Source organism: Planococcus rifietoensis (assembly GCF_001465795.2).
GTDB lineage: Bacteria > Bacillota > Bacilli > Bacillales_A > Planococcaceae > Planococcus > Planococcus rifietoensis.
In genome coordinates, this window is record NZ_CP013659.2 from 3,282,501 (window position 1) to 3,339,928 (window position 57,428).

A 57,428-nucleotide genomic window follows, 5' to 3' on the forward strand; every position below is an offset into this window, starting at 1 on the left:
AGGACTGGTGGAGCGCTTAGAAGTGAGAATGCCGGTATGAGTAACGAAAGACGGGTGAGAATCCCGTCCACCGAATGCCTAAGGTTTCCTGAGGAAGGCTCGTCCGCTCAGGGTTAGTCGGGACCTAAGTCGAGGCCGATAGGCGTAGACGATGGACAACAGGTTGATATTCCTGTACCACCTCCCCGCCGTTTGAGCAATGGGGGGACGCAGAAGGATAGGGTGAGCGTGCCGTTGGTTGTGCACGTCCAAGTTGTGAGATGAGAAACGAGGCAAATCCCGTTTCTATATAACATCAAGCAGTGATGGCAAGAGGTTTACCTCAGAGTCCCTGATTTCACACTGCCAAGAAAAGCCTCTAGCGAGGCGGGAGGTGCCCGTACCGCAAACCGACACAGGTAGGCGAGAAGAGAATTCTAAGGTGAGCGAGTGAACTCTCGTTAAGGAACTCGGCAAAATGACCCCGTAACTTCGGGAGAAGGGGTGCTCTGGTAGGGTGTTACAGCCCGAGAGAGCCGCAGTGAATAGGCCCAGGCGACTGTTTAGCAAAAACACAGGTCTCTGCAAAACCGTAAGGTGACGTATAGGGGCTGACGCCTGCCCGGTGCTGGAAGGTTAAGGGGAGTGCTTAGCGCAAGCGAAGGTGCGAACCGAAGCCCCAGTAAACGGCGGCCGTAACTATAACGGTCCTAAGGTAGCGAAATTCCTTGTCGGGTAAGTTCCGACCCGCACGAAAGGCGTAACGATCTGGGCACTGTCTCAACGAGAGACTCGGTGAAATTATAGTACCTGTGAAGATGCAGGTTACCCGCGACAGGACGGAAAGACCCCGTGGAGCTTTACTGTAGCCTGATATTGAATTTTGGTGCAACTTGTACAGGATAGGTAGGAGCCAGAGAACCCGGAGCGCCAGCTTCGGGGGAGGCGTCGGTGGGATACTACCCTGGTTGTATTGAACTTCTAACCCACAAGCCTTAGCGGCTTGGGAGACAGTGTCAGGCGGGCAGTTTGACTGGGGCGGTCGCCTCCTAAAGAGTAACGGAGGCGCTCAAAGGTTCCCTCAGAATGGTTGGAAATCATTCGCAGAGTGTAAAGGCACAAGGGAGCTTGACTGCGAGACGGACAGGTCGAGCAGGGTCGAAAGACGGACTTAGTGATCCGGTGGTTCCGCATGGAAGGGCCATCGCTCAACGGATAAAAGCTACCCCGGGGATAACAGGCTTATCTCCCCCAAGAGTCCACATCGACGGGGAGGTTTGGCACCTCGATGTCGGCTCATCGCATCCTGGGGCTGTAGTCGGTCCCAAGGGTTGGGCTGTTCGCCCATTAAAGCGGTACGCGAGCTGGGTTCAGAACGTCGTGAGACAGTTCGGTCCCTATCCGTCGCGGGCGCAGGAAATTTGAGAGGAGCTGTCCTTAGTACGAGAGGACCGGGATGGACACACCGCTGGTGTACCAGTTGTTCTGCCAAGAGCATCGCTGGGTAGCTATGTGTGGCCGGGATAAGTGCTGAAAGCATCTAAGCACGAAGCCCCCCTCAAGATGAGATTTCCCATTGCGTAAGCAAGTAAGATCCCTCAAAGACGATGAGGTAGATAGGTTCGGGGTGGAAGCGTGGCGACACGTGCAGCTGACGAATACTAATCGATCGAGGACTTAACCAACAAACTGAAACGCAAGTTTCCCCCAATGTCGATTTATCCAGTTTTGAGCGAACAAGCTCAACAAGTCCAGTGATGATGGCAAAGAGGCCACACCCGTTCCCATCCCGAACACGGAAGTTAAGCTCTTTTGCGCCGATGGTAGTTGGGGGTTTCCCCCTGTGAGAGTAGGACGTCGCTGGGCAAGTAGAAAGGCCGTTACCGGTTCATTCCGGTGACGGCTTTTTTGTATTTCAAATGAAAAAAGGATTGAAAATATATTATAAAGGGAAAAAGAAACTGAGGTGAAGACTTATGAAAGCAGGTTACTACAAAGTAAAAACGCTCGATAAAAGAACAGCATTATTAGTTTCACTAGAAGACTCAGCTGAACAATATACTTATCCTGCTGCAGATTTTACTCATGATGTAAATAAGGGGGATACAGTAGAAGTTTGGCAAGAGGGTACGCGCTGGAGAACCAAGTATGTTGAAGAAAAAACTCGTTCGATATCTAGTCATACGAAGGATTTTATGAAAAGGATGATGGATCAAGAATAATGAGTCTCGGGACATTACACCCGAGACTTTTTCTATCTCAAACTAAGTATTTGATATCCGTAAAACGCTTATGTATAATTAAGTCAAATATAGTCAAAGTCAATCATTAGCGTATTTAAACGCTAAAGAGGTGAAAGCGATGCGGAATATTTCAGATATAATTGAAGGTTATTTAAAAGAGATTATCGAAATAAGCGGTAAGGACCATATTGAAATTAAACGAAGTGAGGTTGCTGAGAAATTTCAATGTGTTCCATCCCAAATTAATTATGTGATAAATACTAGATTTACATTAGATCGTGGATACTTAGTTGAAAGTAAGCGTGGTGGCGGAGGATATATTCGTATTAAGAAAGTACGCCTTCATAAGAAGTCAGATTTAATTGCCCAAATCATTAATAGACTTGAAACCGGTGCTTCACAAACCATGGCTGAAGATATTGTGTGGAGGCTTTTAAGTGAAGATGTTATATCAAAGCGTGAAGCTAAATTGATTTTGAGTGCCATTGATCGTTCTACTCTCGGGCTGCCTCTTCCTGTACGAGATGAAGTACGAGCGCGGATTCTAGTGGCAATGCTGTTTACTATTCAATATGAGTCGAACGGGCAAGGAGTGATCAAGTGATTTGTGAACAATGTGGAGAACGGCCAGCTACAGTCATCGTGAAGCAAAACCAGCAGGGCCATTTAACAGAAAGGCACCTCTGTCACGTTTGCGCGGCAGAAAACCATAATATCAGTTTTTCTTTTGACCAAGACCCGATGGCGATCCATAATTTATTAGCTAATTGGTTTCCGAAGCAGCAAGCCGCTGTGAGTCCTGTGAGAAAGGAAGTTCCAGCTTGCCCGTCTTGTGGATTTACTTTCCAAAAGTTTTTGACTCTTGGTAAATTTGGCTGTGCTGAGTGTTATAGCACTTTCTCACCGCAGCTAATAGAGATTTTAAAACGAGTTCAAAATGGAAACACTGAACATACAGGAAAGATTCCTGCATCTTATGGAACAACGTTGAAAATTAAAAAAGAAATTGAAGAATTGAGAAAGCAAATGCAGGCTGCGATACAAGATGAGAACTTTGAAGAAGCTGCAAGGCTGCGAGATCAAGTAAAGGCCTTGAATGAAAAGCTTGAAGGAGGTGGGGACGTTGGCGATTGACCGTTTCCTTCAACCCCGTGCGAGCAGTTGGATGGCTAATAACGGTGAACATGTTGATATAGCTATGAGTACGAGAATCCGATTAGCACGAAATTTAGATGAATTTAAATTTCCATATGCATTTTCTGAGGATGAGGCGTTGAAAGTTGATAAAGCCGTTTCTTCGGTATTACTTGATAAGGGAAAGGAAGTTGGATACGGGTTTACTCATATCAATATTGAAGAATTAAATGACCTGCAGCGTGAAGTGTTGGTAGAAAAACATTTAATTAGCCCTTATTTAGCGAACAGTCAGCATTCCAGTGCTGTATTATTATCTGATGAAGAAGAGCTTAGCGTGATGGTCAATGAAGAAGATCACATGCGGATTCAAAGTTTGCAGTCAGGCTTTCATTTGCAGGAAGCATATGACATAGCGAATAAAATGGATTCGCTTTTGGAAGAAAATCTTTCATACGCTTTTCATGAGAAATTTGGTTACTTGACCAGTTGCCCTACAAACACAGGCACAGGAATGCGTGCTTCTGTCATGCTTCATTTGCCAGCTTTAACGATGTCCCATCAAATCAACCGGATCATCCCGGCTATATCCCGTCTGGGGATGGTTGTTAGAGGGATTTACGGAGAAGGAAGTGAAGCGCTTGGTAATGTATACCAGATTTCTAACCAAGTAACATTGGGGAAATCAGAGTATGAGATTTTGCAGGATTTGCAAAACATGACCGAGCAGATTATTGAACAGGAACGAAGAGCAAGGGAAGCATTGAATGCGAATTCTCCGCTGCTCCTTGAAGATAGGGTGTACCGGTCGTTAGGTGTCTTGACCCACGCCCGTCTGTTGAATACGGAAGAAGCCGCTACATGTTTATCAGATGTGAGACTTGGCATCGACCTTCATCTAATTACGGATGTAGACATGTCGATACTGAATGAATTGATGGTCTTTATGCAACCTGCGTTTTTGCAGCAGTATGCGGGACGACCATTGGAAGCGAAGGAACGTGACCTTGCCCGGGCGGAATTGTTCCGGGAGAGGTTAGCTGATAACGGGATAAATACAAAAGGAGAGGATTTTGCATGATGTTCAACCGATTTACACAACGCGCACAAAAAGTTCTTCAATTAGCTCAAGAAGAGGCCATCCGCATGAAGCACGAATCGATCGGAACTGAGCATATTTTGCTTGGTTTGATCCGAGAAGGCGGCGGAATTGCCGCGAAAGCACTTGAAGCGATTGAAGTGAATACACAATTGATCGAAGACGGTGTCAAAGAACTGGTCGGCGTCGGTGAAAAAGATGTCGGGCCGATTGTTCATTATACGCCGCGGGCTAAAAAAGTGATCGAGCTGTCGGTTGACGAATCCCGCAAGCTTGGCCACTCTTATATCGGAACAGAGCATTTACTGCTTGCTTTAATTCGTGAAGGCGAAGGCGTGGCGGCACGAGTTCTTGGGAACGCCGGTGTCAGCTTGAATAAAGCGCGCCAGCAAGTATTGCAGCTGCTTGGCAGCAACGAGCAAGCATCGACTGGCACGAGCCCAAATGCTTCTGCCAATACACCAACTTTGGATGGCTTGGCACGCGACTTGACGCAAGTTGCGCGTGAAGGCAGCTTGGATCCAGTCATTGGACGCAGTGACGAAATCACGCGTGTGATTGAAGTATTGAGCCGCAGAACGAAAAACAACCCGGTATTGATCGGGGAGCCTGGTGTCGGTAAAACAGCCATCGCAGAAGGGCTTGCACAGCAAATCGTTAATAATGAAATTCCGGAAACGCTTCGCGACAAACGCGTCATGGTACTTGATATGGGTACGGTAGTTGCCGGAACGAAATACCGCGGTGAATTTGAAGACCGTTTGAAAAAAGTGATGGATGAAATCCGTCAAGCGGGCAATGTCATCCTCTTCATCGATGAGCTCCATACATTGATCGGGGCTGGCGGAGCTGAAGGAGCGATCGATGCTTCGAATATCTTGAAACCATCGCTTGCACGTGGTGAATTGCAGTGCATCGGTGCCACCACGCTGGATGAGTACCGCAAGTACATCGAGAAAGATGCAGCGCTTGAGCGCCGTTTCCAACCGATTCAAGTGGATGAGCCGACGGTTGAAGAATCGATCGAAATCATTAAAGGCTTGCGCGACCGCTACGAAGCGCATCACCGCGTGAAAATTACTGATGAAGCGATTGTTGCGGCAGCGAAAATGTCTGACCGTTATATTTCCGACCGCTTCTTGCCGGATAAAGCGATCGATTTAATCGATGAGGCCGGTTCGAAAGTGCGTTTGCGTTCGTATACGACTCCACCGGATTTGAAAGAGCTTGAAGCCCGTCTTGAAGCTGCGCGTTCTGAAAAGAATGAAGCGGTGCAGAGTCAGGAATTCGAAAAAGCGGCTTCTCTTCGCGATGCAGAGCAGAAGTTGAAAGATGAGCTCGACCAGACGAAGAAAGAATGGAAAGAAAAGCAAGGCAAAGAAGAGTCTGAAGTGACAGTTGAAGATATTGCGAAAGTCGTCTCTATGTGGACAGGCGTGCCGGTATCGAGATTGGCGCAGACAGAATCCGATAAATTGCTTAATTTGGAGCAGATCCTTCATAGTCGTGTAATCGGCCAAGATGAAGCAGTGACTTCGATTTCGAAAGCGATCCGCCGTGCGCGTGCCGGGTTGAAAGATCCGAAACGTCCGATTGGCTCGTTCATTTTCCTAGGGCCAACAGGCGTCGGTAAAACTGAGCTTGCGAAAGCTTTGGCTGAGTCGATGTTCGGGGATGAAGATGCGATGATCCGCATCGATATGTCCGAGTACATGGAACGCCATACGACTTCACGCCTTGTTGGTTCGCCTCCAGGCTATGTCGGCTATGAAGAGGGCGGCCAGTTGACGGAGAAAGTCCGTAGAAAGCCATATTCAGTGGTCTTGCTTGATGAAATTGAGAAAGCTCACCCCGAAGTCTTCAATATCCTCTTGCAAGTACTTGAAGACGGGCATTTGACGGATTCCAAAGGGCGTCGCGTCGATTTCCGTAATACGGTAATCATCATGACGTCGAACGTCGGTGCACAGGAATTGAAATACAATAAGTACGTAGGATTTAACTTGGAAGATTCGAAGACTGATTATAAAGATATGAAAGGCAAGATGCTCGCGGAATTGAAGAAAGCGTTCCGTCCTGAATTCTTGAACCGTGTCGATGATATGATTGTCTTCCATTCACTTGAAAAGAACGATTTGCGCAAGATTGTCGAGCTGATGACGCAGCAGTTGACGGGCCGTTTGAAAGAACAGGACATCGATCTGGAGCTGACAGAGGCAGCGCTTGATAAAATTGCCAAAGAGGGGTATGATCCGGAATACGGAGCACGTCCTTTGCGCCGCTCACTTCAAAAACATGTCGAAGACCGTTTGTCTGAAGAGTTGTTGAAAGGTACAGCAATTGCCGGGCAAAAAATTGTCTTCGATGTACAGGGTGATGAATTCATTGTCCGTACGAATGAAGGGGCCGTAGAGAAATCGTAACGATATCCCGCCCGCCGGATATATCTCCGGCGGGCTTTTTCTATATATAGGAGGTAACTATGGCGAAGAAAAAGATAAAGTTCATCTGCCAGTCCTGCGGTTATGAGTCTGCCAAATGGATGGGGAAATGCCCAGGTTGTGCGGCATGGAATACGATGACAGAAGAAACGGAAGTTGCAGCACCGAAAGGCACAAGGGGCGCATTCCAGCATAGTGCACCGCAAATTGCCCAAAAAGCGACACCGATCAATTCGATAGAAACGAAAGAAGAGCCAAGGACGAAAACGGAAATGGAAGAATTGAACCGCGTACTCGGCGGAGGGATTGTTTCCGGTTCTCTTGTTTTGATCGGGGGCGACCCAGGGATCGGGAAATCGACATTGCTCTTGCAAGTATCGGCGCTTCTTGCGAAAGCCGGCAAGAAAGTGTTGTATATTTCAGGGGAGGAGTCGATTCGCCAGACGAAAATGCGAGCGGAGCGGCTGGATGCGGTTTCCGGAGACTTATTGATTTTTGCGGAAACCAATTTGGAGCTGATCCATCATACGATTGAAGAAGTAGAACCGGATTTCGTGATTGTCGATTCGATTCAAACGGTCTATCATCCCGAAGTAACATCAGCACCCGGCAGTGTGACGCAAGTTCGTGAAAGCACAGCGGAATTGATGCGGGTGGCGAAAACGAAAAACATCGCGATTTTCCTGGTCGGCCACGTGACGAAAGAAGGGCAGATTGCCGGGCCTCGTATTTTGGAGCATATGGTGGATACAGTGCTTTATTTTGAAGGGGAACGGCATCATACGTACCGCATTTTGCGCAGTGTCAAAAACCGTTTCGGTTCGACGAACGAAATTGCGATTTTTGAAATGCTGCAAGGCGGGTTAAAGGAAGTATTGAATCCCTCCGAGTTGTTTTTGCAGGAACGTTCAAGCGGCACAGCGGGATCTACGGTTGTCGCTTCCATGGAAGGGACACGGCCGATACTGGTGGAGATTCAGGCATTGGTCACCCCATCGAGCTTTAATTATCCGAAACGAATGGCGACTGGAATTGACCAAAATCGGGTATCGTTATTGATGGCGGTGCTTGAGAAGCGCGTCGGCTTGATGCTGCAGTCGCAAGATGCGTATATAAAAGTCGCAGGCGGCGTGAAACTGGATGAACCGGCTATCGATTTGGCAGTACTCGCGAGCATTGTCTCAAGTTTCCGTGATATTGCACCGAAAGTGGATGATTGCATTATCGGTGAAGTTGGATTGACCGGAGAGGTGCGACGTGTATCGCGTATTGAACAGCGTGTCCAAGAAGCGGCAAAGCTGGGCTTTAAGCGTGCCATCATCCCGAAATCGAATATGGGCGGTTGGGATTTTCCGGAAGGAATCCGCGTCGTTGGCGTTGAAACTATAAACGAGGCGCTGAAGGAATTATTCCCGCAACAATAAGGGGCAGCAATGCCTCTTTTTTTTCTATTATCGGCAGGGTGGGGTTATGCAGAGAGTTTCATAAATAAAACGTGTATAATATCAAGAGGAGGAGGTGGAATAGATGCTTCGGAAAATTATTCAGCTATTATTTTTATTAGTAGGCGCTACGGTTGGAATTTTGTTTTTGCCATATGCTTTTGAACTTATTTCTATCTCTAATAATCCATGGATCAACAACCCGTATGTCGCTGCCATTATCGGTGCTGCGATTTTTTATGTATTGTCCTTATTGTTCGTCGATTCGATTATCCATTTCATGAAATGGATGGAGAGTAAACTGCTCCATGCACCGACAGCGGATTTGCTGTTTGGCTCGCTTGGGATGATTATTGGCTTAGTGGTTGCCTTTTTGGTCGGCTTTGCCTTAAATACCATTGATGTGCCATTAATCGCGACAGTGGCACCGATCATTCTTTCCGTTGTGCTCGGTTATCTGGGATTCCAGGTCGGGTTCCAAAAGCGTGATGAGCTGACAGGGATGCTCGCGCCTGCAAAACTGGCAAGCGGCAAAAAACCGGAAGACGAGCCAGTGGAAAAATCGGGATACAAATTGCTCGATACAAGCGTTATCATCGATGGGCGGATTGCAGATATTTCAGAGACCGGATTTATGGAAGGGATCTTTGTCGTACCGCAATTTGTCATTGCAGAGCTTCAACACATTGCGGATTCGTCCGACACCTTAAAGCGTACACGCGGCAGACGGGGGCTCGATATCCTGAAGCGCCTGCAGACAGAGCGTGTCGGGGCGATCATGATTACGGAAGAGGATTTTGGCGATGCGGCTGAGGTCGATATGAAGCTCATGCGTGCAGCCCAGAAAATGGGCGGGAAAGTTGTGACGAATGATTTTAATTTGAATAAAGTGTGTGAGCTCCATAATGTGCCGGTCTTGAATATCAATGACCTCGCCAATGCGGTGAAGCCTGTCGTCATACCGGGCGAGGAGATGCATGTGGTCGTTATTAAAGACGGCAAAGAGCAAAATCAAGGGGTCGCGTATTTGGACGATGGCACGATGATTGTCATTGAAGAAGGCAAAGGCCATATTGGCGAAGCGATCGACGTCGTAGTGACAAGCGTATTGCAAACTTCTGCAGGACGGATGATTTTTGCCAAGCCTAAAGGTCTGGCTGTGAAGAAAAATGGATCAAAAAAATAAAGGATGTCTGTCATGAAATATACAGTCGTATTGCCTGCTGCCGGCAGTGGGAAACGAATGAAAGCCGATCGCAATAAATTATTGTTGGAGCTCTCCGGCAAACCGATCTTCATTTATACATTGGAAGTGTTCGACCGGGACCCGGATTGCGAAGGCATGTGGCTGGCGGTCAAAGCAGACGAGCGCGAGCTGATTGAACAATATGTCGAGCGGTATAAAATCAAGAAAGTCAAAGGCTATGCGACAGGCGGCGCTGAACGCCAGGATAGCGTGCGTGCGGGCCTTGAGATGGCTGGGCAGTGTGGGGTCGTGCTTGTGCATGACGCTGCACGGCCGTTCATCAGCCCGGTCGTTATTCGCGAATTGGTGGAGCAGGCAAATGAATCCGGTGCTGCAATTGCCGGCGTGCCGGTAAAAGACACGATCAAAAAAGTTCGCGAAAGCGTTATTACCGAAACGGTGAATCGCGCGGAGCTATGGATGATCCAGACCCCTCAGGCTTTCCGCTATGAACTGTTGATGGAAGCGGCGCAACGGGCCAAAGCCGATGGGTTCCTCGGGACGGACGAGGCGATGCTTGTGGAACGGATGGGGCACCCGGTGCAGATTGTCGAAAGTACGTATGAAAACGTCAAAATGACGACACCGGATGATTTGATTTATGGAAAAGCGATTCTTGCGAGTCGATTACAGGAGGAATAATGATGATACGAATTGGACAAGGCTACGATGTGCATCAATTGGCAGAAGGACGCCCGTTTATTTTAGGCGGCGTTGAAATCGAACACGACCGTGGGCTTCTCGGGCATTCGGATGCGGATGTATTATTGCATACGATTACGGATGCAGCACTCGGCGCAATCGGCGGGGGAGATATCGGTAAACATTTCCCGGACACTGACCCGGAATTTAAAGATGCCGATTCGAAGAAATTGCTGACGCATATTTGGGAATATGTAAAAGAACAGGGCTACGAACTTGGCAATGTCGATTGCACGGTCATTGCGCAAAAACCGAAGCTTGCGCCTTATATCGAGCAAATGCGCGCGTCGATTGCGGAGCTATTGGAAGCGGATATTTCACAAGTGAACGTCAAAGCGACGACGTCTGAACACCTCGGCTTTACCGGCCGGGAAGAGGGAATCGCGGCGCTCGCGGTCATTCTACTCAATCAGCGCCCGCTTTCGCTGGACGTCCCAGAGTGATAGAATAACTAAAGGATTAAGGCAATTTTAGGAGGAAACCAAATGACACAAGAAGTACGCGTACGCTATGCACCGAGCCCGACTGGACACTTACATATCGGCGGAGCCCGCACAGCGCTATTTAATTATTTATATGCTCGCCATATGAACGGCAAATTCATCGTCCGCATCGAAGACACGGATACTGCCCGCAATATTGAAACGGGCGTCATGTCTCAGATCGACAACTTGAAATGGCTCGGCATCGAGCACGACGAGTCGATTGACGTAGGCGGGGAATACGGCCCATATCGCCAAATGGAGCGTTTGGATATTTACAAAAAATATGCTGATGAGCTCTTGGCAAAAGGCGATATCTATAAATGTTTCTGTACGCCGGATACACTCGAGAAAGAACGTGAAGCCCAGCGCGCCTCTGGTGTTGCCGCACCTCAGTACAGCGGGACTTGCCGCAATTTGACGGCCGAAGAAGTGGCTGAAAAAGAAGCGGCTGGCGAGACCTATTCCCTTCGCATGAAAGTGCCGGCGGATGTCACGTATAAATTCGATGACATGGTGCGCGGCGAGATTTCATTCGAATCAAAAGATGTCGGCGACTGGGTTGTCGTGAAGACGAACGGCATTCCGACGTACAATTTCGCAGTGGTCATCGATGACCATTTGATGAAGATCACCCACGTGTTCCGCGGGGAAGAGCATTTGTCAAACACGCCGAAACAGCAAATGGTCTACGATTCATTTGGCTGGGATCACCCAACTTACGGACACATGACCTTGATCGTTAACGAAGACCGCAAAAAGCTATCGAAGCGCGACGAGTCGATCATCCAGTTTATTTCCCAGTACAAAGACCTCGGCTATATTCCGGAAGCGCTGTTTAACTTCTTTGCGCTGCTCGGCTGGTCTCCAGAAGGCGAAGAGGAAATCTTCTCGAAAGAAGAATTGATCCGCATTTTCGACACCGAGCGTTTGTCGAAATCGCCGTCGATGTTCGATAAGCAAAAATTGACGTGGATGAACAACCAATACATTAAGCAAATGTCGCTCGAAGAAGTCGTCGGGTTGGCGTTGCCGCATCTTCAAAAAGCCGGTAAGCTGCCGGAGGAGTTATCGGAAGAGCAAGCACAGTGGGCAGAGAAATTGATCGCCTTGTATCATGAACAATTGAGCTTCGGCGCAGAAATCGTCGAGTTGTCCGACTTGTTCTTTACGGACGATCTTCATTACGGCGAAGCTGAAAAAGAAGTCTTGAGCGGCGAGCAAGTACCGGAAGTCATGGCAGCTTTCAAAGAGCAGCTAGCTTCTTTAGACGCTTTTGAACCGGCTGAAATCAAGTCCGCGATCAAAGCGGTGCAAAAAGCGACTGGCCATAAAGGGAAAAACCTCTTCATGCCAATCCGCGTCGTGACGACAGGGCAGACGCACGGACCGGAATTGCCGGATGCGATTGCGCTTCTTGGCAAGGAAAAAGCGATTGCGCGCGTCGGCCAATACGCAGGGGCATAAAGTTTTGACTTATGCGCATAAGCGTGTACAATGAATTTACCAATTATCAAAACGTTGACGGGAAGAAGTAAGGAAAGCATGCTCCAAAGAGAGGGTCATCACCGGCTGTAAGTGACCTGTGCCGCTGCGTTCCTGAAATGCCTCCCCGAGTGCTGAGTCGAAACGAGTAGACCAGACGTTTGCCTGCGTTAAAGGCTTCGAGAGAAAAGGACATGTCCTTTTAATCAGAGTGGAACCGCGCGGGAAAGCGTCTCTGTCAAGCAATTGACAGGGGCGCTTTTTATATTGGAACAGAAAGGAGAATGCCGGATGTGGAAATTATTGAAAGAAGATATTGATGTTATTTTTGAACAAGACCCTGCTGCCCGTAGTTATTTTGAAGTGGTGCTGACGTACGCCGGACTGCACGCCATCTGGGCCCACCGTTTGGCGCATTTCTTCTTTAAGAAGAAACTGTTTTTCATCGCGCGGGCGATTTCCCAAGTCAGCCGCTTCTTCACAGGAATTGAAATCCATCCGGGTGCCGTCATCGGCCGGCGTTTGTTTATCGACCACGGCATGGGTGTCGTTGTTGGGGAAACCTGTGAAATCGGCAACGATGTGACGCTCTATCAAGGCGTTACACTTGGGGGAACCGGCAAAGAGCGCGGGAAACGCCATCCGACACTCGCAGATAACGTGCTGGTCGCGACAGGCGCCAAAGTGCTCGGCTCGATTACGGTAGGCGAAAACTCCAAAGTCGGAGCGGGATCGGTCGTTTTGAAAGACGTGCCGCCGAATTCGACGGTTGTCGGCATCCCAGGAAAAGTCGTCATTCAGGACGGCGTTAAAGTGAAAAAGCGAGATTTAAACCACCAGAACATGCCGGATCCGGTCATGGATAAATGCGATGGCATGGAAATGAAAATCGCTGCCTTGCAGCGTGAAGTGGAACAATTGAAAAGAGAAAATAACCAGCAGCAGGAAGAAGGGAAGTTACTATGAGTATCCAGATTTTTAATTCATTGACGCGTCAAAAAGAAGCGTTCGTGCCGCTTGAAGAAGGCAAAGTGAAAATGTATGTGTGCGGCCCGACTGTCTACAACTACATCCATATCGGTAACGCCCGCCCAGTCATCGTGTATGACACAGTGCGCCGTTACTTGGAATACCGCGGGTACGACGTAAAATATGTATCGAATTTCACGGATGTCGACGATAAATTAATCAAAGCGGCAAATGAACTTGGCGAGGAAGTGCCGGAAATTGCAGAACGCTTTATCACTGCATATTTCGACAACACGAAAGCACTCGGCTGCGCAGAAGCAGATGTCCATCCGCGTGTTACGGGGCATATGCCGCAAATCGTGGAGTTTATTGAAGCGCTCATTGAAAAAGGCTATGCCTATGAATCGCAAGGCGATGTGTATTACCATACGCGTAAATTCGACGGATATGGGAAATTATCCCATCAGTCAGTGGGTGAATTGAAGATCGGTGCTCGTATCGAAGCCGGAGATAAAAAACAGGATGCCCTGGATTTTGTTTTATGGAAAGCGGCAAAACCTGGCGAAATTTCCTGGGAAAGCCCATGGGGCAAAGGACGCCCGGGCTGGCATATCGAATGCTCGGTGATGGCAAGGGAACACCTTGGCGATACGATCGATATCCATGCCGGCGGGCAGGATTTGACGTTCCCACACCATGAAAATGAAATCGCCCAATCGGAAGCTTATACGGGCAAGCCGTTTGCGCGTTATTGGATGCATAACGGGTATATTAATATTGAAAACGAAAAAATGTCCAAGTCCTTGAATAACTTCGTATTGGTCAATGACATTCTAAAAGAACTCGATCCGCAAGTGCTGCGCCTATTCATGTTGTCGGTTCATTACCGCCATCCGATCAATTACTCCAAAGGATTGGTAGAAGACGCCAAAGCGGGGATGGAGCGGATCCGTACGGCGTATGGCAATGTTAAACACCGCTTGGAGAATACAGCCGGCCTTGGCGACCATAACGATATTTGGCTGTCGAAAATCGAAGCGATCAAGCAGCAATTCATCGAAACAATGGACGATGATTTCAATACGGCGAATGCCATCTCAAAGCTGTTCGACCTGTCGAAACTTGCGAATACTTACTTGCTTGAGAAACAAACGGCTGAGCCGGTTCTTCAAACCTTCGTGGATGTGTTTGATGAGTTGTCGGAAGTTCTTGGCTTGCCGTTTGCGCAATCGGAGCTTTTGGATGCGGAAATTGAAGCGTTATTGGAAGAGCGTATCGAAGCACGCAAAAATCGTGATTTCGCAAGATCGGATGAAATCCGCGACCAATTGAAAGAACAGAACATCATTTTGGAAGATACAGCGCAAGGTACACGCTGGAAGAGAGGCTAATCGGCATGGTATTGAGAAAACAAGACGTTGATCAATTGAATGCCTTGGCACTCGCTTATATGGGAGATGCCGTTTACGAGACGGCAGTGCGTGCACACCTGCTTCACGCGGGACGTGTCAAGCCGAATATCCTTCACCGGTCTTCGACGGCGTTCGTTTCGGCTAAGTCTCAGGCGTTCATTTTGAAGCGCTTTGTTGATGAAGGCGTCCTGACTGAAACGGAGCTGGCCATCATGCGGCGGGGCCGCAATGCAAAATCCGGTTCTGTGCCGAGAAATACCGATGTCCAGACCTATAATTTCAGCACCGCATTTGAAGCGGTGCTCGGCTGGTTGTATTTAAAAGAAGAGCAGGAGCGGCTGGATGAATTGATCAATTATGCAATCACCATTGCCGAAGAGCCGAGAGGAGTGGTCAAATGACAGAGGAAACACCTGAAATCATCGGAGGCAAAAATCCGGTGCTAGAAGCATTGCGCGCCAAGCGCGACATCAATAAAATTTGGATCGCGGAAGGCGTCCAGAAAAAAGGCATTGCAGAACTTCTGCAATTGGCGAAAGAACAGAAAGTGCTGGTGCAGTTCGTCCCGAAAAAGAAAATTGACGGACTGACCGATACGAATCACCAAGGGATTGCCGCAGCAGTTGCGGCGTATCGCTATGCAGAACTGGAAGAGTTGTTCGCGAAAGCCCAAGACCAGCAAGAAGATCCGTTCTTCCTCATTCTCGATGAACTGGAAGACCCGCATAATCTTGGATCGATCATGCGTACGGCAGATGCCGTGGGCGCCCACGGCTTGATCATCCCGCAGCGCCGTGCGGTCGGTTTGACCGGCGTCGTGGCGAAATCATCGACTGGGGCGATTGAGCACGTGCCGGTTGTGCGCGTTAATAATTTGTCTCAGACGGTCGATGAATTGAAAAAGCGCGGCGTATGGATCGCCGGCACCGACGCCAAAGAATCGGTGGACTACCGGCGCATGGATGCGACCTTGCCGCTTGCCGTCATCATCGGCAGCGAAGGCAAAGGCATGAGCCGCATCTTGCGCGATAAATGCGACTTCCTTTATCAATTGCCGATGGTTGGCCATGTGACTTCCTTGAACGCATCGGTGGCTGCCAGCCTGTTGATGTATGAAGTCTACCGCAAGCGCCATCCAATCGGGTGATGCCATGAATATCCTGCTGGTAGATGGCTATAACATCATTGGCGATTGGGCAGAACTAACAGCGTTGAAGAAAGAACGCCTGGCAGACGCGCGCGACCGACTCATCGAACGGATGGCCGAATATCAAGGTTTTAAAGGGTGGCGTGTCATCGTCGTGTTCGATGCCCACCTGGTACCGGGCATCGAAGCGAAAAATTTGCATAGCGACGTGGAAGTCATTTTCACCCGTTCAAGCGAGACGGCCGATGAGCGGATTGAAAAGCTGGCGATCAGCCTGAACAGCCGGCGTGACCAAATTTACGTCGCCACATCCGACTCGACTGAACAATGGGTGATTTTCGCTAAAGGGGCTTTGCGCATCTCCGCGCGTGAATTGGAAATTGAGATGGAGGAAATTGACAAGCGCATTGCCAAGAAAGTGCGTGAGATCCAAGAGCAGCGCTCGATTTCCAAGATTCCGCTTGAAGGAGAAGTGGCAGAAATTTTCGAAAAATGGCGACGAGGCCTTAAATGAACTGTTGACGCTCAAATTTTTCTTCCTGTATACTGGAAATATCGAGGCTCACCCAATCGGAGGGATCACCCGTGGAAAATTTTGAGCAAGTTCGCAACCGTAACTTTACTGAATTGGCAGATGAAGAACTTGTCGGTCTGGTCCATAGCGGCAACACGGAAGCCTTGGATTTTCTCATCACCAAGTTCCGTCCGTTTGTGCGGATGAAAGCCCGTTCCTATTTTCTCATCGGCGCAGATAAAGAAGACATCATCCAGGAAGGAATGATCGGCTTGTACAAAGCCATCCGTGACTTCAGGAGTGATAAACTTTCTTCATTCCGCGCATTTGCGGAGCTATGCATTGTCCGCCAGATCATCACGGCGATCAAGACAGCCACCCGCCAGAAGCATATCCCGCTGAATTCTTACGTATCTCTCGACAAGCCGATCTACGATGAAGAGTCTGACCGGACATTGATGGATGTGCTCGCCGGAAGCGGTGCGGACGACCCGGAAGAATTGATGATCCATAATGAAGAGTTCCGTTACATGGAAGGCAAAATGGATGAAGTGCTAAGTGAGCTAGAACGTGAAGTGTTGACGCTATATCTCGATGGGCAGTCTTATCAGGAAATCTCTGAAAAGCTGGAACGGCATGTAAAATCAATCGACAATGCCTTGCAGCGGGTCAAGCGGAAACTTGAGCGGCATCTGCAGGCGAGTGAAAGCCGGTCCTCGTAAGTACTATTGACAGCAAGTTTTTATGATGATACTCTTGAAAAAGCTGTAAAATAGAGCAAGGTGAGAATAATGGCTAAAAAAATCGTGTTGAGCTGCTCGAAATGTGCTTCCCGCAATTATGCGGTACCTGCGAAAGCGGATTCAAGCACACGTTTGGAACTCAAAAAATTCTGTGCTCATTGCAACGAGCATACCGTGCATAAACAAACGAAATAGTATTACTTTGAATGCCGGACGATATAGAGTGATTTTGAAATTCGGAGGTTTTTACGATAATGGGTAACATTGGCGATTTCTTTAAAAATGTCGTTTCGGAAATGAGAAAAGTCAGCTGGCCAAAACGCAAGGAATTGACGCGCTATACAATCGTCGTCTTGTCAACGGTCATCTTCATGGCTCTTTTCTTCGCATTGATCGATACCGGCATATCGGAATTATTCCGTTGGTTCCTGGCACTGTAACACAGTCATAAGAATAACGAAAAATAGCCCGTCATTCCATGGAACGGGTTTTTTCATTTGTAAAAAAGGAGGGATGGACGCTTAGTCCGCTCGAATATGGAGAAAAATTGGTATGTAGTCCATACGTATTCCGGTTACGAAAACAAGGTGAAAGCGAACCTGGAAAAGCGTGTAGAAACAATGGGAATGGAAGATTTGATCTTCCGCGTCATCATCCCTGAAGAACAGGAAACAGATTTCAAAGACGGCAAAAAACGCACAGTCATGCGCAAAACCTTCCCGGGTTACGTGCTAGTCGAATTAGTAATGACGGATGAGTCTTGGTACGTCGTCCGCAACACGCCGGGTGTGACCGGATTTATCGGTTCATCAGGCGGGGGCGCGAAACCGACACCTCTTCTAGAAGAAGAAGTCGATTTCATCCTCAAGCAAATGGGCATGACCGAACGCAAAGTAGATATCGATTTCGCAGTCGCAGACACCGTCGAAGTCATGGAAGGGCCATTCGCCAACTTCCAAGGGAAAGTCGAAGAAATCGACGATACCAAAGGCAAAGTCAAAGTGTCGATCGACATCTTCGGCCGCGAAACGAAAATGGAGCTCGATTTCGAGCAGGTTCAAAAAGTATAACAAGTCCCCTTGCTATTTTTTTGCAATGGTGGTATCATTTCATAGGTCAGACTGCCAAAGGGCAGCATCTGTACTAACCAATTAATTCTATCAACGAAAATCAAGTTGACGGACAGATATGAGTGGGAGGGGCAACCCTATTACCACATCACGGACTTAAGGAGGTGTGTTTCGTGGCTAAAAAAGTAGTTAAAGTCGTAAAATTGCAGATTCCTGCAGCAAAAGCTAACCCAGCGCCGCCAGTAGGACCAGCACTAGGTCAAGCAGGCGTCAACATCATGGGCTTCTGTAAAGAATTTAACGCGCGTACTGCTGAACAAGCAGGACTTATTATTCCGGTTGAGATTTCGGTATTTGAAGACCGTTCATTTACTTTCATTACGAAAACTCCGCCAGCTGCAGTTCTATTGAAGAAAGCAGCAGGTATTGAATCAGGTTCAGGCGAACCGAACCGCAATAAAGTAGCGACTGTGAAACGCGACCAAGTTCGCGAAATCGCAGAAACTAAAATGCCAGATCTAAATGCTGCTTCAGTTGAAGCTGCAATGTTGATGGTTGAAGGTACTGCTCGCAGCATGGGCATTACAATCGAAGACTAATTTCAAGAAGTTGTTTTTGGATGGGTTGCGCAGTTCAACGCGAACAGCGCAGCCCTTAATCGTGGGAGGTTCAATCCGTTAGACCACAACAAGGAGGACGTTTAAAATGGCTAAAACAGGCAAAAAGCTGCAAGAAGCAGCAAAACTGATCGACCGTTCTAAGTTCTACGAAGCGAAAGAAGCGATTGAACTTGCGAAAAAAGCAAGCACAGTCAACTTCGATGCTACTGTAGAAGTCGCTTTCCGCCTAGGAATCGACACGCGTAAAAATGACCAGCAAATCCGTGGGGCAGTCGTGCTTCCAAACGGTACTGGTAAAACTCAAAGCGTTTTGGTTTTCGCTAAAGGCGACAAACTGAAAGAAGCTGAAGAAGCAGGAGCTGACTATGTCGGCGATGCTGAGTACATCCAAAAAATCCAGCAAGGCTGGTTCGATTTCGACGTTATCGTCGCAACTCCGGACATGATGGGCGAAGTTGGTAAACTTGGACGCGTTCTTGGACCAAAAGGTTTGATGCCAAACCCGAAAACAGGAACTGTTACATTTGATGTAGCAAAAGCTGTTCAAGAAATCAAAGCTGGTAAAGTGGAATACCGTGCTGACAAAGCCGGCATCATCCACGCGCCAATCGGCAAAGTGTCTTTCGAAGACAACAAGCTTGCTGAGAACTTGCAAACAATCTATGACGTGATCCTAAAAGCTAAGCCATCTGCTGCTAAAGGCACGTACATGAAATCCCTAAACGTAACGACTACTATGGGACCTGCTGTTAAAGTCGACCCTGCAAAAGTAGTAGTTAAATAAAATATTGACATTCTTTCTCAGCTTCGTTATACTGGCGAAGTTGTGAAATAACCATTTGTACCGCAGACAGTAGGGGCGGCTTGCCGCTTAATGAATCCCTGCCGAGGACATGATGAATTCAGATTCCATCTTAATTGATGCTGATTTTATGCCTCTGTGTCTGTACTGGACCAGAGGCTTTTCTTATGGACGGACGGTATGAATGACAAATCTATAGGAGGTGCCCACATGAGCAAAGCAATTGAAACGAAAAAAGTTGTTGTGCAAACGATCGCTGATAAGTTCGACGCTGCTGCATCGGTTGTCGTTGTTGATTACCGCGGTTTGAACGTTGCCCAACTTACAGAACTTCGTAAACAGCTTCGTGAGGAAGGCATCGAGTTCAAAGTTTACAAAAACTCTATGACTCGCCGCGCGACAGAAGTTCACGGCCTAGAAGCGATCAACGAACACTTCACAGGACCGAACGCTATCGCATTCTCGAACGAAGACGTCGTTGCTCCAGCGCGAATCATCAACGATTTCGCAAAAGGCAACGAAGCACTAGAAATTAAAGCCGGTATCATTGAAGGCAATGTTGCATCTGCAGATGAAATGAAAGCTCTTGCTGAACTTCCATCACGCGATGGCCTATTGTCTATGCTACTCAGCGTACTACAAGCTCCAGTCCGCAACTTCGCTGCTACTACAAAAGCAGTTGCAGACCAAAAAGAAGAACAGGGCGCTTAATCTCTTAGCATCCTGAGTACGACAAAAAATTACCTATCATAGGAGGAAATTATAATGACACAAGAACAAATTCTAGACGCAATCAAAGAAATGACAATTCTACAACTTAACGACCTAGTAAAAGCAATCGAAGAAGAGTTCGGCGTAACTGCTGCTGCTCCAGTTGCTGCAGCTGCTGCTGGTGGCGCTGCTGAAGAAGAGCAAACTGAGTTCGACGTAATCCTTAACTCTGCTGGCGACCAAAAAATCAAAGTCATCAAAGTTGTTCGCGAAGTTACAGGTCTTGGCCTGAAAGAAGCGAAAGGTCTTGTTGACGAAGCTCCTAAAGCTCTTAAAGAAGGCGCTACTAAAGAAGAAGCTGAAGAAATCAAAGCTAAACTTGAAGAAGTTGGCGCTTCTGTAGAAGTTAAATAATTACCTATATTATAAGAAAGAAAGCTCGTCAGTATTCACCGACGGGCTTTTTCTTCTTTTTAAATCCAATCCAATGAGAACTTGAGATTGTATGATGGAAGGAGGGCTCCGTATGTCCCAACACTATTATTCCAAAAATCCTCAAACTAAAAGCAAACCCCAAGAGTGGACCTACACATTGCGGGGCGAGGCGTTCCGGTTTCAAACGGATTCAGGCGTTTTCAGTAAAAATGAAGTCGACTTTGGTTCGCGGCTATTGATTGAGGCGTTTGATGAACCAGCTATAGAAGGGCCTATCCTCGATGTGGGCTGCGGGTATGGACCGATCGGAATGGCTATCGCCAAAGCATTTCCACAAAGACATGTGCACATGGTCGACATCAATGCCAGAGCCATTGAACTCGCACAAAAAAACACCGTATTAAACGGTGTCGAAAATGTTTCAGTCTATGAAAGCGACGGCTTGTCAGGTGTTGAACAACAAGAATTCAGCGCTATTTTAACGAACCCGCCAATTCGTGCAGGAAAAGAGACGATTTTCCGGTTTTATGAAGAAGCATATGCAAAGCTTGCGGCTTCTGGATCGTTGTGGGTTGTCATACAGAAAAAGCAGGGAGCCCCTTCGACTGAAGAGAAATTGCAGCAGTTGTTTGGTGAGGTTCGGGTGGCTGATAAGAAGAAAGGTTACTTTATTTTCGAGGCCAGAAAAGTTTGACTTGACAAAACGCCTGTGATATTATAATAAAATGCAAAAAATATTATTTTGAGGTCGTTTGCCCTTTTTCGGGCAGAGCATGGCGGCCAGTTTTAACATGTGTAAACCGAAAATGAGCTCATATGCGGTCTCGTTTTCTTTTTGTCTTTTCGATATCATACACTATTTTACAGATATCGCAAAGTCCTATAATCGTTTTATTGAGGGGTGAATAAGTTGACAGGTCAACTAGTTCAGTACGGTCAGCATCGTCAACGCAGAAGTTTTTCGAGAATCAGTGAAGTTCTAGATCTCCCGAATCTGATTGAGATCCAATCGTCTTCTTACGAATGGTTCTTAGAAGAGGGGCTTCGTGAAATGTTCCGCGACATTTCACCAATCGAAGATTTCACAGGAAACCTTTCCTTGGAATTCGTCGACTACAGCCTAGCGGATCCTAAGTACCCGGTTGATGAATCGAAAGAACGGGACGTTACTTACGCAGCGCCACTTCGCGTAAAAGTGCGTCTTCACAACAAAGAGACGGATGAAGTGAAAGAACAGGATGTCTTCATGGGCGATTTCCCATTGATGACAGAAACTGGAACTTTCGTCATCAACGGCGCAGAGCGCGTCATCGTTTCGCAATTAGTACGCTCACCAAGCGTCTATTTCCACGACAAGACAGATAAAAACGGCAAACGAGGTTTTGGTGCTACTGTCATTCCAAACCGTGGTGCATGGCTTGAGTATGAAACCGATGCAAAAGATGTCGTATACGTACGCATCGACCGCACACGCAAATTGCCTGTAACGGTTCTTCTGCGTGCATTAGGCTTTGGTTCCGATCAGGAAATCATCGAATTGCTCGGCGATAACGAGTACTTGCAAAATACTTTGGAAAAAGACAATACCGAAAACACGGAAAAAGCGCTTCTTGAAATTTACGAGCGCCTTCGCCCTGGAGAGCCGCCGACAGTAGAAAGCGCTAAGAGCTTACTCTATTCGCGTTTCTTCGACCCAAAACGCTACGATTTGGCGAATGTCGGCCGCTACAAGATGAACAAAAAGCTTCATATTAAAAACCGTTTGTTCAATCAGACAATCGCAGAAACACTTGTCGATCCTGAAACGGGCGAAATTTTAGTAGAAGCTGGAACTGTTATTGACCGCCGTGTCCTTGACCGCTTGATCCCTAATTTGGAAAATGGCGTCGGTTTCCATACCGTTTCCCAAGCTGGAGGCGTGCTTGAAGACGACGTGACACTCCAATCCATTAAAATTTATGCGCCGAATGACGATGAGCAAAAAGAAATCACCGTTATCAGCAATGCATATATCGAAGACAAGATCAAAAACGTAACGCCTGCGGATATCATCTCGTCTATCAGCTACTTCTTCAACTTGCTCCATGGCGTCGGCAACACAGATGATATTGACCACCTCGGTAACCGTCGCTTGCGTTCAGTTGGCGAACTGTTGCAGAACCAATTCCGTATCGGTTTGTCCCGTATGGAACGTGTGGTGCGCGAGCGTATGTCGATCAACGACACGCAATCGATCGTACCTCAGCAATTGATCAATATCCGCCCGGTTATTGCATCGATTAAAGAGTTCTTCGGCAGCTCCCAATTGTCGCAGTTCATGGACCAAACGAATCCGCTTGCTGAATTGACGCATAAACGCCGTCTATCTGCGCTTGGGCCCGGTGGTTTGACGCGTGAGCGCGCTGGCTTCGAAGTCCGTGACGTTCACTACTCTCACTATGGCCGCATGTGTCCGATCGAAACGCCTGAGGGCCCGAACATCGGCTTGATCAATACACTTTCAACATTTGCGAAAGTGAATAAATTCGGTTTCATCGAAACTCCTTATCGCCGCGTCGATCCAGAGACCAATAAAGTCACTGACCAGATCGATTACTTAACGGCTGATGAAGAAGACAACTATGTCGTCGCTCAGGCGAATTCGCGCTTGAATGAAGACGGATCGTTTGTCGAAGAAGAAGTCGTGGCCCGCTTCCGCGGTGAGAACACTGTTTACAGCCGTTCTAGCATCGATTATATGGATGTTTCTCCTAAACAAGTCGTTTCCGTTGCGACTGCTTGTATTCCGTTCCTTGAAAACGATGACTCCAACCGTGCATTGATGGGAGCGAACATGCAGCGTCAAGCTGTGCCTCTATTGAATCCAGAAGCTCCGTTTGTCGGAACTGGCATGGAGCACCTAGCAGCACGTGATTCAGGCGCTGCCGTCATCGCGAAGCATGGCGGAATTGTTGAATTCGTTGAAGCGAAAGAGATCCGTGTTCGCCGTATCGAAAACGTAGAAGGCAATGAAGTTAAAGGCGATGTGGATACGTACCGTCTGCAGAAATTCATCCGTTCAAACCAAGGAACCAGCTATAACCAACGCCCGATTGTCAAAGTCGGCGATCGTGTAGAAAAACGCGATATCCTGGCTGATGGACCTTCAATGGAACGCGGTGAAATGGCGCTTGGCCGTAACGTGCTGGTCGGATTCATGACTTGGGACGGCTTTAACTATGAGGATGCGATCATCATGAGTGAGCGCCTTGTTAAAGATGACGTCTACACGTCGATCCATATCGAAGAATACGAATCAGATTCCCGTGATACGAAGCTCGGGCCTGAAGAAATCACGCGTGATATTCCAAACGTCGGCGAAGATGCTTTGCGCAACTTGGACGACCGCGGCATCATCCGTGTCGGTGCTGAAGTGAAAGATGGCGACATTCTAGTCGGTAAAGTAACGCCTAAAGGGGTTACAGAACTGACAGCTGAAGAGCGTCTGCTTCATGCAATCTTCGGTGAAAAAGCGCGTGAAGTACGCGATACTTCCTTGCGTGTGCCTCACGGTGCAGGCGGGATCGTGCTTGATGTGAAAATCTTCAACCGTGAAGACGGCGACGAATTGCCGCCGGGCGTTAACCAATTGGTGCGTGCTTATATTGTCCAAAAACGGAAAATCTCCGTCGGGGACAAAATGGCCGGACGCCACGGTAACAAAGGTGTTATCTCCCGCATCTTGCCGGAAGAAGATATGCCATTCATGCCGGATGGCACACCGATCGATATCATGTTGAACCCACTTGGTGTACCTTCCCGTATGAATATCGGGCAGGTGCTTGAACTTCACCTTGGTATGGCTTCCCGCTCCCTAGGTCTTCATATGGCATCATCCGTATTTGATGGCGCGAATGAAGAAGATGTCTGGGAAACAATGGAAGAAGCCGGAATGCCACGTGACGGAAAAACCATCCTTTATGATGGCCGTTCCGGTGAGCCATTCGACAACCGCGTATCTGTCGGGATCATGTACATGATCAAACTGGCACACATGGTTGATGATAAACTCCATGCACGTTCAACTGGACCTTACTCACTGGTTACGCAACAGCCACTCGGCGGTAAAGCGCAATTTGGCGGTCAGCGTTTCGGGGAGATGGAAGTTTGGGCACTTGAAGCATATGGTGCTGCACATACACTCCAAGAAATCTTGACAGTTAAATCAGATGACGTGGTCGGACGTGTTAAGACGTATGAAGCAATTGTCAAAGGCGAAAGTGTTCCAGAACCAAGCGTTCCGGAATCATTCAAAGTATTGATCAAAGAGCTTCAAAGTTTGGGTATGGACGTTAAAATGCTCACAATCGACGATGAAGAAATCGAATTGCGCGATTTGGATGAAGAAGACGATCTTCAACCTGCAGATTCACTTAACATCTTGCCGATCGCTGACGAAGAATCACCAGTAGGCACGATTGAATAACGTATATATAGAAGAAACCGTCCGGCACAGCGCCGGGCGGAAACTTATCGATTTAGCCATAAACGAGGAAGAGCCGCACAGAAACTCGAGACAAAAGGGAGGTAGGCTCCTTGATAGATGTAAATAATTTTGAGTATATGAAAATCGGATTGGCATCACCCGATAAAATTCGCTCATGGTCCTATGGGGAAGTCAAGAAACCAGAAACAATCAACTACCGTACGTTAAAGCCTGAAAAAGACGGTTTGTTCTGCGAACGTATTTTCGGTCCTACAAAAGACTGGGAATGCCATTGCGGAAAATACAAACGCGTCCGTTATAAAGGTGTCGTCTGTGATCGCTGTGGCGTCGAAGTAACCCGTTCAAAAGTGCGCCGTGAGCGCATGGGCCATATCGAACTTGCAGCACCGGTTTCCCATATTTGGTATTTCAAAGGAATTCCAAGCCGCATGGGCCTTATCTTAGATATGTCCCCGCGTTCTTTGGAAGAAGTTATCTACTTTGCTTCTTACGTAGTAATCGACCCGGCTGATACGCCGCTCGAGAAAAAACAACTGCTTTCCGAAAAAGAATATCGTGCATACCGCGATAAATTCGGCAAGAAATTCCAAGCAGCAATGGGTGCTGAAGCAATTAAACGTTTGCTTCAGGAAATTGACTTGGAACGCGAAACAGATGCGTTGAAAGAAGAACTTAAATCTGCGCAAGGCCAGCGCCGCACACGTGCGATCAAGCGCCTTGAAGTAGTTGAGTCTTTCCGTAACTCTGGAAACAATCCGGATTGGATGATTTTGGATGTCCTTCCTGTCATCCCGCCGGAATTGCGTCCGATGGTTCAGCTTGACGGCGGCCGTTTTGCGACTTCTGACTTGAACGACCTTTACCGCCGTGTCATCAACCGCAACAACCGCCTCAAGCGTTTGCTTGACCTTGGTGCGCCAAGCATCATCGTTCAGAATGAAAAACGCATGCTTCAAGAAGCGGTCGATGCATTGATCGACAACGGTCGTCGCGGCCGTCCGGTTACAGGTCCTGGTAACCGTCCATTGAAATCTCTTTCTCATATGTTGAAAGGGAAACAAGGACGCTTCCGCCAGAACTTGCTCGGAAAACGTGTCGATTATTCCGGCCGTTCTGTAATCGTCGTTGGACCGAACTTGAAAATGTACCAATGCGGCTTGCCTAAAGGCATGGCGATTGAACTCTTCAAGCCATTCGTCATGAAAGAATTGGTTGAACGTGGGCTTGCTCATAACATCAAGAGCGCGAAGCGTAAAATCGAGCGTCTCCATTCAGAAGTTTGGGACGTACTTGAAGATGTCATCAAGGAGCATCCGGTTCTTTTGAACCGCGCACCGACACTTCACAGACTCGGTATTCAAGCATTTGAACCGACACTCGTTGAAGGCAAGGCAATCCGCCTTCACCCGCTCGTTTGTACAGCTTATAACGCTGACTTTGATGGTGACCAAATGGCTGTTCACGTACCGCTTTCATCTGAAGCACAAGCGGAAGCTCGTCTTCTTATGCTTGCAGCACAGAACATCTTGAACCCGAAAGATGGCAAACCGGTCGTAACGCCTTCTCAGGATATGGTTCTAGGAAACTACTACTTGACGCTTGAGCGCAAAGGCGCAACAGGCGAAGGGGCGACGTTCTCCGGACCGGAAGAAGTGCTGATTGCTTATCAAACTGGCCATGTACACTTGCATACGCGCATCGCGGTTCAAGCTGGATCAGTAAGCAACCCGACGTTTACGGAAGAACAAAATAAAATGCTTCTACTGACTACGGTCGGGAAAGTCATTTTCAATGAAATCCTTCCGAAATCGTTCCCTTATATTAATGAACCGACCGATTACAACCTGCAAGTGGAAACGCCAGCGAAATACTTCGTCCCTACAACGACGGATGTTCGCAAGCATATCCAGGAGTCAGAACTTGTAACGCCGTTCAAGAAGAAAATCCTTGGGGAAATCATTGCAGAAGTGTTCAAGCGTTTCCATATTACGGAAACTTCTCGAATGCTTGACCGCATGAAGAGCCTTGGATTCAAATATTCAACACAAGCCGGCATCACGGTTGGTGTGGCAGATATCGTCGTTTTGCCTGACAAAGGTGAAATCCTAGTTGAAGCTCAAAACAATGTAGATAAAGTAATGAAGCAATTCCGCCGTGGTTTGATTACGGAAGAAGAGCGCTACACACGCGTTATCTCATATTGGAGCAACGCAAAAGATATCATCCAGGAAAAACTGATGGCATCCCTTGATACGCTGAACCCGATCTACATGATGAGTGATTCTGGAGCGCGTGGTAACGCGTCCAACTTCACGCAGCTTGCGGGTATGCGCGGACTCATGGCCAACCCGGCCGGCCGCATCATTGAACTTCCGATCAAATCTTCCTTCCGTGAAGGTCTGACGGTACTTGAGTACTTCATCTCGACTCACGGTGCACGTAAAGGTCTTGCCGATACAGCACTGAAAACGGCTGACTCCGGTTACTTGACTCGCCGTTTGGTCGATGTTGCACAAGATGCGATCGTGCGCGAAAATGATTGCGGAACTGACCGTGGTTTGTTGGTCGGCGCACTCATGGAAGGTACGGAAGTCATCGAAGAGCTTGAAGAACGGATTGTCGGCCGTCACGCTAAGAAAACGGTCCGCCACCCGGAAACAAAAGAAGTAATTGTAGAAAGAGACGCACTTATTACGCAAGATCTGGCCCGCCTCGTAATCGAAGCCGGCATCAAAGAAGTGACGATCCGCTCTGCCTTTACTTGTAATACAAAACACGGCATTTGCAAAAAATGTTACGGTACGAACCTTGCAACAGGCGACGAAGTGGAAGTCGGCGAAGCAGTGGGAATCATCGCTGCCCAGTCAATCGGTGAGCCAGGTACACAGCTCACGATGCGTACGTTCCACACAGGCGGTGTAGCAGGAGACGATATCACACAAGGTTTGCCACGTATCCAAGAAATCTTCGAATCCAGAAATCCGAAAGGGCAAGCTGTCATTTCTGAAATCACCGGTACGATTACCGAGATTGATGAAATCCGCGAAGGCCAGAAGGAAATCACGATTCAAGGTGACGTGGAAACACGCAAATACTTGGCGCCATACAATGCGCGTCTGAAAGTTCAAGTAGATGATACGATTCAGCGCGGTGAAGTGCTGACAGACGGCTCTATTGATCCGAAGCAATTGCTTCAAGTCAAAGAAGTTCAATCTGTACAATTGTATCTATTGAAAGAAGTTCAAAAAGTTTACCGCATGCAAGGGGTAGAAATCGGCGATAAGCACGTTGAAGTTATGGTTCGTCAAATGTTCCGTAAAGTTCGCGTCATTGAAGCTGGAGATACTGACTTGCTGCCAGGTTCCCTTCTTGATATTCACCAGTTTACAGAAGCAAATGAAAAAGCAGTGCTTGCCGGCAATATGCCAGCAACTAGCCGACCTGTCATCCTAGGGATTACGAAAGCTTCCCTGGAAACAGAATCGTTCTTGTCTGCTGCGTCCTTCCAAGAAACGACTCGCGTCCTTACCGATGCGGCGATCAAAGGAAAACGCGATGAGCTTCTCGGCCTGAAAGAGAATGTTATTATCGGGAAACTGGTTCCAGCAGGGACTGGCATGCAACGCTACCGCCAGATCGAAATCGAGCAAAGCGAAAAAGCTCAGCAAGAAGAGATCGTCGGAAGCGAATCATAAGTTAAAAACGAATCCCGGTGAGCTATACGCTCTCCGGGATTTTTTTTGAAGTTTAGGTTGACAGTTGCGCTAAGGGAATGATAGTATATTAAGGGTTGATGATTATCGATCTTTGCATGTCAGGAACATGATCGTCAGGTACGAAGCAAAAACAGTAAAAGCGTTCAGCTTTGCTGAATGTAGCCATTATGGCATTACTGGATACCGGTTTTTGTGTAAAATCACAAAGACTTTGTTTTTTACCCAAAAATGAACCACCTGGATATGTGGTATTAGAACACCTTTTGAGAGGAGGAAAAAATCGATGCCTACTATTAACCAATTGGTTAACAAGCCTCGTAAACCGAAAAGCACTAAATCAGACTCACCAGCGTTGAACAAGGGGTATAACAGCTTCAAAAAGTCACAGACTAACTTGAGCTCTCCGCAAAAACGCGGCGTCTGCACACGTGTTGGAACGATGACACCTAAAAAACCAAACTCCGCATTGCGTAAATACGCGCGTGTACGTTTGACAAACCAAATTGAGGTCAATGCATATATCGGCGGCGAAGGTCACAACCTTCAAGAGCACAGTGTTGTTCTTATCCGTGGAGGACGCGTAAAAGACCTTCCGGGTGTACGTTACCACGTTGTACGCGGCGCACTTGATACTGCTGGAGTAAACGGCCGTATGCAAGGACGCTCTAAATATGGAACAAAACGCCCTAAAGCAAAAAAATAATAACAATGAATTAACGATAGTTTTCGTTGAAAGGAGGAACATACATGCCTCGTAAAGGTCCTGTAGCTAAACGTGACGTGTTGCCAGATCCGATTTATAGTTCGAAATTGGTAACTCGTTTAATTAACAAATTGATGGTTGACGGAAAAAGAGGTACTTCACAAAAGATCCTCTACGGTGCGTTCGAACTAATTAAAGAACGCAGCGGGAAAGATCCGATCGAAGTATTCGAACAAGCTTTGGAAAACATCATGCCGGTTCTTGAAGTTCGCGCTCGCCGTGTTGGTGGTGCTAACTACCAAGTACCAGTTGAAGTTCGTCCAGAACGCCGTACGACTCTTGGACTTCGCTACCTAGTAAACTACTCACGTCTTCGTGGGGAGAAAACTATGGAAGAGCGTCTAGCTAATGAAATCCTAGATGCTGCCAACAACACTGGTGCTTCCGTCAAAAAACGTGAAGATATCCACAAAATGGCAGAAGCCAACAAAGCATTTGCTCATTACCGCTGGTAAATTCTTGCGAAACTTAAAATCTTATTTCGAGACGGAAGGAGAAAGACAATATGCCTAGAGAGTTCTCCTTAGACCATACACGTAATATCGGAATCATGGCTCACATCGATGCCGGTAAAACGACTACTACGGAGCGTATTTTGTATTACACAGGCCGTATCCACAAAATCGGCGAAACGCATGAAGGTGCTTCTCAAATGGACTGGATGGAGCAGGAGCAAGAACGTGGAATCACGATCACATCTGCTGCGACAACAGCTTCATGGGAAGGCCACCGCGTTAACATCATCGATACTCCAGGACACGTAGACTTCACAGTTGAAGTTGAACGTTCATTGCGTGTACTTGATGGTGCTGTAACGGTTCTCGATGCCCAATCAGGTGTTGAGCCGCAAACAGAAACTGTATGGCGTCAAGCGACAACATACGGAGTACCGCGTTTGGTATTCATTAACAAAATGGATAAAATCGGCGCTGACTTCCTGTATTCAGTAGGCACTCTTCACGATCGCCTGCAAGCTAACGCACACCCGATTCAATTGCCAATCGGCGCAGAAGACGAGTTCTCAGGGATCATTGACCTTGTAAACATGAACGCGCGCTTCTATGCGAACGATTTGGGAACTGAAATCACTGAAGGCGAAATTCCTGAAGAGTACAAGGAGCTTGCTGACGAGTGGCACACGAAACTACTCGAAGGCGTTGCTGAGCTTGATGAAGACTTGATGGAAAAATACCTTGGTGGCGAAGAAATTACTGTTGATGAACTTAAAGCTGCAATCCGTAAAGGAACGCTTGACGTTGAGTTCTATCCAGTAGTTTGCGGAACTGCTTTCAAAAACAAAGGGGTTCAATTGATGCTTGATGCAGTAATTGATTACCTCCCATCACCACTAGATGTACCGCCAATGACAGCACTTCGTCCGGATTCAGACGAAGAAGTATTGCGTAAAGCATCTGAAGACGAGCCTTTCTCTGCTCTGGCATTTAAAGTAATGACAGACCCATATGTAGGGAAATTGACGTTCTTCCGTGTTTACTCGGGTACGTTGAAATCTGGTTCGTACGTACAAAACTCTTCAAAAGGCAAGCGTGAGCGCGTAGGACGTATCCTACAAATGCACGCTAACTCTCGCGAAGAGATCGCTGAAGTATATTGCGGGGATATCGCTGCTGCGATCGGCCTGAAAGATACTTCAACAGGCGATACGCTATGTGACGAAAAAGACCAAGTAATCCTTGAGCGCATGGTCTTCCCGGAACCGGTTATCTCACTTTCAGTAGAGCCGAAATCCAAAGCGGACCAAGACAAGATGGGCCAAGCCCTTGCGAAATTGCAAGAAGAAGACCCAACTTTCCGTGCGCATACAGACCAGGAAACTGGTCAAACGATCATCGCGGGTATGGGTGAGCTTCACCTTGATATCCTAGTTGACCGTATGAGACGCGAATTCAACGTTGAAGCAAACGTCGGAGCTCCTCAGGTATCTTACCGTGAGACATTCCGTCAGTCTGCAAAAGTTGAAGGGAAGTTCGTACGTCAATCCGGTGGCCGTGGTCAGTTCGGACACGTTTGGATCGAGTTCTCTCCAAACGAAGAAGGCGCTGGCTTTGAGTTCGAAAATGGAATTGTCGGTGGTGTTGTTCCACGTGAATACATCCCAGCAGTTGAAGCGGGTCTTCGCGACTCTCTTGATAACGGTGTAGTTGCCGGTTATCCATTGGTCGACATTAAAGCACGTTTGTTCGACGGATCTTACCACGATGTTGACTCCAACGAGATGGCATTTAAAGTCGCTGCTTCTATGGCACTGAAAAATGCTGTATCAAAAGTTAACCCGGTAATCCTTGAGCCGATCATGAAAGTTGAAATTGTAATCCCTGAAGAATACCTTGGCGATATCATGGGTGACGTTACGTCTCGCCGTGGGCGCGTAGAAGGTATGGACGCTCGCGGAAACGCACAAGTTGTCCGTTCAATGGTTCCACTTTCTGAAATGTTCGGTTATGCAACAAACTTGCGTTCTAACACGCAAGGACGCGGTGTGTTCTCTATGCACTTCGATCACTATGAAGAAGTGCCGAAATCCATCGCTGAAGAAATTATCAAGAAAAATAAAGGCCAATAATTGAATTTTGACCTTTAATCAAGTATAAATAGTTTGTATGCCCAATCTGCGGTTTATTTCGGCAGCTTGGGTACTCAAACTACTACTATTAACTTACATTCTGAGGAGGATTTTTCTAATGGGTAAAGCTAAATTTGACCGTTCTAAAACACACGCTAACATTGGTACAATCGGACACGTTGACCATGGTAAAACAACTTTGACTGCAGCAATCGCTACAGTTCTTGCTAGAGCATCAGGCGGGGAAGCTCGTTCTTACGACCAAATCGATAACGCACCTGAAGAAAAAGAGCGCGGTATCACAATCAACACTTCTCACGTTGAGTACGAAACTGAAACACGCCACTACGCACACGTTGACTGCCCAGGTCACGCTGACTATGTTAAAAACATGATCACTGGTGCTGCACAAATGGACGGCGGGATCCTAGTAGTATCTGCTGCTGACGGCCCAATGCCACAAACTCGTGAGCACATCTTGCTTTCACGTCAAGTAGGCGTACCTTACCTTGTAGTATTCATGAACAAATGCGACATGGTAGACGACGAAGAGCTTCTTGAGCTAGTTGAAATGGAAGTTCGCGACCTATTGTCTGAATATGACTTCCCTGGCGATGACATCCCAGTCATCAAAGGTTCTGCACTTAAAGCTCTTGAAGGAGAGCCAGAGTGGGAAGAAAAAATCATCGAATTGATGAACGCTGTTGATGAGTACATCCCAACTCCAGAGCGCGACACTGACAAACCATTCATGATGCCTGTTGAGGATGTATTCTCAATCACTGGCCGTGGTACAGTTGCAACTGGCCGTGTTGAGCGTGGACAAATCAAAGTTGGCGATAACGTTGACATCATCGGTATCAACGAAGAAGCTAAATCTACAACTGTTACAGGCGTAGAAATGTTCCGTAAATTGCTTGACTACGCTGAAGCTGGCGACAACATTGGCGCACTTCTTCGCGGAGTTTCCCGTGACGATATCCAGCGTGGACAAGTTCTTGCTAAACCAGGCACAATCACTCCACATACAACTTTCAAAGCGGAAGTTTATGTTCTTTCAAAAGAAGAGGGTGGACGTCACACTCCATTCTTCACAAACTACCGTCCGCAGTTCTACTTCCGTACAACTGACGTAACTGGCGTTTGTAACCTTCCTGAAGGAGTAGAAATGGTTATGCCTGGCGACAACATCGAAATGAATGTTGAGCTTATCTCACCAATCGCTCTTGAAGAAGGTACTAAGTTCTCTATCCGTGAGGGTGGACGTACTGTAGGCGCTGGCGTTGTAGCTTCTATCCAGAAGTAATTCGCCTGTGCTTAAATCCCCCAACTCATTATGAGTTGGGGGATTTTTTTGTGTTCTTTTTTAACTAAAGATGAACATTGCGTGGCAGTGCGATGAGGTTTAAAGGCTGAATGATCCATGAGCATGCCGAAGAATTTTTGATTAAAATCTATTAGTTAAGAGAAGCTTATCCTTTTTTTATACGCAATATATCGCATTTTCATAAAATATTCAAACTTTTTTAAAAACATTTTAAACCGCGCCACGACAACAATGTAAACGGATACAAATGATTTCAATGTTCAGAATTAGCAAAAAAATCGCATTTTGTTTGTTGACACCCTTTAGAATAGGCGATATGATAGCAACAATTTAACAGAACAAAGCATTTACAGCGCAATCCCCATAAAAAATTTCGGAGAAAGAAGTGGACATCATGACTGAACAAGTAATCTATATGAATGGTGAATTTGTAAAAAAAGAAGATGCCAAGGTTTCAGTTTATGATCATGGCTTCCTATATGGCGACGGAGTCTTCGAAGGCATTCGTTCATACAACGGAAATGTCTTTCGTTTAGAAGAACACCTGGAGCGCCTTTACGATTCGGCTAAATCAGTGATGCTTGAAATTCCGCATACTTTCGAAGAAATGACGCAGCTGGTCGTGGAAACGCTGCGGCAAAACAAACTGAAGGACGCCTATATCCGCTTGGTCGTCTCACGCGGAGTTGGGAATCTCGGGCTCGATCCATTCAGCTGTGCAAAGCCGAATGTCATCGTCATCGCAGAGCCGCTTTCTTTATTCCCGAAAGCCTTGTACGACAGCGGCATTGAAATCGTCTCGGTCGCTTCAAGAAGAAGCCGCTCAGACGTCCTTAGCCCGAAAGTGAAATCATTGAACTATATGAACAATATCTTAGTGAAGATTGAAGCAAGCCTAGCTGGTGTCTCTGAAGCACTCATGCTGAACGATCAGGGCTATGTGGCTGAAGGATCGGCCGATAATATCTTCATCGTCCGCAAAAACAAATTGCTGACGCCTCCCGGTTATGTAGGAGCACTCGAAGGAATTACGCGCAACGCCATCATGGAAGTCGCAGCTGAAAAAGGTTACCAAATGGAAGAGGGCGTCTTTACTAGACACGATGTCTATGTCGCAGACGAAGTGTTCCTGACAGGGACGGCGGCAGAAGTCATCGCCGTCATCAAAGTGGATGGACGCGTGATCGGCGACGGCAAGCCAGGACCTGTCACGAATGACCTGTTAGAAGCATTCCGTGAGCTGGTGCAGCAAGACGGCGTTAAAGTGTATAACGAAGAACATTTAAACGTAGTATAAATTCATAAGATCAATTCAATGACGAGGTTAAAGCAAATGGAATACAGCATTTACAGAGAGCCGGGGTGGTGGAAGCCGGCAATGCTGCCAGATGCGACATCCCCTCTGAGTGGAATGCTGAACGGCTTCGGCCTTTTAGGTGTTCCCGGTGACTGCAAGCGACGGGTTATCGTTATCAGCGGATAAGCAATTATCCAAGAGGCTGCAAATCGCAGTGAAATAGGGTGGTACCATGAAGCTTTTTCATCCCTATGCAAAGAAGATGTCTTCTTTGTGTAGGGATGGAAAAGCTTTTTCATTTGCTACTTCCGAAGACTTAAGAAGAAGGAGGCGGAAAGATTGGGAGTAAACGTAAAGGTCAGAGAAGAACTCAAACAAGGATTATCCGGCAGCGGGGCAGACGTATTAATTCAATCATTGAAACAGCAGGGTGTTGAGATCATTTTTGGCTACCCAGGAGGTGCGGTTCTGCCAATCTACGATGCTTTGCATCGAAACCCGATCCGTCACATATTAGCGAGACACGAACAAGGCGCGATCCATGCAGCGGAAGGCTACGCCAGAGTTTCCGGAAAACCAGGAGTGGTCATTGCAACGTCCGGGCCTGGAGCGACGAACCTCGTCACCGGGATTGCGGATGCCATGCTCGATTCATTGCCACTCGTCATCTTCACCGGGCAAGTTGCTACATCGGTTATCGGAACCGATGCTTTCCAGGAAGCGGATATCGTCAGCATCACACAGCCGATCACGAAACATAATTACCAAGTGAAAAAAGCGGAAGACTTGCCGCGGATCATCAAGGAGGCATTCTTCATCGCTTCAACAGGGCGTCCGGGACCAGTCGTCGTCGATATCCCGAAAGATGTATCCACGATGCTGTTCGCCGGAAGTGAAGAACAAGCGGATGCAGATGTATACTTACCGGGCTATCAACCGACCATCTCGCCGAATTATCTGCAGATCCAAAAGGCAGTGCAATTGCTGTCCAAAGCGAAAAAGCCGGTGATTCTAGCCGGTGCCGGAGTATTGGCAGCGAGAGCTTCCGAAGAGCTTCAAGCATTTGCGGAACATCATCAAATCCCGATCGTGAACACCCTGCTTGGACTTGGAACAATCGGCGGCGACCATGAATTGTTCCTCGGCATGGGAGGCATGCACGGAACGTATGCAGCGAACACGGCAATTTGCGAATGTGATGTCTTACTCAACATCGGAGCCCGTTTTGACGACAGGCTCACCGGCAATTTGGCATCATTCGCGCCGAACGCGGAAGTCATCCATATCGATATCGATCCTGCAGAAATCGGGAAGAACGTCCCGACAGCCATCCCGATCGTGTCGGATGCCAAAGCGGCATTGGTCGAGCTATTGAAAAGCAATTTCGAAAGCCCGGACACAGAAGAATGGCGCGGCAAGCTCAATGCTTACCAAGAAGCTTACCCGCTTCAGTATCATCAAAAAGAACGAAAAGGCATCATGCCTCAGCAAGCTGTCGAATTGATCCACCGCTTGACGGGCGGCGATGCGATCGTCACAACGGATGTCGGACAACACCAAATGTGGACGGCTCAGTATTACCGCTTCAACAACCCGCATAACTGGGTGACATCCGGTGGGCTTGGGACGATGGGCTTCGGCTTCCCGGCAGCGATCGGGGCGAAGTTCGCAAGACCGGAAGAAACGGTCGTGGCCGTGGTCGGCGATGCCGGTTTCCAAATGACTTTGCAGGAATTGTCGCTATTGCAGGAATACCGCCTGCCGGTAAAGATCGTCATCTTGAACAACCAAAGCCTTGGGATGGTTCGCCAGTGGCAAGAAACCTTCTATGAGGAACGTTATTCCCAATCGATGATGCCCGTGCAGCCGGATTTCGTAAAACTGGCAGCCGCTTATGATCTCGACGGCTATAAGGTCGAAACGATGGAAGAAGCGGAAGAAGTATTCAAAAAAGCGTTTGAATCAGATGGCCCAGCGCTCATCGATTGCCGGGTAATCCAACTCGAATGTGTGTACCCGATGGTGGCGCCAGGCAAAGGGCTCAACGAAATGATCGGGGTGAAAGGCGAATGAAGCGAGTAATCACAACAACAGTCATCAACCAGAGCGGCGTCTTGAACCGGGTTACCGGGCTGTTGATGAAACGCCAATTCAATATTGAAAGCATTTCAGTCGGACATACTGAACAAGCAGGCATATCCAAAATGACTTTCGTCGTCAATGTGGAAGATAAAGGGAAGCTGGAGCAATTGCTCAAACAGCTACAAAAGCAGATTGACGTCTTGAAAGTCAATGACATTACCGATAAGGCGATGGTCATGAGAGAACTCGCATTGATTAAAGTGGTCGCACCGCCCGCAGCGCGCAGCGAGATCTACAGCATCGTCGAACCGTTCCGCGCGACGGTGGTCGATATGAGCAAAAACGTCACCACGTTCCAAGTAACAGGCGACCCTGAGAAAATCGAAGCCTTCATCGATTTGATGAAGCCATACGGCATCAAAGAATTAACAAGAACCGGAGTATCCGCTTTTGTCAGAGAAACGCAAAAAGCCCATACACCGCAATTGAACATCCTTTAAGCTAAAACCCCAAACCCTGAGGAGGAAATTAAAAATGGCAAAAATGTATTATAACCAAGACGTAAACGACCAGGCACTAAAAGGACAAACAATCGCGGTGATCGGCTACGGTTCGCAAGGCCATGCCCATGCGCAGAACTTAAATGATTCAGGATTCAAAGTAGTGGTCGGCGTAAGACCCGGCAAGTCATTCGATCAGGCAAAAGCAGACGGCCTGGAAGTGGCGACGGTCGCGGAAGCAGCGCAAGCAGGTGACGTTATCATGGTCCTCGTGCCGGATGAGCGTCAGACACAAATCTACGAAGAGTCGATCAAGCCGCATCTCACGGCTGGAAAATCGCTCGTCTTCGCACACGGTTTTAACGTTCATTTCAACCAAATCGTGCCGCCGAAAGATGTGGACGTGTTCCTTGTCGCCCCTAAAGGCCCGGGGCATCTTGTCCGCAGAACATTCGAAGCAGGAGCAGGTGTACCGGCATTGTTCGCAGTACATCAAGATGTATCCGGCAATGCGAAAGATACGGCTTTAGCTTATGCAAAAGGCGTCGGCGCTGCCCGTGCCGGAATCTTGGAGACGACGTTCAAGGAAGAAACGGAAACGGATCTATTCGGTGAACAAGCCGTACTATGCGGCGGGGTGACGTCACTTGTCAAAGCCGGATTCGAGACACTAGTGGAAGCAGGCTATCAGCCGGAACTGGCATACTTCGAATGCTTGCACGAACTGAAATTGATTGTTGACCTCATGTATGAAGGCGGCATGTCGGGCATGCGCTACTCGATCTCCGATACAGCGCAATGGGGAGATTTTGTATCCGGCCCGCGCATTGTCGATGCCGATACAAAAGCCCGCATGAAAGATGTATTGACGGATATCCAAACCGGCAAGTTCGCCAAAGGCTGGTTGCTTGAGAACCAATTGAACCGTCCGGAATTCACGGCGATCGAAAACGCTGAAGCGGAACACCAAATCGAACAAGTCGGACGCGAGTTGCGCGCCATGATGCCATTCGTCAATGAAAACAAAAAACCAAAAGAGGTGGCTGCTAATGTCTCAAATTGATATTTTCGATACGACACTACGGGACGGAGAACAGTCGGCCGGGATCAACTTGAATACAGCTGAGAAAATCGAAATCGCCCGCCAGCTCGAACGTCTAGGCGTGACGATTATCGAATCGGGGTTCCCGGCTTCATCGCCAGGAGACTTCGACGCAGTGCAGCGGATAGCCGGTACGGTAAAGAACTCTATCGTAACGGGATTGTCCCGCTCCATGAAAGCGGATATCGACCGGACATGGGATGCCTTGAAGGGAGCGGAACAACCGCATATCCACATCTTCTTGGCAACGTCTCCTATCCATATGGAACATAAATTGATGAAAACACCGGAACAAGTTGTCGACATCGCTGTTGAATCTGTCCGTTATGCGAAGAAATTCTTCCCGCTCGTCCAATGGTCGGCGGAAGATGCTTCTCGTTCAGACCCGGAATTCTTGGCGCATATCATCAAGAAAGTCATCGAAGCAGGCGCGACCACAATCAATTTGCCGGATACGGTCGGCTATGCGACGCCGGCAGAATACGGGGCGATGTTCCGCTATATGACGGAAAACGTACCGGGCATCGAAAACGTCAAGCTATCAGCGCATTGCCATAACGATCTGGGCATGGCGACAGCGAATACGCTCGCGGCGATTGAAAACGGCGCGACGCAAGTCGAAGGCACGATCAACGGCATCGGTGAACGTGCAGGGAACGTCGCGTTGGAAGAAATTGCGGTGGCGCTCCATATCCGCAAGCAATTCTACGAAATCGAAACCGGCATTAATTTGAACGAGATCAAACGCTCGAGCCAATTGGTCAGCCAATTGACCGGCAGCATCATCCAGCCGAACAAAGCGGTTGTCGGAAAGAATGCTTTTGCCCATGAATCAGGCATCCACCAGGACGGCATGTTGAAAAACCCGCTGACCTATGAAATCATCACGCCGGAATTGATCGGCGATGCAGCGACTGAACTGGTCCTTGGCAAACATTCCGGCAGGCACGCATTCCGCGACCGTGCGGTGAAGATGGGCTTCGAGTTGCCTGACGCTAAATTGAATGAAGCGTTCATTGAATTCAAGAAACTCGCCGACCGTAAAAAACAGATCACAGAAGACGATTTGTTCGTCTTGTTGACCGACCAGCAAATCAATGACACCGAGACACCTATCTATGAGCTTGAAAGTGTGCAGGTGCAATACGGCACAGCGAATATCCCGACGGCGACAGCATCCGCTATCGGCCCGGACGGCACCGCGATTCACGAAGCAGCAACCGGCTCCGGATCGGTCGAAGCGATATTCAATACACTTGAACGCATCGTCGAAGGCAAAGTGCACATCCTGGACTACCGTGTAACATCTATCGGCAAAGGCCGCGATGCACTCGGCGAAGCCGTTATCAATATGAGCTACGACGGAGAGACCGTTACTGGCCGCGACGTCGCACAGGATGTGTTGGAAGCGACCGCAAAAGCTTATTTCAACGCAGTGAATCGCCAGCTTGTGAAACAGGGAAATAAAACGAAGATCGAAGCAGTGTAAAAAGCAAACCCACAGAGGAGGAATTACTATGGAAAAGACAATCGCAGTATTGCCAGGAGACGGCATCGGACCAGAAGTAACAGAAGCAGCAGTAAAGGTGCTAAAATCCATTGCGATGCGCTATGGGCACACATTCCATTGGAAATTCGCGGCGATCGGGGGAGCGGCAGTCGATGAATTCGGTAGCCCGCTGCCAAAAGAAACCGTTGAAGCGTGTGAAGCGAGCGACGCCATCCTCCTCGGTGCGGTAGGCGGCCCGAAATGGGACAACAACCCCGCAGAACAGCGCCCCGAAAAAGGGCTGTTGAATATCCGCAAACACTTCGATTTGTTTGCCAACGTCCGCCCAGTCAAAGCGGTGCCGGCACTTCTCGGATCGTCCCCATTAAAAGAAGAAATCGCGCGTGAAGTGGACATGGTCATCGTCCGCGAATTGACTGGCGGCTTGTATTTCGGTGAACCGAAACGCCACAATGAAAATTCCGCAGTCGATACACTCGTCTACACACGCGCAGAAATCGAGCGCATCGTCGATCAGGCATTCGAAATGGCCCGCTCACGCCGCGGCAAACTGGCGTCCGTCGACAAAGCGAACGTCTTGGAATCCAGCAAGCTTTGGAGAAAAGTCGTTGAAGAACGCAAGGCCGGTTATCCGGACGTGGAAGTTGAGCATATGCTAGTCGATTCGGCTGCCATGAAATTGATCACTAACCCACGGGCATTCGACGTCGTGGTCACAGAGAACATGTTCGGCGACATCTTGAGCGACGAAGCATCGGTCATCACCGGCTCACTCGGCATGCTGCCGTCAGCGAGCATCCGTTCAGATGGATTCGGCTTGTATGAACCGGTACACGGCTCGGCACCGGATATCGCAGGGCAAAACAAAGCAAACCCGTCTGCTGCGATTTTGTCGGCTGCGATGATGCTGCGCCAGTCGTTCGGCATGGAGTCAGAAGCATCGTCGATTGAAGATGCAGTTATGAGCGTCCTTGAAGATGGCTATTGCACAGGCGATTTGTCGGCTTGCGGCAATAAAGTCATCTCAACGGAACGCTTTGTGGAAAAAGTCATCGAAGAATTGGAACGGGAATTCGTGTCGGAACACATCATGTTTTCCTACGTGTAAATGGAAGGGGCACTCTGCTATGGCAAAAACGATTATTGAAAAAATCTGGGAACAGCATATTGTATTCGAAGAACCGGGAAAACCCGACCTGTTGTATATCGACCTTCACCTCCTGCATGAAGTCACTTCTCCGCAGGCATTTGAAGGCTTGCGCTTGAACGGCCGAAAAGTGCGGCGTCCGGATTTGTGCTTTGCGACGATGGACCATAACGTGCCGACGCGCAACCGCTCAGTGATCAAAGACCCGATTTCCCGCAAGCAAATCAAGACGCTTCAGGAAAACTGTGATGAGTTTGGGGTGCCGCTTGCAGGCATCAATCATCCCGACCAAGGCATCGTCCACGTCATCGGACCGGAACTCGGCCTCACACAGCCCGGCAAGACGATTGTCTGCGGTGATAGCCATACGTCCACGCACGGCGCGTTCGGCGCGTTGGCATTCGGCATCGGGACAAGTGAAGTAGAGCATGTGTTGTCGACGCAGACGCTGTGGCAGTCCAAGCCGAAAACGATGGAAATCCGCATCGACGGAGAGCTTGGCTTCGGTGTTTCCGCAAAAGACGTCATTCTTGCGATCATCTCGAAGTACGGCGTCGATATGGGGACAGGGCATATCATTGAATACACCGGTGAAGCGATCCGCAATTTATCGATGGAAGAACGCATGACGATCTGCAATATGTCCATCGAAGCGGGCGCACGCGCCGGCCTTGTCAGCCCAGACGAAACAACAGTCGAATATTTGCGCGGCAGAAGAAATGTCCCAGAAGGCGAAGCGTTCGAGCACGAAGCTGGGCGCTGGCTGGCGCTGGCAACAGACGAAGGCGCGAGCTACGATGTGTCGCATACCATCCATGCGGACGACATCTCCCCATTTGTTACATGGGGCACCAATCCGTCGATGGGCTCAGGCATTGCTGAACGTGTGCCGACAGCGGCGGATTACGACAAGCAGGAAGACCGGGATGCTTTGGGCCAAGCGCTTGCTTATATGCAATTGGAAGAAGGCGCACCGTTATCATCCATCGCGATCCAGCATGTCTTTATCGGCTCATGCACAAATGCTCGCCTCAGCGATTTGCGGGCAGCAAGTGAAATCGTCAAAGGCAGAACGGTGCATCCGTCGGTCACGGCGATTGTCGTACCGGGCTCTGAGACCGTCAAGCGTGCAGCTGAAGCGGAAGGGCTTGACCAAGTGTTCTTGCGGGCAGGCTTTGAATGGCGCGAGACAGGCTGCAGCATGTGCCTCGCCATGAATGAGGATGCTGTACCGGCAGGCGAACGCTGCGCTTCTACATCGAACCGCAATTTTGAAGGGCGCCAAGGTGCAGGGTCGATGACGCATTTGGTCTCACCCGTAATGGCGGCTGCGGCTGCGATTGAAGGGCATTTGACGGATGTCCGAAAGTTTATGAACGAACCTGTGCCCTCGGCATAACGGAAGGAGGAACTGAATTTGAAACCCATCAATGAAATTTCGAGCGTCTTGACGCCGCTCGACCGCAAAAACGTCGATACCGACCAAATCATTTCAAAGGAATTCCTCAAGCGCATCGAGCGTACAGGGTTCGGGAAGTATTTGTTCTACCATTGGCGTTTTGGCGCTGACGGTAAGCCGAATCAAGACTTTGTCTTAAATGATCCGCGCTTCCAAGGTTCCGAGATCCTTGTGGCGCAGGAAAACTTCGGTTGCGGCTCGTCCCGTGAACACGCGCCGTGGGCCATCCTGGACTACGGTTTCCGTGTCGTCATCTCGCCGAGTTATGCGGATATCTTCTATAATAACTGTGTGAAGAACGGCATCTTGCCGATCCGCCTCGAAGAAGCGGAAGTGGCTGCCTTGCTGGAAAAAGGCAAACAGGCGCCGTACCGTCTTGATGTCGACCTAAAAAACCAAACGGTGACGGCAGAAGATGGCGCCAGCTATTCGTTCGACATCGATCCGTACTGGAAAGAAATGCTGTTGAACGGCTGGGATGAGATCGCCTTGACGATTCAATACGATTCCTATATCCAGGCATACGAAGAAAAAACGCAGCAAGCCCAATAAAGCACCGCCGCTCTTTGCCTTTGGGCAGGGAGCGGTTTTTTGGTGCCATTCAGGAGCAGTTTTGCTGTGTTGACATCATTGTACAGATTTGTTACTTTAGTAAAGGACTTTAACGCTTTAGCAAACTAAAGGAGAAATGAACAATGAATGCAGTTATTATCGCGGTTTTAGTGATGCTGGTTTTAAGCTTGCTTCGGGTCAATGTGGTGTTCGCCTTATTGATCGGCGCATTGGCTGGAGGGCTTAGCGGAGGGCTTAGCTTCACTGAAACTTTGACTTCCTATACAGATGGTCTCGGTGCAGGGGCGACCATTGCACTGAGCTACGCCATGCTCGGCGGATTCGCTGTTGCGATTTCGCGTACCGGCATACCGGAATTGCTCGTTGCCGGTGTATTGAAGCTGGTCAATAAAGAAGGGGAGGCGACGCGCGAGAACTTGGCGAAGGCGCTTATCATCTTTGCGCTGTTCGCGATGGCCATCTTCTCGCAAAACCTGATCCCGATCCACATTGCCTTTATCCCGCTCTTGGTGCCGCCAATTCTGCACATCTTAAATGAACTGCGCATCGACCGCCGCCTTATCGCCTCGGTGCTGACATTCGGCCTGACGGCGCCGTATATTTTATTGCCGTATGGCTTCGGGTTGATCTTCCATGAGATTCTCGCTACGCAGATGGAACTGGCGGGCATGCCGATCGATATGGCGGATATCCCGAAAGCGATGGCATTGCCAGTCGCTGGCCTATTCCTCGGCTTAGTCGTTGCGGTTTTCATTTCTTACCGCAAGCCGCGTGATTATCGGACTGTAGAGGCAGCTACTACTATAGAAGAAACTCCAAAACGGACCGCTTCCGTTAAAGACATTATCGTGACGGTCATCGCCTTGATCGCAGCGCTCTTCGCGCAGATCCAAAGCGACTCGATGATCATCGGCGCACTCGCCGGTATCCTGATCCTTTACGTCTTCGGTGCAATGAAATGGAAAGAAGCGGATGATGTATTGACGGCAGGCATGCGCATGATGGCCTTCATCGGTTTTGTCATGATCTCAGCAAATGGATTCGCTTCGGTCATCCAAGCGACTGGTGCCATCGATTCGCTCGTTGAAAATGCAGCGGCTATCTTCGGCGACAATAAAGGCCTAGCAGCACTCGCGATGTTGATTGTCGGTTTGTTCGTCACGATGGGCATCGGATCGTCGTTCTCGACGATCCCGATCATCGCTGCGATATTTGTTCCGCTCAGTGTCGAGTTCGGATTCTCGACCTTGGCGATCATCGCTTTGATCGGGACAGCGGGCGCGCTCGGCGATGCCGGGTCGCCAGCATCCGACTCGACGCTTGGGCCGACCGCTGGACTTAATGTCGATGGCCAGCACAATCACATCTGGGATACGGTCGTCCCGACGTTCATCCATTACAATATCCCGCTCGTGTTATTTGGCTGGATTGCGGTCATGTTCTTAGGATGAGTCCGAAAGATTTCGACTATTATCGTATCGGTTGAAACTGAAAAGAATCCTGCTATACTAGTAAAAGCGAATGAAAAAGAATTTCGTGCAAAGTCTTGCGGAATTCTTTTTTATTTTGTATAATGGTGAATGTTGGTCTTTGACTGCGAAGAAGCGAGAGGTTACCGACACACCCGGCCGCTTTGCCATGGCGAGTGTGAGGAAAATTTTCGTGGAGAAGTCTATCCCAAAAATAGGCGAAAAGGGAGGGAAAATAATGGCAAAACAAAAAATTCGTATCCGTTTGAAAGCATATGATCACAGAATCTTGGATCAGTCTGCTGAGAAGATTGTTGAAACTGCTAAACGTTCAGGTGCTAGTGTATCGGGTCCGATACCGTTGCCGACGGAAAAGTCAATCTACACAATCTTGCGAGCTGTCCACAAATATAAAGATGCTCGCGAACAATTCGAAATGCGCACACACAAACGTCTGATCGATATCGTTAACCCGACACCACAGACTGTTGACGCGCTAATGAAACTGGATCTACCATCCGGCGTTGATATTGAAATCAAACTATAATTGGTAAACGAAAATAAAAAACATAAAATTTTGCAGGAGGTGTGACGACATGACCAAAGGAATCTTAGGTAGAAAAATCGGTATGACGCAAGTTTTTGCTGAGAACGGTGATTTGATCCCTGTAACTGTAATCGAAGCTGCTCCAAACGTAGTGCTTCAGAAAAAAACAGTTGAAGTGGATGGCTACGAATCGGTACAACTTGGTTTTGATGACAAACGCGAGAAGCTTTCGAACAAACCAGAGAAAGGCCACGTAGCGAAAGCAAACACTGCTCCTAAGCGCTTCATTCGCGAACTTCGCAATGTAAACTTAGCTGATTACGAGATTGGTCAGGAAGTCAAAGTAGATGTATTCGCAGAAGGCGATGTAGTAGATGTAACAGGAACTACGAAAGGTAAAGGTTTCCAAGGTGTTATCAAACGCCACGGACAATCACGCGGACCAATGACTCACGGTTCACGTTACCACCGTCGTCCTGGTTCAATGGGGCCTGTTGCTCCGAACCGCGTATTCAAACAGAAGAAATTGCCTGGTCAAATGGGCGGCAACACGGTCACTATCCAAAACCTTCACATCGTGAAAGTGGATGCTGAGCGCAACTTGCTTCTTATTAAAGGGAATGTTCCTGGCGCACGTAAATCATTAATCCGTGTTAAGTCGGCTATCAAAGCCAACTAATCACATTTAAAGGAAGGAGGAAACAAGAATGCCTAAAGTAGCTTTACTAAATCAAACTGGTTCACAAGTTGGCGATATCGAATTGAACGATCTTGTCTTCGGCATCGAACCAAATGAATCTGTACTTTTTGATGCAGTCGTTGCACAACGTGCTTCATTGCGTCAAGGTAACCATAAAGTTAAAAACCGTTCTGAAGTAGCCGGTGGCGGAAGAAAGCCATGGAAGCAAAAAGGAACTGGACGTGCTCGTCAAGGTTCGATCCGTTCACCACAATGGCGCGGAGGCGGAGTCGTATTCGGCCCGACACCACGCAGCTACAGCTACAAACTTCCTAAAAAAGTCCGTCGCTTGGCTCTTCGTTCTGCATTGTCTTCGGCAGTAGCAAACGAAAACCTGATGGTACTTGAAGGATTGGCTTTCGACGCACCGAAAACAAAGGAATTCACGAAGCTCGTGACTGACTTGTCTGTCGGTAAGAAAGCATTGTTCGTAACAGCTGACCTTGATGAAAACGTGGCACTATCTGCACGCAACATCAAAGGCATGACAGTTGTACCGGCAAACGGTATCAACGTATTGGACTTGCTTGGCCATGACAAAGTTGTCATGACTAAAGGAGCCGTAGAGAAAATCGAGGAGGTGCTAGGTTAATGGAAGCACGTGACATTCTAAAGCGTCCAGTCATTACCGAGCGTTCTTCTGAGGTAATGGCGGAGAAGAAGTACACTTTCGAAGTGGACGTTCGCGCTAACAAAACTCAAGTTAAACATGCAGTTCAAGAAGTCTTCGGCGTTCAAGTTGAGAAAGTCAACATCATGAACTACAAAGGCAAATTCAAACGCATGGGCAAACACGCAGGCTACACGAACAAACGCCGCAAAGCGATCGTGAAATTGACTGCTGATTCAAAAGACATCGAACTATTCGAAATGTAATTGTATAAGTTCTGAACAAGAACTAATCAAAGAAGGAGGGAAACAACGTGGGGATTAGAAAATACAAACCTACCACTAACGGTCGTCGTAACATGACTAGTTCGGATTTCGCTGAAATCACAACGAACAAGCCTGAAAAGTCGCTTTTGCAACCGACGAAGCGTAAAGGCGGCCGTAACAACCAAGGTAAAATCACTGTACGCCACCACGGGGGCGGACATAAGCGCCAATACCGCGTGATCGATTTCAAACGTAACAAAGATGGCATTCCAGGACGCGTTGCTACGATCGAATACGATCCGAACCGTTCTGCTAACATCGCACTTATCCATTACGCTGACGGAGAAAAACGTTACATCCTTGCACCTAAAGGTGTTCAGGTTGATACGCAAATCATGTCAGGACCGGAAGCAGACATCAAAGCAGGTAACGCTTTGCCATTGCTTAACATCCCAATGGGTTCTACTATCCACAACATCGAGTTGAAACCAGGCGGAGGCGGCCAATTGGTACGTTCTGCAGGAGCTTCAGCACAGGTGCTTGGTAAAGAAGGAAAATACGTAACTGTCCGCTTGCAATCAGGCGAAGTTCGCATGATCCTTGCTACTTGCCGCGCAACTATCGGCGCTGTTGGAAACGAACAGCACGAATTGATCAACATCGGTAAAGCAGGACGTAACCGCTGGAAGGGCAATCGCCCAACTGTCCGCGGATCTGTCATGAACCCGAACGATCACCCACACGGTGGTGGTGAAGGACGTTCGCCAATCGGACGTAAATCTCCAATGTCTCCATGGGGCAAACCAACTCTTGGATACAAAACACGCAAGAAAACGAACAAATCCGATAAATTCATCGTGCGTCGCCGCAAAAAATAATTTGATTTCGCTGCGGTTCGCCAAAAGAACCGTGGTGCAATCACGAAGGGAGGATCCCAAATGGGTCGCAGCTTGAAAAAAGGACCTTTTGTAGACGATCATCTTATGAAGAAAGTCGAAGCGCAAAAGGAATCTGAGAAAAAACAAGTGATCAAAACTTGGTCTCGCCGTTCTACAATTTTCCCGACATTCATCGGACTAACAATTGCAGTATACGATGGCCACAAACACATCCCTGTATACGTGACTGAAGATATGGTAGGCCATAAACTTGGTGAATTTGCTCCAACACGCAAATACGCAAGCCATGGTGCAGACGATAAGAAAACAAGACGTTAATTGAGAGGAGGATTTCCCCATGCAAGCAAAAGCTGTTGCTAGAACAGTACGTATTGCTCCTCGTAAAGTCCGTTTAGTAGTAGATTTAATCCGAGGCAAGCAAATCGGTGAAGCGGTCGCAATTTTGAACCATACTCCTAAAGCAGCATCCATTGTTGTTGAGAAGTTGTTGAAATCTGCAGCTGCTAACGCTGAACACAATTATGAAATGAACATCGAGAACCTTGTCATCAGCGAAGTATTCGTTGACGAAGGGCCGACTTTGAAGCGTTTCCGTCCACGTGCAATGGGACGCGCGAGCGCGATCAACAAACGCACAAGCCACATCACACTAGTGGTATCTGAGAAGAAGGAGGGATAATTCGTGGGACAAAAAATTCATCCAATTGGAATGCGAATCGGAATCATCCGTGATTGGGAGTCGAAATGGTACGCTGAAAAAGACTACGCGACACTCCTTCACGAAGATTTGAAAATCCGTGAATACATCGAAACACGTTTGAAAGAAGCTTCAGTTTCGAAAATCGAAATCGAGCGCGCTGCAAACCGTGTAAACGTAACAATCCACACTGCTAAGCCAGGTATGGTAATCGGTAAAGGTGGCTCTGAAGTAGAAGTACTTCGTACGCAACTGAACGCGATGACTGGCAAGCGTGTCCACATCAACATCGTAGAAATCAAACGCGCTGACCTTGACGCGAAATTGGTCGCTGAAGGAATCGCACGCCAGCTAGAAAACCGTGCATCATTCCGCCGCGCTCAAAAACAAACGCTCCAACGCACTATGCGTGCAGGCGCTAAAGGGATCAAAACTCAAGTATCTGGACGTCTAGGCGGAGCTGACATTGCCCGTGCTGAGTCCTATAGCGAAGGAACTGTTCCGCTCCATACATTGCGCGCAGACATCGACTATGCGCACGCTGAAGCAGACACTACTTATGGTAAGCTCGGCGTGAAAGTATGGATCTACCGCGGTGAAGTCCTTCCAACCAAGAAGAATTCTGAGGAAGGAGGCAAATAATATGTTATTGCCAAAACGCGTAAAATATCGTCGTGAACACCGTGGCAAGATGCGCGGAGAAGCGAAAGGCGGCAAAGAAGTCGCATTCGGCGAATATGGCCTGCAGGCTCTTGAGTCTTCATGGATCACTAACCGCCAAATCGAATCTGCCCGTATCGCTATGACACGTTACATGAAACGTGGCGGTAAAGTCTGGATCAAGATTTTCCCTCACAAGCCATACACGAAAAAGCCTCTTGAAGTACGGATGGGTTCCGGTAAAGGTTCACCTGAAGGCTGGGTAGCGGTAGTAAAAACTGGTAAAATTATGTTCGAAATCGCTGGAGTATCTGAAGAAGTTGCACGCGAAGCATTGCGTCTTGCCTCTCACAAACTGCCAGTGAAAACGAAATTCGTAAAACGCGAAGAAATTGGTGGTGAATCGAATGAAAGCTAATGAAATCCGTGACCTAACCACTGCTGAAATCGAACAAAAAGTGAAATCACTGAAAGAAGAGCTTTTCAACCTTCGCTTCCAATTGGCTACTGGTCAATTAGAAAATACGGCTCGCATCCGCGAAGTACGTAAAGCGATTGCCCGTATGAAAACTGTGATTCATGAAAGAGAACTCAGTGGCAACAACTGATAATTCGAGAGGAGGTTGCAAGTATGTCTGAGCGTAACCAACGCAAAGTATACACAGGCCGCGTCGTGTCTGACAAAATGGACAAAACCATTACAGTAATGGTTGAAACTCAAAAAAAGCACGCGCTTTATGGCAAACGTGTAAAATACTCTAAGAAATTCAAGACTCATGATGAGAACAACGAAGCGAAAATGGGCGACATCGTTCGCATCATGGAAACTCGTCCACTATCAGCTACAAAACGTTTCCGTTTAGTGGAAGTCGTCGAAAAAGCTGTCATCATCTAATTTAAATAAGTTCGGAATCCTAAAAGTTCCGGAGGGAGGTTACCTAAGTGATCCAACAGGAAAGTCGTTTAAAAGTTGCAGACAACTCGGGTGCTCGTGAAGTACTTACGATTAAAGTGCTTGGTGGTTCTGGTCGCAAGACAGCAAACATCGGTGACGTAATCGTTTGTACCGTGAAAAAAGCAACACCAGGTGGCGTTGTTAAGAAAGGTGAAGTCGTTAAGGCTGTCATCGTTCGCACGAAAAGCGGAGCTCGCCGTAAAGACGGTACTTACATCAAATTTGATGAAAATGCATGTGTGATTATCCGCGACGATAAAGGTCCACGCGGAACACGTATCTTCGGACCAGTTGCACGTGAACTTCGTGACAACAACTTCATGAAGATCGTTTCACTTGCTCCTGAAGTTCTATAAAACATCCAACGTGCGATACCAAGGAGGTGCGACAGAATGCATGTAAAAAAAGGTGATACAGTTAAGGTCATCTCTGGTAAAGACAAAGGCAAAACAGGAGTTGTTTTGACTGCTCTACCTAAGAAAGACCGTGTGCTCGTTGAAGGTGTTAACATCGTCAAAAAGCATACAAAACCGAACCAGGCAAGCCCGCAAGGCGGAATTGTCAGCCAAGAAGCTGCGATCCACGTATCAAACGTGATGGTAGTTGACCCTAAATCCGGCGAGCCGACTCGCGTAGGATACAAAATGGAAGACGGCAAAAAAGTTCGTGTTGCAAAAAAATCCGGTGAAAAATTAGATAAATAAAATTCCTGAATGAGGGGAGGTACAAACATGAACCGCCTACAAGAAAAATATGTGAACGAAATCACTCCTGCTCTAGTGAGCAAGTTTGAATATTCCTCAGTAATGCAGGCACCAAAAGTTGACAAGATCGTTATCAACATGGGTGTCGGTGAAGCTGTACAAAACACAAAATCACTTGATTCTGCTGTTGAAGAATTGCAGACGATCACTGGTCAAAAGCCAGTCATCACAAAAGCTAAGAAATCTATCGCTGGCTTCCGCCTTCGTGAAGGTATGCCAATCGGATGTAAAGTTACACTACGCGGTGAGCGTATGTATGACTTCCTGGATAAATTGATTGCTATCTCACTACCACGTGTTCGTGACTTCCGTGGCGTATCGAAAAAATCTTTCGACGGACGCGGCAACTACACACTTGGTGTGAAAGAACAATTGATCTTCCCTGAAATCGATTATGATAAAGTTTCTAAAGTACGCGGTATGGATATCGTAATTGTGACAACTGCGAACTCTGATGAAGAAGCTCGTGAGTTATTGACACAATTCGGTATGCCGTTCCAAAAGTAAAGATGAGGGAGGCGTAAACGTGGCTAAAAAATCAATGATTGCTAAACAAAAACGCACGCCAAAGTATAAAGTACAAGAGTACACTCGCTGTGAACGATGCGGACGTCCGCATTCAGTACTGCGCAAATTCAAACTTTGCCGTATTTGTTTCCGTGAACTTGCATATGTGGGACAAATTCCTGGCGTCAAAAAAGCCAGCTGGTAATCCCCTAAATTGGGAAGGAGGTAAATGTAATGACAATGACAGATCCGATTGCAGATATGCTGACACGCATTCGTAATGCAAACATGGTTCGTCACGAGAAATTGGAGCTTCCGGCTTCCAACGTGAAAAAAGACATCGCTGAAATCCTGAAGCGCGAAGGTTTCGTACGTGACGTAGAATATGTTGAAGATGATAAACAAGGCATGATCCGCATTTTCCTTAAATACGGTGCCAACAACGAACGCGTCATCACTGGCTTGAAACGCATTTCAAAACCAGGACTACGTGTATACGCTAAAACTGACGAGGTGCCTCGTGTACTAAACGGTCTTGGAATCGCTCTAGTATCGACATCACAAGGTTTGGTAACTGATAAAGAAGCCCGCGCGAAAAAAGTCGGCGGCGAAATCATAGCTTACGTTTGGTAAGAAGCAACAAACGAATGGAGGTGCAACAGAATGTCACGTGTAGGTAAAAAACCAATCGAGGTTCCTGCTAACGTTACCGTTACTGTCGAAGACAACAATAACGTAACTGTAAAAGGACCTAAAGGCGAGCTTACTCGCTCGTTTAACTCAGATATCACAATCACGCAGGAAGACAATGTTTTGACATTGTCACGCCCATCAGATTCCAAAGACCACCGCACAATCCACGGTACAACCCGTGCATTGCTCGCGAACATGGTTACTGGAGTATCTGAAGGCTTCTCCCGCTCACTTGAACTAGTCGGTGTAGGTTACCGTGCCCAGCTACAAGGCAAGAAATTGGTCTTGAACGTTGGATACTCTCATCCGGTGGAATTCACTCCGGAAGAAGGAATCGAAATCGAAGTACAAGGCAACACGAAAGTCGTCGTTAAAGGAATTAACAAGGAATTGGTTGGAGCACTTGCTTCAAACATCCGTGCTACTCGTCCGCCAGAGCCGTATAAAGGCAAAGGGATCCGTTACGAAGACGAAAAAGTTCGCCGCAAAGAAGGTAAAACAGGTAAATAATGCTGCTTAGGCAGGCTGAAAGGAGTGACCTCAGTGATTACGAAACTCGATAAAAACGCATCCCGTAAAAAACGTCACGCTCGCGTACGTTCTAAAATCACGGGAACAGCTGAACGTCCGCGCTTGAACGTTTTCCGTTCAAACAAATACATCTACGCTCAATTGATCGACGATGTAAACGGCGTAACGCTTGCTAGCGCATCATCTGCAGATAAAGATTTTTCTCTAGAAACTAAAGGCAACGTCGAAGCAGCTGCTCAAGTTGGCGAAACGATTGCAAAACGCGCAGTAGAAAACGGCTTGAAATCAGTTGTTTTTGACCGCGGTGGTTATCTATATCATGGACGTGTGAAAGCTTTGGCTGAATCCGCACGTGAAAACGGCTTAGAATTCTAAAAGAAGGAGGGACACATATAATGCGTCGTATTGATCCAAACAAACTTGAACTTGAAGAACGCGTAGTTACGATTAACCGCGTAGCGAAAGTTGTAAAAGGTGGACGTCGTTTCCGTTTCTCCGCATTGGTTGTTGTAGGCGACAAAAATGGTAAAGTCGGTTTTGGTACTGGGAAAGCACAAGAAGTTCCAGAAGCAATCCGTAAAGCTATTGAAGATGCGAAGAAGAACTTAATCGAAGTACCTATGGTTAAAGGTACTACTCCACATCTAGTGACCGGGCGCTTCGGTGCCGGCTCGATTCTTATCAAACCTGCTTCACCAGGTACTGGTGTTATTGCTGGTGGTCCTGTTCGTGCGGTATTAGAGCTTGCAGGAGTACAAGACATCTTGTCTAAATCTCTTGGTTCTAACACACCGATCAACATGGTCCGTGCTACTATCAACGGTTTGACTCAACTGAAGAGCGCTGATGAAGTTGCAAAACTTCGCGGCAAAACTACAGAAGAGTTATTCCAATAAGGGAGGGAAATTACATGGCTACTAAACTAGAAATTACCCTCACTAAATCCGTGATCGGTTCAAAGCCGACACAACGTAAAACAGTCCAGTCACTAGGCCTGCGCAAAATGCATCAAACAGTTGAGCACCAAGACAACGCGGCAGTTCGCGGAATGCTTGATAAAGTCGCTCACTTAGTTACTATTAAAGAAGTTTAATCCCTGATTTCTATAGAAGGAGGTGCCAACCACATGAAACTTCACGAATTAAAACCAGCAGAAGGTTCACGCAGCTCACGCAAGCGTATCGGACGCGGAATCGGTTCAGGTACTGGTAAAACAGCCGGTAAAGGTCACAAAGGTCAAAAAGCCCGTTCAGGCGGCGGTGTCCGTCCAGGATTCGAGGGTGGTCAAAACCCATTGTTCCGTCGTTTGCCGAAGCGTGGATTCACGAACATCAACCGTAAAGATTACACTGTTGTAAACCTTGACGTGTTGAACCGTTTCGAAGAAGGCACAGAAATTACACCTGCATTGTTGATCGAAACAGGTGTTGTGAGCAAAGAGCGTTCTGGTATCAAGATCCTTGGTAACGGAAGCTTGGACAAGAAATTGTCTGTACAAGCCCACAAATTCTCTGCATCAGCTAAAGAAGCTATTGAAGCTGCCGGCGGTCAAACCGAGGTGCTTTAATGTTTCAGACAATCTCTAATCTTATGCGCGTATCTGATATTCGAAATAAAATTTTCTTTACTTTAGCAATGCTCATCATCTTCCGTATCGGGACATTCGTTCCGGTGCCGAATGTTGATGCGTCAGTACTCCAAGCTACTGATCAGATGGGTCTGATCGGTTTCTTGAATACTTTCGGTGGAGGCGCCCTAGCCAACTTCTCGATTTTGGCGATGGGAATCATGCCTTATATCACAGCATCGATCATCGTGCAGCTTCTGCAAATGGATGTTGTGCCGAAATTTGCTGAGTGGGCGAAACAAGGCGAAGTCGGAAGACGGAAACTTGCTCAATTCACTCGTTACTTTACAATCGTTCTTGCGTTTATTCAGGCGATCGGTATGTCTTATGGATTTAACCAAATGTACGGAGGTACATTGATTCAAGATGATTCGGTTGCGACTTACGTAGTAATCGCCATCGTACTGACAGCAGGGACAGCATTTCTATTGTGGCTTGGTGAGCAGATCACGGCAAAAGGCGTGGGGAACGGTATTTCGATTATCATCTTCGCAGGGATTGTCGCTGCAGTACCAGGAGCAATTAACCAACTTTATGCGCAGCAGATCCAAGGAGCTGGCGACCAGCTTCCGATCAATATTGCCATCATGGCATTGCTCGCACTCGCAATTGTTGCAATTACTGTATTGGTCATTTACGTCCAACAAGCGTTGCGTAAAATCCCGATCCAGTATGCCAAACGTGTCGCTGGCCGTGGCCAGAGCTCGAATGGGCAGCAAACGCATTTACCTTTGAAAGTAAACGCGGCCGGAGTTATCCCGGTAATCTTTGCAGTGGCATTCATCATCACGCCGCAAACCATCGCTTCTTTCTTTGGTGCCAACGCGTTTACGGAGGCAATCCAGAATACGTTTGATTACACGCGTCCTGTCGGCATGATCATTTATGTCGCCTTGATCATTGCATTCACGTATTTCTATGCATTCATTCAGGTCAATCCTGAAAACGTGGCGGACAACTTGAAAAAGCAAGGTGCATACATTCCGGGAATCCGTCCGGGTAAAAATACGCAAGATTATTTAACAAGTGTGCTTTACCGCCTGACTTTTGTGGGAGCAATCTTCCTCTCAGTTATTGCGGTCATGCCAATTTTCTTCATCAACATCGCAAACCTGCCTCAATCTGCACAGATTGGCGGCACCAGTTTGCTGATCGTCGTCGGGGTAGCCCTTGAAACGATGAAGCAATTGGAATCGCAGCTTGTGAAACGTCATTACAAAGGCTTTATGAAATAATCAATGGGGAGGAACGTGAAAACGTTCCTTATCCACTTGTCTGAGGGGGCAAAACGTATGAATATTGTGTTGATGGGTCTACCAGGTGCCGGCAAAGGCACGCAAGCAGACGAAATTGTCAAGAAGTACGACATCCCTCATATTTCGACAGGTGATATGTTCCGTGCAGCTATCAAAGGCGGTACGGCGTTGGGCCTGGAAGCAAAGTCGTTCATGGATCAAGGTGCCTTGGTGCCTGACGAAGTGACGATCGGTATCGTCCGAGAGCGACTCAGCCAAGCGGATTGTGAGAAAGGCTTCCTGTTGGATGGCTTTCCACGCACAGTTCCTCAGGCTGAGGCGCTGGAATCTCTTCTGGCTGATCTTGGCAAACGAATCGAGCATGTCGTAAACATCCAAGTTGAACAAGACGAATTGATTGCACGTTTAACAGGCCGTTGGATTTGCAAAGTTTGTGGAACTGCTTACCATACTGTCTTCAATCCACCTGCAACAGCAGGCGTGTGCGATAAAGATGGCGGAGAGCTCTACCAACGCGAAGACGACAAGCCTGAGACCGTCACGAAGCGTTTAGAAGTTAACATGCAACAAACTCAGCCGCTTCTTGACTTCTATGAAGACAAGAACGTGCTGACCAATATAGATGGACAGCAGGACATTGATAAAGTATTTGCTGACATTGATGCTCTTCTAAAGGGCGACCGAGGTTAATTCCCGGCGCCGGGCGCAGTTAGTTGCCTCCATGTGGCTTTAAGGAGCACCGGAGATATGAATTTTCGAGAGCTGCAAAAGCAAACAAGGCTTGATTATATGAAACCGGTGAGGCTCGTTGCTCCGTGCAATTCCGCACCGGAGGTAGTATAATGAGTTTCGTGGAAGCATCTGTGTAACGGGTTTGGAACTCATCCAAGGCAGTCCGGGCAGTCGAGGATACGTGGGTCAGACTGGCTCAACCGGAACCCCCGAACTCCGCTGTCATAAGTGGGGAGAGGAACCCGGAGAAGGTCTTTCAAATGTCACTCATGAATTCCTGGTGAATGGATAAGAATTATTCAATCAGCAAATACTGTTTGAAGATGAGTACCTGATTTGTATACAGAAGGGAGACTGGGTCGATGGCGAAAGACGATGTAATTGAAATCGAGGGAACAGTCATTGAGACTTTGCCCAACGCGATGTTTAAAGTGGAGCTTGAAAATGGCCATACGATTCTTGCGCACGTATCAGGCAAGATTCGCATGCATTTCATCCGCATTCTGCCAGGAGATAAAGTAACAGTAGAACTTTCTCCTTACGATTTAACACGCGGTCGCATCACATACCGTTTTAAATAATCTTTTGCACTCCGGACTACTAAGGAGGTTGGGTTAGATGAAAGTGAGACCATCTGTTAAGCCGATCTGCGAAAAATGTAAAGTTATTCGCAGAAACGGTAAAGTAATGGTAATCTGTGAAAATCCGAAACACAAACAAAGACAAGGTTAATAAAGAAGGAGGTGCATCGCACACATGGCACGTATTTCTGGTGTTGACATTCCGCGCGACAAACGCGTTGTAATTTCATTGACTTATATCTACGGTGTTGGGAAAACGACTGCTCAGAAAGTTCTTTCTGGTGCTGGTGTTTCTGAAGAGACTCGCGTTCGCGATCTTACAGAAGACGAGTTGAACAATATCCGTGAACAATTGGATCAGTACAAAATCGAAGGTGACCTTCGCCGTGAAGTTTCCATGAACATCAAACGTTTGATGGAAATTGCTAGCTTCCGTGGTATCCGCCACCGTCGCGGTCTTCCGGTTCGTGGTCAAAATACGAAGAACAACGCGCGTACGCGTAAAGGTCCTCGTAAAACTGTAGCTAACAAGAAAAAATAATCAGTAAAGGAGGTTGTTTCTTAACATGGCACGTAAACAACAAACTCGTAAGCGTCGTGTGAAAAAGAATATCGAATCCGGTATTGCTCACATCCGCTCAACATTCAATAACACAATTGTTACGATCACTGA

Annotated in this window: 66 protein-coding genes, 2 rRNA genes and 2 other annotated features (2 of these 70 cut by a window edge); all 68 genes read left to right on the forward strand. The window is 47.8% G+C overall.

Annotation, left to right across the window (positions count from 1 at the left end; all coding sequences use genetic code 11):
- Positions 1-1,664 (forward strand): 23S ribosomal RNA (locus tag AUC31_RS16270); it begins 1,269 nt to the left of the window's first position.
- Between the two features lie 65 nt (positions 1,665-1,729).
- Positions 1,730-1,845: ribosomal RNA gene (gene rrf, locus AUC31_RS16275) — 5S ribosomal RNA — on the forward strand.
- A gap of 110 nt (positions 1,846-1,955) precedes the next feature.
- Positions 1,956-2,201, forward strand: coding sequence for a hypothetical protein (locus tag AUC31_RS16280; protein WP_058382203.1), 246 nt, complete (start codon positions 1,956-1,958; stop codon positions 2,199-2,201).
- 139 nt (positions 2,202-2,340) lie between these two features.
- Positions 2,341-2,826 (forward strand): CtsR family transcriptional regulator, encoded by a 486-nt coding sequence (locus tag AUC31_RS16285; RefSeq protein ID WP_058382202.1) that lies wholly within the window; start codon positions 2,341-2,343, stop codon positions 2,824-2,826.
- Entirely contained in the window at positions 2,823-3,356 is a 534-nt protein-coding gene (locus tag AUC31_RS16290) for a UvrB/UvrC motif-containing protein (protein WP_058382201.1), read from the forward strand. The genes AUC31_RS16285 and AUC31_RS16290 overlap by 4 nt, the downstream gene beginning before the upstream one ends.
- Entirely contained in the window at positions 3,346-4,437 is a 1,092-nt protein-coding gene (locus tag AUC31_RS16295) for a protein-arginine kinase McsB (RefSeq protein ID WP_058382200.1), read from the forward strand. The genes AUC31_RS16290 and AUC31_RS16295 overlap by 11 nt, the downstream gene beginning before the upstream one ends.
- On the forward strand, positions 4,434-6,878 hold the full coding sequence (locus tag AUC31_RS16300) for an ATP-dependent Clp protease ATP-binding subunit (RefSeq protein ID WP_058382199.1): 2,445 nt from the start codon (positions 4,434-4,436) through the stop codon (positions 6,876-6,878). Before AUC31_RS16295 ends, AUC31_RS16300 begins: the two co-directional genes overlap by 4 nt.
- Positions 6,879-6,937: 59 nt before the next feature.
- On the forward strand, positions 6,938-8,320 hold the full coding sequence (gene radA / locus AUC31_RS16305) for a DNA repair protein RadA (protein ID WP_058382198.1): 1,383 nt from the start codon (positions 6,938-6,940) through the stop codon (positions 8,318-8,320).
- Between the two features lie 103 nt (positions 8,321-8,423).
- Positions 8,424-9,524 (forward strand): PIN/TRAM domain-containing protein, encoded by a 1,101-nt coding sequence (locus AUC31_RS16310; protein WP_058382197.1) that lies wholly within the window; start codon positions 8,424-8,426, stop codon positions 9,522-9,524.
- 12 nt (positions 9,525-9,536) lie between these two features.
- The gene (gene ispD, locus AUC31_RS16315; RefSeq protein WP_058382196.1) at positions 9,537-10,226 is read left to right on the forward strand and encodes a 2-C-methyl-D-erythritol 4-phosphate cytidylyltransferase; all 690 of its coding nucleotides are present in this window, start codon (positions 9,537-9,539) and stop codon (positions 10,224-10,226) included.
- A 2-nt stretch (positions 10,227-10,228) separates the two neighbouring features.
- A complete protein-coding gene (ispF, locus tag AUC31_RS16320; protein ID WP_058382195.1) occupies positions 10,229-10,729 on the forward strand; it encodes a 2-C-methyl-D-erythritol 2,4-cyclodiphosphate synthase in 501 nt (166 codons plus the stop codon).
- A gap of 42 nt (positions 10,730-10,771) precedes the next feature.
- Positions 10,772-12,235, forward strand: a complete 1,464-nt coding sequence (gene gltX, locus AUC31_RS16325; RefSeq protein ID WP_058382194.1) for a glutamate--tRNA ligase — start codon at positions 10,772-10,774, stop codon at positions 12,233-12,235.
- 45 nt (positions 12,236-12,280) lie between these two features.
- Positions 12,281-12,493, forward strand: a binding site (T-box leader).
- Positions 12,494-12,544: 51 nt separating this feature from the next.
- The gene (gene cysE, locus AUC31_RS16330; protein WP_058382193.1) at positions 12,545-13,219 is read left to right on the forward strand and encodes a serine O-acetyltransferase; all 675 of its coding nucleotides are present in this window, start codon (positions 12,545-12,547) and stop codon (positions 13,217-13,219) included.
- Positions 13,216-14,613 (forward strand): cysteine--tRNA ligase, encoded by a 1,398-nt coding sequence (gene cysS / locus AUC31_RS16335; protein ID WP_058382192.1) that lies wholly within the window; start codon positions 13,216-13,218, stop codon positions 14,611-14,613. Before cysE ends, cysS begins: the two co-directional genes overlap by 4 nt.
- Before the next feature lie 5 nt (positions 14,614-14,618).
- Positions 14,619-15,035: a Mini-ribonuclease 3 gene (locus tag AUC31_RS16340; protein ID WP_058382191.1), complete on the forward strand. Its 417-nt coding sequence runs from the start codon at positions 14,619-14,621 to the stop codon at positions 15,033-15,035.
- Entirely contained in the window at positions 15,032-15,781 is a 750-nt protein-coding gene (gene rlmB / locus AUC31_RS16345; protein ID WP_058382190.1) for a 23S rRNA (guanosine(2251)-2'-O)-methyltransferase RlmB, read from the forward strand. Before AUC31_RS16340 ends, rlmB begins: the two co-directional genes overlap by 4 nt.
- Before the next feature lie 4 nt (positions 15,782-15,785).
- The gene (locus AUC31_RS16350; RefSeq protein WP_058382189.1) at positions 15,786-16,295 is read left to right on the forward strand and encodes an NYN domain-containing protein; all 510 of its coding nucleotides are present in this window, start codon (positions 15,786-15,788) and stop codon (positions 16,293-16,295) included.
- A gap of 71 nt (positions 16,296-16,366) precedes the next feature.
- Complete coding sequence (gene sigH, locus AUC31_RS16355; RefSeq protein ID WP_058382188.1) at positions 16,367-17,017, forward strand: RNA polymerase sporulation sigma factor SigH; 651 nt, start codon at positions 16,367-16,369, stop codon at positions 17,015-17,017.
- Between the two features lie 69 nt (positions 17,018-17,086).
- Entirely contained in the window at positions 17,087-17,233 is a 147-nt protein-coding gene (rpmG, locus tag AUC31_RS16360; RefSeq protein ID WP_058382187.1) for a 50S ribosomal protein L33, read from the forward strand.
- Positions 17,234-17,292: 59 nt separating this feature from the next.
- A complete protein-coding gene (gene secE, locus AUC31_RS16365) occupies positions 17,293-17,478 on the forward strand; it encodes a preprotein translocase subunit SecE (protein WP_058382186.1) in 186 nt (61 codons plus the stop codon).
- 96 nt (positions 17,479-17,574) lie between these two features.
- Positions 17,575-18,108 (forward strand): transcription termination/antitermination protein NusG, encoded by a 534-nt coding sequence (gene nusG, locus AUC31_RS16370; protein ID WP_058382185.1) that lies wholly within the window; start codon positions 17,575-17,577, stop codon positions 18,106-18,108.
- Positions 18,109-18,281: 173 nt separating this feature from the next.
- A complete protein-coding gene (gene rplK / locus AUC31_RS16375; protein WP_058382184.1) occupies positions 18,282-18,707 on the forward strand; it encodes a 50S ribosomal protein L11 in 426 nt (141 codons plus the stop codon).
- A gap of 106 nt (positions 18,708-18,813) precedes the next feature.
- Entirely contained in the window at positions 18,814-19,512 is a 699-nt protein-coding gene (rplA, locus tag AUC31_RS16380) for a 50S ribosomal protein L1 (protein WP_058382183.1), read from the forward strand.
- 42 nt (positions 19,513-19,554) lie between these two features.
- Positions 19,555-19,705: a sequence feature (ribosomal protein L10 leader region), on the forward strand.
- Between the two features lie 35 nt (positions 19,706-19,740).
- Complete coding sequence (rplJ, locus tag AUC31_RS16385; protein WP_058382182.1) at positions 19,741-20,241, forward strand: 50S ribosomal protein L10; 501 nt, start codon at positions 19,741-19,743, stop codon at positions 20,239-20,241.
- Between the two features lie 54 nt (positions 20,242-20,295).
- Positions 20,296-20,655, forward strand: coding sequence for a 50S ribosomal protein L7/L12 (gene rplL, locus AUC31_RS16390; protein WP_058382181.1), 360 nt, complete (start codon positions 20,296-20,298; stop codon positions 20,653-20,655).
- Between the two features lie 112 nt (positions 20,656-20,767).
- Positions 20,768-21,370, forward strand: coding sequence for a class I SAM-dependent methyltransferase (locus AUC31_RS16395; protein WP_058382180.1), 603 nt, complete (start codon positions 20,768-20,770; stop codon positions 21,368-21,370).
- Positions 21,371-21,586: 216 nt separating this feature from the next.
- A complete protein-coding gene (gene rpoB / locus AUC31_RS16400; RefSeq protein WP_058382179.1) occupies positions 21,587-25,141 on the forward strand; it encodes a DNA-directed RNA polymerase subunit beta in 3,555 nt (1,184 codons plus the stop codon).
- A 110-nt stretch (positions 25,142-25,251) separates the two neighbouring features.
- Positions 25,252-28,857, forward strand: a complete 3,606-nt coding sequence (gene rpoC, locus AUC31_RS16405) for a DNA-directed RNA polymerase subunit beta' (protein ID WP_058382178.1) — start codon at positions 25,252-25,254, stop codon at positions 28,855-28,857.
- A gap of 304 nt (positions 28,858-29,161) precedes the next feature.
- The gene (gene rpsL, locus AUC31_RS16410) at positions 29,162-29,581 is read left to right on the forward strand and encodes a 30S ribosomal protein S12 (RefSeq protein WP_058382177.1); all 420 of its coding nucleotides are present in this window, start codon (positions 29,162-29,164) and stop codon (positions 29,579-29,581) included.
- A 44-nt stretch (positions 29,582-29,625) separates the two neighbouring features.
- Positions 29,626-30,096 carry a 30S ribosomal protein S7 gene (gene rpsG / locus AUC31_RS16415; RefSeq protein WP_058382176.1) on the forward strand — a complete coding sequence of 157 codons (471 nt, stop codon included), beginning with the start codon at positions 29,626-29,628 and terminating at the stop codon, positions 30,094-30,096.
- Between the two features lie 50 nt (positions 30,097-30,146).
- The gene (fusA, locus tag AUC31_RS16420; RefSeq protein ID WP_058382175.1) at positions 30,147-32,225 is read left to right on the forward strand and encodes an elongation factor G; all 2,079 of its coding nucleotides are present in this window, start codon (positions 30,147-30,149) and stop codon (positions 32,223-32,225) included.
- A 118-nt stretch (positions 32,226-32,343) separates the two neighbouring features.
- Positions 32,344-33,531 (forward strand): elongation factor Tu, encoded by a 1,188-nt coding sequence (gene tuf, locus AUC31_RS16425; protein WP_058382174.1) that lies wholly within the window; start codon positions 32,344-32,346, stop codon positions 33,529-33,531.
- Positions 33,532-33,946: 415 nt separating this feature from the next.
- A complete protein-coding gene (gene ilvE / locus AUC31_RS16430; protein WP_058382173.1) occupies positions 33,947-34,849 on the forward strand; it encodes a branched-chain-amino-acid transaminase in 903 nt (300 codons plus the stop codon).
- A gap of 339 nt (positions 34,850-35,188) precedes the next feature.
- On the forward strand, positions 35,189-36,922 hold the full coding sequence (ilvB, locus tag AUC31_RS16435) for a biosynthetic-type acetolactate synthase large subunit (protein WP_058382172.1): 1,734 nt from the start codon (positions 35,189-35,191) through the stop codon (positions 36,920-36,922).
- Complete coding sequence (gene ilvN / locus AUC31_RS16440; protein WP_058382171.1) at positions 36,919-37,431, forward strand: acetolactate synthase small subunit; 513 nt, start codon at positions 36,919-36,921, stop codon at positions 37,429-37,431. The genes ilvB and ilvN overlap by 4 nt, the downstream gene beginning before the upstream one ends.
- Positions 37,432-37,465: 34 nt before the next feature.
- A complete protein-coding gene (gene ilvC, locus AUC31_RS16445) occupies positions 37,466-38,494 on the forward strand; it encodes a ketol-acid reductoisomerase (RefSeq protein ID WP_058382170.1) in 1,029 nt (342 codons plus the stop codon).
- Positions 38,481-40,022, forward strand: a complete 1,542-nt coding sequence (locus tag AUC31_RS16450; RefSeq protein ID WP_058382169.1) for a 2-isopropylmalate synthase — start codon at positions 38,481-38,483, stop codon at positions 40,020-40,022. The genes ilvC and AUC31_RS16450 overlap by 14 nt, the downstream gene beginning before the upstream one ends.
- Positions 40,023-40,050: 28 nt before the next feature.
- Complete coding sequence (leuB, locus tag AUC31_RS16455) at positions 40,051-41,151, forward strand: 3-isopropylmalate dehydrogenase (protein ID WP_058382168.1); 1,101 nt, start codon at positions 40,051-40,053, stop codon at positions 41,149-41,151.
- A gap of 19 nt (positions 41,152-41,170) precedes the next feature.
- On the forward strand, positions 41,171-42,589 hold the full coding sequence (gene leuC / locus AUC31_RS16460) for a 3-isopropylmalate dehydratase large subunit (RefSeq protein ID WP_058382167.1): 1,419 nt from the start codon (positions 41,171-41,173) through the stop codon (positions 42,587-42,589).
- A gap of 18 nt (positions 42,590-42,607) precedes the next feature.
- Positions 42,608-43,201 carry a 3-isopropylmalate dehydratase small subunit gene (gene leuD, locus AUC31_RS16465; RefSeq protein WP_058382166.1) on the forward strand — a complete coding sequence of 198 codons (594 nt, stop codon included), beginning with the start codon at positions 42,608-42,610 and terminating at the stop codon, positions 43,199-43,201.
- Positions 43,202-43,344: 143 nt separating this feature from the next.
- Positions 43,345-44,673, forward strand: a complete 1,329-nt coding sequence (locus AUC31_RS16470) for a Na+/H+ antiporter family protein (RefSeq protein ID WP_058382165.1) — start codon at positions 43,345-43,347, stop codon at positions 44,671-44,673.
- A 256-nt stretch (positions 44,674-44,929) separates the two neighbouring features.
- Positions 44,930-45,238 carry a 30S ribosomal protein S10 gene (gene rpsJ, locus AUC31_RS16475; protein ID WP_058383733.1) on the forward strand — a complete coding sequence of 103 codons (309 nt, stop codon included), beginning with the start codon at positions 44,930-44,932 and terminating at the stop codon, positions 45,236-45,238.
- Between the two features lie 49 nt (positions 45,239-45,287).
- A complete protein-coding gene (rplC, locus tag AUC31_RS16480) occupies positions 45,288-45,917 on the forward strand; it encodes a 50S ribosomal protein L3 (RefSeq protein ID WP_058382164.1) in 630 nt (209 codons plus the stop codon).
- A gap of 28 nt (positions 45,918-45,945) precedes the next feature.
- Entirely contained in the window at positions 45,946-46,569 is a 624-nt protein-coding gene (rplD, locus tag AUC31_RS16485) for a 50S ribosomal protein L4 (protein ID WP_058382163.1), read from the forward strand.
- Positions 46,569-46,853: a 50S ribosomal protein L23 gene (gene rplW, locus AUC31_RS16490; protein WP_058382162.1), complete on the forward strand. Its 285-nt coding sequence runs from the start codon at positions 46,569-46,571 to the stop codon at positions 46,851-46,853. The genes rplD and rplW overlap by 1 nt, the downstream gene beginning before the upstream one ends.
- 47 nt (positions 46,854-46,900) lie before the next feature.
- Complete coding sequence (gene rplB / locus AUC31_RS16495; RefSeq protein WP_058382161.1) at positions 46,901-47,731, forward strand: 50S ribosomal protein L2; 831 nt, start codon at positions 46,901-46,903, stop codon at positions 47,729-47,731.
- A gap of 60 nt (positions 47,732-47,791) precedes the next feature.
- On the forward strand, positions 47,792-48,070 hold the full coding sequence (rpsS, locus tag AUC31_RS16500) for a 30S ribosomal protein S19 (protein ID WP_058382160.1): 279 nt from the start codon (positions 47,792-47,794) through the stop codon (positions 48,068-48,070).
- A 19-nt stretch (positions 48,071-48,089) separates the two neighbouring features.
- Positions 48,090-48,431: a 50S ribosomal protein L22 gene (gene rplV, locus AUC31_RS16505; protein ID WP_058382159.1), complete on the forward strand. Its 342-nt coding sequence runs from the start codon at positions 48,090-48,092 to the stop codon at positions 48,429-48,431.
- 3 nt (positions 48,432-48,434) lie between these two features.
- On the forward strand, positions 48,435-49,091 hold the full coding sequence (gene rpsC, locus AUC31_RS16510; RefSeq protein WP_058382158.1) for a 30S ribosomal protein S3: 657 nt from the start codon (positions 48,435-48,437) through the stop codon (positions 49,089-49,091).
- 1 nt (position 49,092) lies between these two features.
- On the forward strand, positions 49,093-49,527 hold the full coding sequence (gene rplP, locus AUC31_RS16515) for a 50S ribosomal protein L16 (protein WP_058382157.1): 435 nt from the start codon (positions 49,093-49,095) through the stop codon (positions 49,525-49,527).
- Positions 49,517-49,717 (forward strand): 50S ribosomal protein L29, encoded by a 201-nt coding sequence (gene rpmC / locus AUC31_RS16520; RefSeq protein WP_058382156.1) that lies wholly within the window; start codon positions 49,517-49,519, stop codon positions 49,715-49,717. Before rplP ends, rpmC begins: the two co-directional genes overlap by 11 nt.
- Before the next feature lie 23 nt (positions 49,718-49,740).
- Positions 49,741-50,004: a 30S ribosomal protein S17 gene (rpsQ, locus tag AUC31_RS16525; protein ID WP_058382155.1), complete on the forward strand. Its 264-nt coding sequence runs from the start codon at positions 49,741-49,743 to the stop codon at positions 50,002-50,004.
- A gap of 47 nt (positions 50,005-50,051) precedes the next feature.
- Positions 50,052-50,420 carry a 50S ribosomal protein L14 gene (gene rplN, locus AUC31_RS16530; RefSeq protein WP_033542790.1) on the forward strand — a complete coding sequence of 123 codons (369 nt, stop codon included), beginning with the start codon at positions 50,052-50,054 and terminating at the stop codon, positions 50,418-50,420.
- Positions 50,421-50,456: 36 nt separating this feature from the next.
- Entirely contained in the window at positions 50,457-50,768 is a 312-nt protein-coding gene (gene rplX / locus AUC31_RS16535) for a 50S ribosomal protein L24 (RefSeq protein ID WP_058382154.1), read from the forward strand.
- A gap of 27 nt (positions 50,769-50,795) precedes the next feature.
- Positions 50,796-51,335, forward strand: coding sequence for a 50S ribosomal protein L5 (gene rplE / locus AUC31_RS16540; RefSeq protein ID WP_058382153.1), 540 nt, complete (start codon positions 50,796-50,798; stop codon positions 51,333-51,335).
- Between the two features lie 19 nt (positions 51,336-51,354).
- Complete coding sequence (locus AUC31_RS17590) at positions 51,355-51,540, forward strand: type Z 30S ribosomal protein S14 (protein WP_068489164.1); 186 nt, start codon at positions 51,355-51,357, stop codon at positions 51,538-51,540.
- 29 nt (positions 51,541-51,569) lie between these two features.
- Complete coding sequence (gene rpsH / locus AUC31_RS16545; RefSeq protein ID WP_058382152.1) at positions 51,570-51,968, forward strand: 30S ribosomal protein S8; 399 nt, start codon at positions 51,570-51,572, stop codon at positions 51,966-51,968.
- 30 nt (positions 51,969-51,998) lie between these two features.
- The gene (rplF, locus tag AUC31_RS16550; protein ID WP_058382151.1) at positions 51,999-52,538 is read left to right on the forward strand and encodes a 50S ribosomal protein L6; all 540 of its coding nucleotides are present in this window, start codon (positions 51,999-52,001) and stop codon (positions 52,536-52,538) included.
- Between the two features lie 33 nt (positions 52,539-52,571).
- Positions 52,572-52,934 (forward strand): 50S ribosomal protein L18, encoded by a 363-nt coding sequence (gene rplR, locus AUC31_RS16555; RefSeq protein WP_058382150.1) that lies wholly within the window; start codon positions 52,572-52,574, stop codon positions 52,932-52,934.
- Positions 52,935-52,954: 20 nt separating this feature from the next.
- Positions 52,955-53,455, forward strand: coding sequence for a 30S ribosomal protein S5 (gene rpsE / locus AUC31_RS16560; RefSeq protein ID WP_058382149.1), 501 nt, complete (start codon positions 52,955-52,957; stop codon positions 53,453-53,455).
- 14 nt (positions 53,456-53,469) lie between these two features.
- Positions 53,470-53,652 (forward strand): 50S ribosomal protein L30, encoded by a 183-nt coding sequence (rpmD, locus tag AUC31_RS16565; protein WP_058382148.1) that lies wholly within the window; start codon positions 53,470-53,472, stop codon positions 53,650-53,652.
- Positions 53,653-53,685: 33 nt separating this feature from the next.
- A complete protein-coding gene (gene rplO, locus AUC31_RS16570; protein ID WP_058382147.1) occupies positions 53,686-54,126 on the forward strand; it encodes a 50S ribosomal protein L15 in 441 nt (146 codons plus the stop codon).
- Positions 54,126-55,421, forward strand: coding sequence for a preprotein translocase subunit SecY (gene secY / locus AUC31_RS16575; RefSeq protein ID WP_058382146.1), 1,296 nt, complete (start codon positions 54,126-54,128; stop codon positions 55,419-55,421). Before rplO ends, secY begins: the two co-directional genes overlap by 1 nt.
- Positions 55,422-55,478: 57 nt before the next feature.
- A complete protein-coding gene (locus AUC31_RS16580; RefSeq protein WP_058382145.1) occupies positions 55,479-56,132 on the forward strand; it encodes an adenylate kinase in 654 nt (217 codons plus the stop codon).
- Positions 56,133-56,536: 404 nt separating this feature from the next.
- Complete coding sequence (gene infA, locus AUC31_RS16585; protein ID WP_050613653.1) at positions 56,537-56,755, forward strand: translation initiation factor IF-1; 219 nt, start codon at positions 56,537-56,539, stop codon at positions 56,753-56,755.
- Positions 56,756-56,792: 37 nt separating this feature from the next.
- The gene (rpmJ, locus tag AUC31_RS16590; RefSeq protein WP_006828951.1) at positions 56,793-56,906 is read left to right on the forward strand and encodes a 50S ribosomal protein L36; all 114 of its coding nucleotides are present in this window, start codon (positions 56,793-56,795) and stop codon (positions 56,904-56,906) included.
- A gap of 24 nt (positions 56,907-56,930) precedes the next feature.
- Positions 56,931-57,296, forward strand: coding sequence for a 30S ribosomal protein S13 (rpsM, locus tag AUC31_RS16595; protein ID WP_058382144.1), 366 nt, complete (start codon positions 56,931-56,933; stop codon positions 57,294-57,296).
- Between the two features lie 25 nt (positions 57,297-57,321).
- A protein-coding gene (gene rpsK / locus AUC31_RS16600) for a 30S ribosomal protein S11 (RefSeq protein ID WP_058382143.1) crosses the window boundary here: on the forward strand, positions 57,322-57,428 show its 5' end (the start). It continues 283 nt past the right edge of the window; 107 of the gene's 390 nt are visible here — the first part of the coding sequence; the start codon lies at positions 57,322-57,324; its stop codon lies off the right edge, out of view.

Coding starts and splice junctions, on each gene's coding strand:
- AUC31_RS16280 (WP_058382203.1), top strand. CDS start 1,956: ATGAAAGCAGGTTACTACAAAGTAAAAACGCTCGATAAAAGAACAGCA.
- AUC31_RS16285 (WP_058382202.1), top strand. CDS start 2,341: ATGCGGAATATTTCAGATATAATTGAAGGTTATTTAAAAGAGATTATC.
- AUC31_RS16300 (WP_058382199.1), top strand. CDS start 4,434: ATGATGTTCAACCGATTTACACAACGCGCACAAAAAGTTCTTCAATTA.
- radA (WP_058382198.1), top strand. CDS start 6,938: ATGGCGAAGAAAAAGATAAAGTTCATCTGCCAGTCCTGCGGTTATGAG.
- AUC31_RS16310 (WP_058382197.1), top strand. CDS start 8,424: ATGCTTCGGAAAATTATTCAGCTATTATTTTTATTAGTAGGCGCTACG.
- ispD (WP_058382196.1), top strand. CDS start 9,537: ATGAAATATACAGTCGTATTGCCTGCTGCCGGCAGTGGGAAACGAATG.
- ispF (WP_058382195.1), top strand. CDS start 10,229: ATGATACGAATTGGACAAGGCTACGATGTGCATCAATTGGCAGAAGGA.
- gltX (WP_058382194.1), top strand. CDS start 10,772: ATGACACAAGAAGTACGCGTACGCTATGCACCGAGCCCGACTGGACAC.
- cysE (WP_058382193.1), top strand. CDS start 12,545: ATGTGGAAATTATTGAAAGAAGATATTGATGTTATTTTTGAACAAGAC.
- cysS (WP_058382192.1), top strand. CDS start 13,216: ATGAGTATCCAGATTTTTAATTCATTGACGCGTCAAAAAGAAGCGTTC.
- AUC31_RS16340 (WP_058382191.1), top strand. CDS start 14,619: ATGGTATTGAGAAAACAAGACGTTGATCAATTGAATGCCTTGGCACTC.
- rlmB (WP_058382190.1), top strand. CDS start 15,032: ATGACAGAGGAAACACCTGAAATCATCGGAGGCAAAAATCCGGTGCTA.
- AUC31_RS16350 (WP_058382189.1), top strand. CDS start 15,786: ATGAATATCCTGCTGGTAGATGGCTATAACATCATTGGCGATTGGGCA.
- rpmG (WP_058382187.1), top strand. CDS start 17,087: ATGGCTAAAAAAATCGTGTTGAGCTGCTCGAAATGTGCTTCCCGCAAT.
- secE (WP_058382186.1), top strand. CDS start 17,293: ATGGGTAACATTGGCGATTTCTTTAAAAATGTCGTTTCGGAAATGAGA.
- nusG (WP_058382185.1), top strand. CDS start 17,575: ATGGAGAAAAATTGGTATGTAGTCCATACGTATTCCGGTTACGAAAAC.
- rplA (WP_058382183.1), top strand. CDS start 18,814: ATGGCTAAAACAGGCAAAAAGCTGCAAGAAGCAGCAAAACTGATCGAC.
- rplJ (WP_058382182.1), top strand. CDS start 19,741: ATGAGCAAAGCAATTGAAACGAAAAAAGTTGTTGTGCAAACGATCGCT.
- rplL (WP_058382181.1), top strand. CDS start 20,296: ATGACACAAGAACAAATTCTAGACGCAATCAAAGAAATGACAATTCTA.
- AUC31_RS16395 (WP_058382180.1), top strand. CDS start 20,768: ATGTCCCAACACTATTATTCCAAAAATCCTCAAACTAAAAGCAAACCC.
- rpsL (WP_058382177.1), top strand. CDS start 29,162: ATGCCTACTATTAACCAATTGGTTAACAAGCCTCGTAAACCGAAAAGC.
- rpsG (WP_058382176.1), top strand. CDS start 29,626: ATGCCTCGTAAAGGTCCTGTAGCTAAACGTGACGTGTTGCCAGATCCG.
- fusA (WP_058382175.1), top strand. CDS start 30,147: ATGCCTAGAGAGTTCTCCTTAGACCATACACGTAATATCGGAATCATG.
- tuf (WP_058382174.1), top strand. CDS start 32,344: ATGGGTAAAGCTAAATTTGACCGTTCTAAAACACACGCTAACATTGGT.
- ilvE (WP_058382173.1), top strand. CDS start 33,947: ATGACTGAACAAGTAATCTATATGAATGGTGAATTTGTAAAAAAAGAA.
- ilvN (WP_058382171.1), top strand. CDS start 36,919: ATGAAGCGAGTAATCACAACAACAGTCATCAACCAGAGCGGCGTCTTG.
- ilvC (WP_058382170.1), top strand. CDS start 37,466: ATGGCAAAAATGTATTATAACCAAGACGTAAACGACCAGGCACTAAAA.
- AUC31_RS16450 (WP_058382169.1), top strand. CDS start 38,481: ATGTCTCAAATTGATATTTTCGATACGACACTACGGGACGGAGAACAG.
- leuB (WP_058382168.1), top strand. CDS start 40,051: ATGGAAAAGACAATCGCAGTATTGCCAGGAGACGGCATCGGACCAGAA.
- leuC (WP_058382167.1), top strand. CDS start 41,171: ATGGCAAAAACGATTATTGAAAAAATCTGGGAACAGCATATTGTATTC.
- AUC31_RS16470 (WP_058382165.1), top strand. CDS start 43,345: ATGAATGCAGTTATTATCGCGGTTTTAGTGATGCTGGTTTTAAGCTTG.
- rpsJ (WP_058383733.1), top strand. CDS start 44,930: ATGGCAAAACAAAAAATTCGTATCCGTTTGAAAGCATATGATCACAGA.
- rplC (WP_058382164.1), top strand. CDS start 45,288: ATGACCAAAGGAATCTTAGGTAGAAAAATCGGTATGACGCAAGTTTTT.
- rplD (WP_058382163.1), top strand. CDS start 45,946: ATGCCTAAAGTAGCTTTACTAAATCAAACTGGTTCACAAGTTGGCGAT.
- rplW (WP_058382162.1), top strand. CDS start 46,569: ATGGAAGCACGTGACATTCTAAAGCGTCCAGTCATTACCGAGCGTTCT.
- rpsS (WP_058382160.1), top strand. CDS start 47,792: ATGGGTCGCAGCTTGAAAAAAGGACCTTTTGTAGACGATCATCTTATG.
- rplV (WP_058382159.1), top strand. CDS start 48,090: ATGCAAGCAAAAGCTGTTGCTAGAACAGTACGTATTGCTCCTCGTAAA.
- rplP (WP_058382157.1), top strand. CDS start 49,093: ATGTTATTGCCAAAACGCGTAAAATATCGTCGTGAACACCGTGGCAAG.
- rpmC (WP_058382156.1), top strand. CDS start 49,517: ATGAAAGCTAATGAAATCCGTGACCTAACCACTGCTGAAATCGAACAA.
- rpsQ (WP_058382155.1), top strand. CDS start 49,741: ATGTCTGAGCGTAACCAACGCAAAGTATACACAGGCCGCGTCGTGTCT.
- rplX (WP_058382154.1), top strand. CDS start 50,457: ATGCATGTAAAAAAAGGTGATACAGTTAAGGTCATCTCTGGTAAAGAC.
- rplE (WP_058382153.1), top strand. CDS start 50,796: ATGAACCGCCTACAAGAAAAATATGTGAACGAAATCACTCCTGCTCTA.
- rpsH (WP_058382152.1), top strand. CDS start 51,570: ATGACAATGACAGATCCGATTGCAGATATGCTGACACGCATTCGTAAT.
- rplF (WP_058382151.1), top strand. CDS start 51,999: ATGTCACGTGTAGGTAAAAAACCAATCGAGGTTCCTGCTAACGTTACC.
- rpsE (WP_058382149.1), top strand. CDS start 52,955: ATGCGTCGTATTGATCCAAACAAACTTGAACTTGAAGAACGCGTAGTT.
- rpmD (WP_058382148.1), top strand. CDS start 53,470: ATGGCTACTAAACTAGAAATTACCCTCACTAAATCCGTGATCGGTTCA.
- rplO (WP_058382147.1), top strand. CDS start 53,686: ATGAAACTTCACGAATTAAAACCAGCAGAAGGTTCACGCAGCTCACGC.
- secY (WP_058382146.1), top strand. CDS start 54,126: ATGTTTCAGACAATCTCTAATCTTATGCGCGTATCTGATATTCGAAAT.
- AUC31_RS16580 (WP_058382145.1), top strand. CDS start 55,479: ATGAATATTGTGTTGATGGGTCTACCAGGTGCCGGCAAAGGCACGCAA.
- infA (WP_050613653.1), top strand. CDS start 56,537: ATGGCGAAAGACGATGTAATTGAAATCGAGGGAACAGTCATTGAGACT.
- rpmJ (WP_006828951.1), top strand. CDS start 56,793: ATGAAAGTGAGACCATCTGTTAAGCCGATCTGCGAAAAATGTAAAGTT.
- rpsM (WP_058382144.1), top strand. CDS start 56,931: ATGGCACGTATTTCTGGTGTTGACATTCCGCGCGACAAACGCGTTGTA.